Source organism: Actinacidiphila sp. bgisy167 (genome assembly GCF_057707665.1).
Genome location: NZ_JBYIQP010000036.1, coordinates 1 through 57,056 on the forward strand (window position 1 = coordinate 1; position 57,056 = coordinate 57,056).

The following is a 57,056-nucleotide window of genomic DNA, read 5'->3' on the forward strand; positions in this document are numbered from 1 at the left end:
CGGCCTGCGCCCGAGGATCACTCCTGGTGTGCGCGGCCCCAAGTTCATCGGTGAGCTCCCGATCAGCCACGACCACAGCTTCCCGGGTCACCCAACCGTGCTCGACGCCCTCCCGCTCCAGCTCCCTGCTCACCCCGTCGAACAGAACGTCCTCACGAGAACGCACCCCACCCGGGGCCGGCGCGGCAGCCGGGTCGATCACGTCGCGACGCGCGTCGGCCTGCCCCATGAACTCGCTGAAGCCGTCATACATGGCGTCATCGGCACGGGTCGCTTCGATACTGAGGACCGTCTCGATCTCGGCACGGGTCAGACCGCGCAGCGCGCCCTCGGTTCCGCCTGCCTCGTCGACGGCATCGGTGAACGCCTGATCCCTCGCGAGACCCTCCTCGGGCATCAGGACTCGGCCCGAACTGGCCGAACCCTGGACGAACTCGGGGCGCTCCACGCTGCCCGTACGTTCCCGATCCTTGCCCTTGAGTGCCCTGTTGCTCTTCTTGTTCTCGATCAGCCGCCCGGCGCTCGATCCGGCCAGGGCCTCACCGTGCAGCGCATGCAGAGTGGGATCCACTCGGACGAGGAACTCGGCGATGCCCTGAACCTGCGAGTCCGGGTGCAGGTCACTGAAGTCGTCACCGAAGTGGTCCGTCAGGTCGGCTTCGGCCTCGATGACCTCCTGGTCCGTGAACTCCACCCCGGTCAACGGGCGCAGCATGTCGTTGACTTCGCGGGTCCGCTGCATCTGCTCCGTCACGCGCCGCGTGGCGGCGTCGACGCGCGTGCCGGCGGTGAGGTGCCGGTCTTCGTCGCCGAAGCGGCCCCTGAGGCCGTCAAGGAGGCCCTCCATCAGTTGTCGGCCCGAGGTACGGATTGCAAAGCGCCCGGTGTACTGGTCCCTGACCAGCCGTATCAGGGCGTTGCGACCTTCAGGGACGAAGAGCGTCGAGACAGTCGCCGACGTGTCCCCGGTCACCTGGGAGACCAGAGCGTTCAGGCTCTTTATGTCCTGGCTGAGGGCCTCGTCGACTCGCGCCCGCAAGGGCCTGGAGGCCTCGGGATCGACATGCACCGAAGTCGGCAGTTCGACCATCACCTGGACGTGGAGAGCCTTGCCGTCGCTGCCCGCGGCGCTGTCGATCAGGAAGGGGTGGTGGAGGAAGGGTCGTAGCGTCAGCTGCTCGAAGAGCTCCCACGAAACATGCCTGGTCCGACCACCGGAATGCGCCATGCTGTCGTGGACCTCGGGATCCCGGGCCCGCAATGCCTCACGCGCGGAATCACCCAGCGGTACCTCTCTCAGGAGCCCCAGATGCACACCCAACTGCTGCGCGAGTTCGTGACCCTCCGCATCCCGCCACCACGTGTACGTGCCCATCGGCACGTCGCCATCGCCCAAAGCCACCGTCAGATGGGCATCCCCACCCGTCTCGACCCGCTCCACCGTCACCTGCAACCAGTCCCGGTGGTAGCGCTTCCAGCCGTTCAACTCGCGAACGACACCCTCCCGAAGCGACTCCAACACGCCGTCGGCCTCCTCCGGCGACCTCGCACCGTCGAACGCCACCCGCACATGCAGCTCGGTCTTGGCAGCCCCGCCGACATCGAAACGCCGCACATCGAACCGCTCACCCGGCACGAACGCCGGACGTGAGTCGGCAACCACCGGCGCCACGACATGCTCCTGCGCAAGCACGCCCTCGGCAGGTTCCGGCTCCGGGGTACGGCTCGGAACGGTGCTCTCGTCGGCTGTATCGAACCGCTCACCCCGCACGAACGCCGGACGCGAGTCGGCAACCACCGGCGCCACGACATGCTCCTGCGCAAGCACGCCCTCGGCAGGTTCCGGCTCCGGGGTACGGCTCGGAACGGTGCTCTCGTCGGCTCTGACGACCGGGGGAAGATCCTTCGAGCCGGTCGACCCATGCTCGACCGGCCGGCCGGCTCCACCGGACTCGACCGCATCATCCACCACGGATTCGACATCCGCCACCCTCGACGGCACATCGGAGGGGGCGACCACGGGCGCCGGCTCCGTCTCCCGCACCGAACGCGTCCCACCGGACTCGACCGCATCGTCCAGCCCGAGGTCGGCACGCGTCGTCTTCGACGGCACCGGCTCGGTCAGGGCGAGGTCGGCCTTCCCGCCTGCGGGCTCGGCGGTTCGCCAGTCGCGGAAGGCCGGGTAGGGGTCGACGATGTCGGGATAGTAGCCGCCGTCGCGCAGATCGCCGAGGTGGGACTGGAAGGCGTCCTCGTGACGCGACTCGTGCGACAGCCAAGCGTCGCTCTTGTGCCCCGTGGGGGCGAACATCTCGTCGTACTTGACGACGCGGTCCGTGCGGAAGTCGTCGCCCAGCCTGCTGATGACGTCCTCGTGCAGTTGGAAGGACTCGGTGCTGAGCGGGTGGCCCAGGATCTCGTGGAACGCGTGCGCGGACTCACCGACCACGAACTGCAGGTCGCCCTCGTGACGGATCCGGTCGGGCAGCGTCGAACGCAGGTCGTCGCGTACATCGATCCACTGCGGAGCGGAGTCACCGGTCTTCGGGCTGTCGAACCAGCGGCGGGCCGTGGTGCGGACGGTGTCGAGGTACTCGCCGATGACGCGCTGCCGCCCGTTCTCGCCGAAGTGGGCGAGGAAGTGCTCGCCGAGGTCCGCGAAGCGGTCCTGGGCGTGCAGCGACTCCTTCGTCAGCTGGTCCCGGACGAAGCCCTCCCTCTCGAAGCGGCCGCCAATCCCGTCGATCGCACGGGCGACGATCTCGTTCCACTGCGCACGGGCCTTGTCGCCCTCGGGGAGCGTGTGAGCGTCGTTCGCCGCGTCGATGAGCAGTTGCTCGTCGGCGTCTTCGTGCCGGAAGACGACGTCGTACTGGGTGCGCAGATCTCGCTGGAAGTCCAGCCGCACCTGCTGCACGAAGTCGTCCTGCGGCTCCCCCCACATATCGGCGATGTCGTCGAACTTCTCCCCGGTCGCCACCCGGATGTCGTGCTCCCGGGTCGCGATCTTCCCGAGGTCGTCGAACACCCCGTCCAGGAGCCTTTCGATCTGCCGTCCCGTGTGCGCGGGCAGCCGGCCGCTTGTGTCGCCGTCGCGGGCGAACCCCCCGAGGATCTTGGTCAGCTGGTCGTGCTTGCCGATGTAGTACTGCTCGAGCACGTTGTAGTCATGCGTCTTGTCGCGGAAGTGGTCGCGAGGGCCGTCGTCGGATTTGTACTCGACGAATACGTCCTCCTCGGTACCGCCGACGTTCAACTTTTTCACGTCGGGACCCTGAGGAGTGTCGTCGATCCCGTAGGCCTTGGTGTCGTCCTTGACGTACGTCTGCAGGTCGTGGTCGAAGACGTACTTTGAGGTAAGACCGTCGAACTGCGGCAGATCGCCGCCCTCACCGAACCGGTTCGCCTTGTAGGCGCTCACCTGCTCCTTGAAGCGGGCGGTGAACCTCTCGATCTGGTCCGCCCGGACGAGGTACTTGTGCGCGTTGCTCTTGGCGCGGTCGACGATGCGCGTGAAGGCGTCGGAGGAAATGTGGCCCGTCCGTTCGACCTCCAACCGGAACTCACGAGTGATGTCCTTGCGCCACTGCGACTTGGCGATCCGCGCCTCGCGCCCGTCCGGCGACAAGGCCTCGCGCCGCCCGTCCGGTGACAGATGAGTACTGCCGAACAGGTTGTTCTCGACGAACGTGTCATAGCCCCTGTCCCAGGCCGTGTCGAGGTCCTGCCGGTGGAGCTCCAGGCGTGCCTCCGCATCGACGACCGCCTGGGTCTTCGCGTCGTGCTCCTGCTTGAAGGCGTTCCACTCCACAGCCCCGCCGGCGCCCTCTGGGGTAGGGGTATGTCCCGGCTGGTGGTCGGGGGTGCCGTTTCCGGCACTCGCAGCGTCGTCGCCGGCCAGGACGGCGTTGGCGTCATGACCGGGGCGGTCGCCGGGTCCGTGAGCGGTCTCGACGACTCCCGGCTGGTGGTCGGGGGTGCCGTTTCCGGCACTCGCAGCGTCGTCGCCGGCCAGGACGGCGTTGGCGTCGTGACCGGGGCGGTCGCCGGGTCCGTGAGCGGTCTCGACGGCGCGGCCGCCGTTGTGGGCGCCGGCGTCGGCACTGCTGCCGGAGCCGATGTCGTGCTGTTTGGTCACAGTCACCAGGGACGCATCCGAGGCGAGGGAGTGCGCGGCCAGGACTCCACCCCCGACCTCGTCGACGTGCACAGGCATCGCCATGTGCGCGGACGTGTCCGGCGGCCCGAGACGCGTCCCGGGACCCTCCACCGCGCCCGCGCGACTCGGGGAGGCCGACACGGTCCCCGTGTCCTGAGGCGCGTGCTGCCCTGAGGACTTACCGACACCTGTCGCCTCAACCGGGCGCCCCGCTCCCGGCAGCCGACCCCTGGGACGTTCCAGTAGATGCGCGGCGATCTCACGGGCCTGCGCCCGAGGATCACTCCGGGTGTGCGCGGGCCCAAAGGAATCGGTGAGCTGCCGATCAGCCATGACCACAGCTTCCCGGGTCACCGAACCACGCTCGACGCCCTGCTGCTGCAACTCCCTGACGACGTCATCGAACAGAGCGTCCTCACGAGAACGCGCGCCACCCGGGGCCTGCCCAGCAGCCGGGTCCGTCGCGTTGCGACGTGCGTCGGTGTGACCCATGGCTCGGGTCCCCTCGACCGGGTTGGCCGAGTCCTGGTGCGACACCTCGGGTTTCCGTCCCACCGCGCCGTTGCGCCCAGCGGTTACCGAGACCGAGCCGGCGTCATGGGCCGCTGCGCCCGGGCCACCGCCGGCAAGGTGCGCATTCGCGTTGACGTCGGCATGCAGCAGAGCGGAGCTCCCCACGCCGGGCGCGTCAAGGTGCGCCGGGAGGGCCAGGGGCTCCTCGACCAGTCCAGCCCAGCCCGACTCCCCTTCCTGTACCCAGTGTGTCCCGTTCTCGTCAATCCGGTGCTTCGTGCCCCCCGGCGTCATGTATTCCCGCGCACCACCGGTGTGCGGCGCCGTCGCCGGGGGCGCGACAACCCTTTCCCCCGGGGCGCCGTGCGGCACTGCGCTGGTCGGCGGGAGGACGTCCTGAACTCCTGGATCGGTCCTGACGATCTTGCCCCCGGCCGCCGGGGTCAGGTCCGGACCCAAGGGTTTCACCGTCACGCTGCCGGAACCGTCTCCGGCGCTGCGCGGCGGCCCGTCGAGGTTCGCGTGAGGTACCGTCACCGGGGCGGTACCGTCCTTGACGAGGTTCCGCGGCGGCCCCTCGCCCCCGACGGTGGGCTGCCTTACGCGTGCCTGGTTCGGGAGGCCGTCCGTGCCCCGCACATCACCGGGCGCCGTCCTCCCCGGCACCGCCCCGCCGGGCGCCTCGTTCGGGACACCTTCCGTGCCCCGCACACCACCGGGCGCCGTCCTCCCCGGCACCGCCCCGCCGGGCGTCTGGTTCGGGAGCCCCTGCGTGTCCCGCACACCACCGGGAGCCGGCACGTCGACGCTCCCCTTGCCGATGCTGGTCACCGGTGCGCCGGCCGTCTCGTTGATCCTGCCTGCGTTCAGCGGCGGCACGGCATTGTGCTCGATCACCGAGTTGACGGGGAACGGCGCGAGATGTGTGACGTCCGGGATCTCGACGCGGCCGGCACCGCCCAGGTTCAGGCTGGCGAGATCGGGTGTATTGACCTTCGGGGGCGTGAACACATACCTGTCCACGACACCCGCGATGGCGTTGTCGAGGGACTTACCGTTCATGAGGTGCGTCTCGACACCGCCCATCCAGCCTCCGGCCCAGACGCTGAGGCCCATGTTGAGGCCCTCGCTCTTCCAGTCCACGACGAAGGGCACTTTGGCGACGGCCGACGCCGCCGCCCCTGAAGCCACGTCGGTGCCGAGCGTCAATGCCGCATTGACCGCCGCGTCCCAGGCGAAGGCGCCTATCCGCCCGACCACGTTGGCCGCACGGGCGGCCACGCCGATCAAGGACGCAATGGCCTCGACGATCCGGCCGACAGTGGCAGTGATAGCGCCCAGGATCCCGCCGATGCCGAACGCCGCGATTCCCAGGACCGTACCGAAGATGACGGCGAGGGCTTCCACCAGGTGCGCCCTGTTGATCTGGTCGATCGTCTTCTGCAGTTCGTCCGCGTAGGCGAGGATCGCCTGCCCGAGCTGGTCGGCCACCCAGGCCGCCTCGAAGATCGAGTTGTAGACGTTGAACGGTGCCGAGGCGCCCGCGCCTTCCGAGTCCCAGACGACCTGCACGTTACGGCCGGTTTTGCCGGTCCAGGCCGTCGACAGGGACGAGACGCTGCCGTTCATCGAATCGAGGTACTCGTAGATCCTGCGGGAGTACTCGACCCACTGGTTGCCGAGGTCGCGGATGGGGCCAACGTCGAACTCTGCTGCCATGGCGGGTAGTCCTCACAGGCAGGCGGCCCCGGTGGGGGCCGCCCGGTCAACGGTTTCCGGTGGTGTTGTCTGACGGGGTGCGGGGTGGAGCCGGGTGAACGGTCAGGCTTCGGCCGTGTCGTACACCGTCTGGACGAGCGAGGGTGCGTGGCGGCGGGAGACGAGGATGCCGCGACCCGGGGGCAGGCGCCGCGCCCGCTGGTCCCCGAGGACGGTTCCCTCGCGGGGGTCGCCGGACATGATCAGGCCGCCCGACCCGAGGTCGCGTATCCGGCCGGTGACCGGGTCCGAGAGGGAACGGCCCGCTCCGCCGTTCCGTCGGGCGATCACCACGTGGAAGCCGATCTCGGCGGCCTGTGTGAGGTAGTCGCCGACCGCGGCCAGCGGTCCGCGGCCGGTCGTCCCGCCCGTCGCCACCAGGTCGTAGTCGTCCACGACCAGGTAGAGCTCGGGCCCCTCCCACCAGCCGCGTTCCTTCAGTTCCCGCGGGGTGATACCCGGGGGAGGCATGCGCTCCTTGAGCTTCTCCACCACTTGTCCGATGTACGCGGTGGCGGTGTCGGCGTCCCCGGCGCTAGCCCCGACATAGTCGTCGGGCACGGCCCCCATCAGTCCGCGCCGGTAGTCGACCACGATGAAGCGCACGTCCCAGGCCGAACGGCGCTTGGTCATGGCCCGCATCCACGAGCGGAGGAAGGAGGTCTTGCCCGAGCCCGACTCGCCGTACACGAGGAAGTGCGGCCCGTCCGCCTCCAGGTCGAGAAGCGCCGGCTGCAGGTCGAAGTCACGGATCCCGATCGGCACGGCACCCGCGGGCAGCGCCTCGGTACCGCCGGGCATGGCCTCGGTGGCCTGCTCGAGCTCCTCGGGTGCGATGACTTCGGACAGAACGCGCAACTGCGGAGCGGGAGCGCCCTTCCAGGCCGCGACCAGCTCGTCGACCACGGACTCCTGGGCCTTGGCCAGGTTGTCGGTGGACGCTGTTCCGTCCAGCCGGGGCAGTGCCGCGTGGAAGACGTGGCCGGGCTGCACCAGGCCGCGGCCGGGCATGAACGCGCGCATGCTCTTGGCCAGCGGACGTGAGATCTCGGACTCGGTGGGATCGGCGAGACGAAGTTCCATGCGGCCGGTGATGGTGTCGCGCAGATTGGCCCGCAACTCGGCCCAGCGGTTGGCGGAGAGCACCAGGTGGACGCCCACGCCCAGGCCGCGCACCGCGACATCGGGGACGATCTCGTCGGCCTCCTCCACGGCCGCGCGAAGGCCCGCCCAGTTGTCGATGACGAGCACGACGTCGGCGGCGTTGACGCCGTCGGGCAGGGCCTTCTCGTCACGGAGCCTGCGGAAGTCCACCGCGGAGTCGATCCGCAGCTCCTGGAACAGTTTCTCCCGCTCGTTCAGCAACTGCCGGACCACGGACAGGGCACGCCGGGTGCGCGGCTCGTCGTGGCGGGTCGTGATGCCGGACACATGGGGTGCCCGCTCCAACCCCATAAGGCTGCCGCCACCGAAGTCGATCCCGAGGAACTGCAGTTCGTCGGGGGTGTGGGTGAGCATCGCGCTCATCATGAGGGTACGCAGCAGCGTGCTCTTGCCGGACTGGGGCCCGCCGACCACGATCATGTTTCCCTGCTGCCCGGACAGGTCCAGCGTCATGGCGCGCTGCTCCTGGCGGCTGGGCAGGTCCACCACACCGACGGGGAAGGAGAGCCCGCCGCCCTGCGGCGCCAGCGCGGAGTGGAAGCCGCGCTCGTCGTTGCCGGCCACCGGCCCGAGCATCGAGTCGAGTTCGACCGCTGGCGGCAGTGGCGGCAGCCACACCTGGTGCACAGGATTGCCGTGCGCCTTCACCTGTGCCACGGCCACCTGCATATCGGTGCGCTGCCCCGGACGCGGCCGGGAAAGCGTCACCGACGGCTCGGTCTCGTCGGTCTCCTCGGTGACGGCGTCCTCCGCGGTGCGCAGGCCGAACGGCACGGGTTCGGGGGCGGGGCCGGCGACCGGTCTGCGCTCGTGCTCCTCTTCGTACGCGCCGCTGACATGGGCGACGCGGAAGCGCTCGTACACGGACTCGTCGACCTTCAGGTACGCGGAGCCGGGGATCGAGGGCAGCCGGTAGGCGTCCGGCGTCCCGATCACCGCGCGGCTCTCCTGGGCACTGAAGGTGCGCAAGCAGATCCGGTACGACAGGTGGGACTCCAGGCCACGCAGGCGCCCCTCGTCCAGCCGCTGGGTGGCCAGCAGCAGATGCATACCGAGGCTTCGGCCGACCCGGCCTATCTGGACGAAGAGCTCGGTGAAGTCAGGACGCTGTGCGAGAAGTTCGCCGAACTCGTCGACGACGATCATCAGGTACGGCATCGGCTCCAGGGGCCTGCCGTCCACGTCGGTGCCGCCACTCGCCTGCAGGATCTGGTACTCGCGGACCGAGTCCACGTTTCCGGCCCTGCGCAGCATCTGCTGCCGGCGCTGCTGCTCGCCCTGCAGTGCCGTGCGGACCCGGTCCACCAGCGCCAGGTCGTCCGCCAGGTTGGTGATCAGGCCCGCGACGTGGGGCAGCTCCGTGACGCCGGCGAAGGTGGCGCCGCCCTTGAAGTCGATCAGTACAAAGCTCAGGTGCTCCGGCGCATGGGTCATGGTCAGACCCGTCACGAGGGTGCGCAGCAGCTCGCTCTTGCCGGAACCGGTCGCGCCGACCACCAGCCCGTGCGGGCCTATGCCCCCCAGGGCGGACTCCTTGAGGTCCAGCACCAGCGGGGCTCCGTCGCCGGTGAAACCGATGGGCAGCCGCAGCAGCGCCTCGTCGTCGGGCTCCCGCCACAGCGCGGTGGGGTCGAACCTGCCGAGGTCGGTGACGCCGAGCATCTCGGGCAGGGCGACGGCGCGGGCGAGGACCTGCTCCTGCTCACCGGACAGCTTCAGCGGCGAGAGCGCCCTTGCCGTCTGCTCGGCGAGTTCCGGCGGGCACACGTCGGCGACCGCGTCCTCGACCGCCTGGACCAGGGCGGGGTAGCGGGTCTCCAGGGTGAGGTTGCCCTCTGCGTCCACCCGGGCGCGGGCGTCGACCCGACTGGGTTCCTCGCTCTCCTTGGTGACCACACAGACCACGTGCAGGCCGCTTTCCCCACCGGCTTCGGCCAGCAGGTCCGCCACCAGCGGCAGGCGTGCCCACTCCGCCCCCGGCCGGAAGCCGTCCAGCACCACCACGAGGTGGCGGGAGGCCCTGTTCTCGCGTCGCAGACCGAGGGCTCCGGCGCGTTCCGCCCTTTCCTCGCGGACCCGCTCCACATGCGACTGGAGCAGGTCGGCGAGGCCGTCCATGCTCTCCGCCACCATGGGGATACGGTCGGCCCGACCCGGCTGGCGGGTGTGCGGCAGCCATTTGACCCAGGACCAGGAGTGATCCCGGCCCTCGGTGAGTGCGGCGATCTGGACGTCGTCGGGCGCGTGCAGCACGGCGAGCTGCATCAGCAGGGATCCGGTGAGCTCGGCCGTGACCTCCTGCGGGCCGAGCAGGGTGAGGACGCCGGTATTGGCCAGGTCGACCCATGCCGGCTGGAGGCTGACGGCTGCGAAGTCTCCCGCCAGCCTCTCGGCCCGGCGGTGGGACTCGGGGTCGTGCTCGGTGGTGGGGTCGCCGTGCTTGCTCAGGGTGATGCGCAGGGCGGGTGCCCCGTTCCCCAGGCCGAGACGGACCTTCATGAAGTCCGGGTCGGTCGGGCGGCGTTCCCAGATCCGGCGCGGACCGGCGGTGGCGATCGCCCACAGCCGCCGGGGGCTGGGGTGGACGAAGGCGCTGACGGCGCGCTGCGTTGCCGCCGACTCGCGGGCCTGACGGCGGATGTCGGCGAGGTACTCGACGTACCGGTCGCGCTGACGGTACTGGGTGCGCCGGTTCGCGTTCCTGGACTGGGACCGGACCAGCACCATGACGCCGATGGACACGACGACGAAGCTGATGCCGAGGATGGTCATCCACGGTCTGCCGAAGGTGACCATGTACGCAGCCATGCTGACGCTGCTGAGCAGCGGCAGCAGCATGTACAACCAGGTCTGGGCCTGGTTCTGCTGGGCTTTCTGCGGCGGGGCCGCCAGTGAGATCTGCTGCTCCGGGACCGACGGGGGGAATGTCCTCGCCGGGCGGTGGAAATCCGTCCTGGTCATTTAGGCGTTCGACCTGTTCGGGTAGTCGGTGGTGATGGGGTAGTCGGGGCCGGTGTGGTCCCTTGGGAAGTTGGCGTCGTTGCTGCCGTCCATCCCGTCTCCGCCGCCACCGCCACCGCTCGCCATGCCGAGCTGGAAGTCGTTGAACGCCTGCCACAACGTATGTTCCACGTGGCTGAATCCGACGGCCGTTCCCATGACTCCCCCGGCGAGGGCGGGCAGCGCGCCCGGGGCGCCGTCCTTCTCCCCGAACATGTTCGTCATCACATTGGTCCAGCGGTTGGCGAAGTCCTGCGCCTCGTCGGCGCTCGGGGACACCCAGCCGAGCTTCAGACTGGCGACGGTGTTGTTGATCCGGCTGATCGAGTCGGCCATCTCCTTGGCAAGCGAAACCAGCGATCTGCCCTCTTCGCCGAGCGGCGCGGGATCGATCTTTATGGTACTGGCGTCGTAGTCAGCGCTGTCGGCCATGTCAGCCTCCCAAGTTATTGGTGTTGGCGCGCTCAGCGGCCACGTAGTTGTCGTATGCCGTCTGCAGACGCCCGACCATCTCGTTCAGCAGATCCTCCAGTGCACGGGAGGACGTCGTAAACCACGAGGCGGTGGTCTCGAACGTCGACGCCGCCGGGCTCTGCCAAAAGCTCTGTGCGGCGTCGAAATGACTCTGGATGCGGCCGATCAGACCGGAGACGGTCCCGCTTTCCGATCTGACGATTCCGATCGCAGCGTGCAAGTCCTGCAGTGCGACCTGGAACTCGCCCAATGACATCCGCCCCGGGCTTCCACCCCCTGCACTTTCGCGACCGCCGGCTCCACCGGACCCGGTTGTCGCATCCGCCGGGGGCGCATGGTCCGCGTCACGGCGCACCGACGGGGCATTCGCCAATCGCTCCAGTCCCTCTCGGAGCTCACCCGGCGACGTTTCCGGCATGGCCACGTTCCTTTCATGCCCGCGCCGCGGGCCAGAGATTTCCGCAGGTTTACCAGAGCCCGGAACGGGGCTGTCGGAACCGGACCCCGGTATGTCAAACTGGTATTAGTCGGCGACTGCCGGCTTGAATTTTCCACCGGCCTCGCTGCCGGGTTCCCGCACCGGAGAAGAGAATGCCCACCCCCGCCCCGAACAAGAGCCCTCTCCATTTGTCGGACGACGACGCGGACGACGACGGCATCGTCGACGATCCGGACGCCGGCAAAGACCTCACGTCTCAGGTCCCCCTCGTTCAGGTGGGCTGGAACCAGGACAACCTGCCCAGCTTCAACACCGACCACGGCGGCAACTCCAGCGGCGACGCGCCGACTGACGTGCTGCACGGCAGCGAGCCGATCCTGTTCGATGGGGGTGCCGTGCGAGCCGCCGAGAAGAACCTGCTCTCCCAGGCGGCCGGCGGCGTCGAGCAGTACGAGCAGCTGCGCACCAAGGTGCAAGCCGCGGTGCACAGCAACTTCTGGGGTCCGCCCCAGCCGGACCAGCCGATCGCCGCCTACCAGAACGGCGGCTCGGCTCCGAACCCCGGAGGAGGAGGCACGGGCCAGTCCATCGACGACCAGAACAAGGCCGACCAGCGCGTTCTCGCCGACATCGGCGAGGAGTTCGCCCAGCACATCAACCCGACGATGCAGAAGGCTCTGATGATGCAGGCCAGCGCGTTCCAGCTGCTCGGCAGTTACATCGCCATGATCAACGCCTCGGGTCAGGCCTACGCCCACACCGACCGGGCCGCCCGATTCCCCGAACCTCCGGGGTCCGTCACCAGCTGAGACAGCGCTCCGCCAGGTGTGCCTCCGGTGAGTGGCCATCAGGCCACCACCGGGGGCACATCGGACGGCATCAGCACCGTCAGGTCGTCGTCGCTGGGGGAACCAGGCAGGTCCGACACCCGCATGGCGTGCCGCTCCGTCATCTGCTGGAAGGCCTGACGGGCGGTGCGTCCGTTGCCGAAGCGCTCGGTGCGTGCGATCGAGTCGAAGTGCTCCAGCAGCACCGCCGCCGTCTCCTCGGGAATCCGGTACTCGTGCTGGGACGCCTGGTACTCCACGATCCGCACCAGATCCGATGACGTGTAGTCGTCGAAGCTCAGGGTGCGGGTGAACCGGGAGGCGAGGCCCGGGTTCGAGTCGATCAGACGCTCCATGTCCTCCGGATATCCGGCCGCGATGACCACCACGTCGTCGCGGTGGTCCTCCATCAGCTTCACCAGGGTGGAGACGGCCTCGAGCCCGAAGTCGTTGCTCTGCCCCACCGGCACCAGCGAGTAAGCCTCGTCGATGAACAACACGCCGCCCAACGCCTGTCGGAAGACCGCGGTGGTTCTCGGGGCGGTGTGGCCCACGTACTCGCCCACCAGGGCGCTGCGGTCGGCCTCGACCAGATGCCCGCTGGCCAGCAGCCCCAGAGCGGCGAGGAGCTGGCCGTACAGGCGGGCCACCGTCGTCTTGCCGGTACCGGGGTTGCCGGCGAATATGAGGTGCCGGCTCAGCGGGGGCGGCTGCAGACCCGCCTCCTGACGCCGCTTGACCATCTGCATCAGCTTGGCCATGGCGGCCACTTCGCGCTTGACGCTCTCCAGGCCGACCAAACGGTCCAGCTCTGCGAGGAGTTCGGGCAGCCGGTCCTCGCCGACGGACTCCTGGAGGCTGACCCCGGCCTTCCTCGCCGCGGCGGCGCGCGCTCCGGGTGCGCCGGTCACGACGGCCGTCTGCCCCTCGTCCTCCGTCGGCATGGAGGCGACCTTGACGTTGCTGCTGCGGCACTGCTCGAAGCGGGCGGCCGCGTCATCCGCCTGGGACAGGTCCTCGTCCGTGTCGTGCACCAGGCAGCGGCGCAGCACGGTGGATGCCTTGGCGCCCACGTACACGGCGGGAAAGCCGGTGGCGGATACCGCGCAGTCCTCCAGCAGGCCTTCGGCGCCGTCGCCCGCGTACACCCCGTTCTTCTGAGTGCCGGCTATGGTCACCGACCGCACCCGCGGGCGGGCCCCGGTCCAGATCACCAGTCCGCTGCCCTTGGTGTCGGAGATCGCCAGATCCTCGATCACGGCCTCGGTCCCGTCGTCGAGGAAGACCCCCGCGGAGCCTGAGCCGTCGACCCGGCCGCCGCGCACCACCGCACCGGTGGCGGCGGCGATCTCGATGCCCGTCTTGGCGGACCGGGACACCTCGCAGTCCTCCAGCAGGGGGCGGTGCCTGGTCTCCAGCCTGACGCCGGTCTCCGCCTCGTTGATCACACAGCGGCGCAGCACCGCGTCGGCGTCCTTGATGTCCACGCCCGTCATCCGCGCCCGCTCGACATGGACGTCCTCGGCGAGGACGTCCGCCCCGCCCTCGGCCCGCAGGGCGTGCTGCGCGCTGTCCCGTAGCGTGCAGGAGCGCAGTTCCACGCGGGCGTTGCCGCCGACGTAGAGGGAGGTGTACGCGGTGGTGGAGATCTCGCAGTCCGTGAGGCCCACGGTGCAACTGTCCGAGGCGTGCACACCGTTGGCGCCGGTACGGGCGACGGTGCTGCCCCGGACGAACAGCTGAGCGCTTTCCACGGCGCCGAGCGCGGTCCCGGGCAGGTCCACCACCCGGGTCCGGTCGAGTTCGACCCTGCTGGTTCCCGCGGCGATCACCCCGGCTCCGCCCGTCTCCCGGATGTGGCAGTCCTGGAGCCAGAACTCGGCGGTGCCGGACACGACCACGCCGTCCCCGGCGGTACCGAAGACCTCGCACTTCTCCAGCCGGATCCGCATCTCCTCGCGGCCGGCGGCTGCCGCCTGGTCGGTTCCGGCCCCCGGAGTGGGTGCGGTCACGCCCGGTGCGTCGGTCACCCTTACCCCCTGAGCCTTGCTGTCGTGCAGGCGGCAGCCGCGCAGCAGCGGACGTGCCGGGGTCTGCACCACCACCGCGGCGTCACCGGTGTGCCGCACCGTGCAGTCGTCGAAGACGCCCTGGGACTCCCCGGTCAGCACCAGACCGCATCCGCTGACCCGCTCCACGACGGTGCGGCGCACCTCCACGGTGGCGGCATCGCTGAGGGTCAGGCCATGACCGGAGATCGACCGGATCGTGCAGTCCTCGGCGAGGACACTTGCCGTGCCGGTGGCGTGGAGGCCGGCGCCGAGGGCCTCCACGACGGTGCACGAGCGCAGTTCCGCGGCGGCGTCCCGGATGACCTCGATGCGGCCCCGGGACACCTCGCAGTTCTCCAGCACCGCCCGACCAGCGCTGACCAGCACCGCCGGACCGCTCTCGGGGACGCCCTCGATCGTCAGATCCCGGAGCGTGGGCGCGCCGCCGTTCACACTCACGGCGGGACCGTGTGTGGCTGCGATGCTGACGGTACCCTGACCCTTCTCCGCGACGATCGTGAGATCGCGGTCCAGGACCAGTGACTCTCTGTAGACACCGGGCTGGACGTGGATCACCGCGCCGTCCTCGGCCGCCCTGACAGCGGCCGTGACGGTGCGGTAGACGCCCCACCCACGCTCCGCCACGCGCAGGACGTTCCGCTTCACTGCCACGCTCCGCTCCCCTGTACCGTCACGGTGTCTGACCGGGGTTCAGCAGCGAGACGTACACGCCGAAGACGCCCACTGCCAGCGGCACAGACGCCAGCAGGAAGAGCCCGCCGAGCGGGTCGATCCACGCCGCACGCTCGTCGGAGCGGTCGGCGCGCAAGGCCCGGCTCAGGCCGATCAGCAGCGCGACCGCGGCCACGGCGACCAGGGCGAAGGGACCGGTCGCGACCGGTGCCCCGAAGGCTCCCGGGGCGTGTATCAAGGTGGCCACCAGGCCGGTCGTTCCCGCGGTCACCACCGGCACCACCGCCACCGCAATGGTCAGCCGGCCCGCTCGCAGGACCATGGCCAGGCCGAGGCAGCCGGCCAGGGCGACGGCGAACGGCTGGTCCGAGGTGCCCAGGATCACCAGGCACGCGGCGGACACCAACGACGCCAGCGAGTTCAGCCCGACGAGCAGCCGCTGGCCGCGGCGTACCAGGTGCAGCACATCGGCCTCGTCGCCGTATGCCTCCGGTCGGCCGATGTGCGCATCGGCCAGCACCGAGGTGTGCCCGGCGACCTTGGGTGCGACGGCGAGGACCACCATCATGGCGACACCGACCACCGCGGACGCCTCCAGCAGCGAGGCGCCGAGGAGGCGCAGGCACACCGTGAGCAGCAGGGCCAAGGCGCTGATCGCCACGACCATCAGCGTCGTCGCGTGACGGATCGCCAAGACCGCGGCCAGCGATCCGATCAGGGCGCCTCCGCTCAGCGCCAGGAGCACAGAGGTCGTGCCGGCGGCCGCCGGCTGCAGCGAGGCCGCGGCCACGGCGACCAGCGGCACCGCGGAGTACGCCATGACCAGCCGCAGTCCCAGCGGCAGCGACCAGCCCTGCCGGGTGGAGTGCCAAGCCAGCAGGGCCAGCACGGAGGCACCGGCGATCGCCCCGGCCCCGGTGGCCGGCAGCGCCCGGCCGGTCCAGGTCAGCGTCGCGAAAGCCGCGACGAGGCACAGGACACCGAGGACCAGGGTGGTGAAGGCCCGCGACCGCCAGCCCCACGCGGTGGCCGCACCGTCGAGCTGCTCGACCGTCTCCTCCAGGTCCGTGACCACGGGCTCGTCGAACTCTCCCGCGGCCATGTCCTTCAGGTACAGGGTCGCGCCGTCGACCACACCGCACTCCCGCAGGGAGGTCTCCGGCGGGAACGGCGGGGTGCCGGGCATGGCGAGCGACCACACCGGCGGAAAGGTGTCGTCGAACTCCACCTGCCCCACAAGGTCGAGCAGGGCCGGGGTGTACTCGGCGATGGCCGCGTCCGCGGGCACTGCGAGGTCCACCCGCCGCCGGGTTCCCACCACGGTCACGTGGCAGCGTTCGTTCTCCACTGGTGCTTCCTTGTCACACGTAGGGCCATATCGGGCGTGCGGCCGCGCGGTCCGCTGTAGCCCGGGTCAGGCCATAAACGTCTTGAGGTTGGCTTCCTCGGTGCCGTGGTAGTTGTCCCAGTTCACCTTCATCGCGGCGGCGATCTCGCCGAGCACCCCGCCCTCCGCCTCGGAGCCGAAGAGACCTGTGGCTGCCTGGTCCCACTCGTACATACGGGCCTGATATTCGGTCGCGGACTGTGCCTGCCATGCGTCGATCAGCGTCTGCAGGTTCTGCTTGAGCCGGCTCAGCTCGCCCATGATCTCTGCCGCCCGTGAGTTGAGGTAGGCGCCGCTCCCCTCCAGGTCCCTGCCGACACGGATAACTGCACCTTCGATATTGGTCATGCCAATTCCTTCGACGAGATGAGTAGGCAAGATGTGTGGGGGTGACGACGTCCGAACCGCTGCGGCGGCAGGCGGCAACTGGGTTAGGCCAGCCGCGCCGGTGGGAGCTGGATGTTGGTCAGGTTCGACACGTTCGACTGCTCGGAGTCTTCGGCGTTGGCGGCGGCGGTGGTCAGGCCGCCCGCGATGCCGAGGAGCGCGTCCCTCAGTTGCATCGCGTGGTAGTCCCATTCCAGCATGAGTTGCTGGAACGTGGTCGCGGCGATACCGCCCCAGGAGGCTTCGAGGCCGACGACGTAGTTCTTCAGATCTCGGAGATCCTGCTGGACCAGCGCTTCGGTATCACGGATGTTTTGCGCCTTGGCACGGAGCTCCGACGGCTCCATGTTGTAAAGAACGCCGTCCGAGCCCTGGAAACTGGTGCCCGCACCGACATCTTGGGCCATGTTGTCCGCCTTCCTGAACTGTTCCGCCGCAGGCCGATACCCGGCGTATCGGTCCAGCATGAAGGGCTCAGGGCAGCCCGACCGGACACAGAACCGACGCGGAGCAATGCCAGGACCTGCGGATCGCCCGACGGGCGCCTGTTGGATTGAACCAGGCGCAAGCGCCTCCCCTCTGGCTCGCCGGGGATCATGGCACGGAGGTTCATGGCGTTGGCGCGGGTTTTCTGGAGGAGGGTGCCGCCCGGGACCACGCCTGGTGACCAATCGTGTGGCGTTCGGGTGGGATGGCCGAGCCGGCCGAGCGTTGACGTGCATACGCCCGTACCCGCACCCGGCTGCCGCGGAGACGGGTGCGGGCGCGGCCGGGCCGACCGCCGCGGGCAGCGGTCAGGCATGTGCGTACATTGCACTGGTTGGGTGCGGTTTCGTCCGGTCGCACCCACACGCGTCCCGGCCGCATCGCCGACGGGACCGCCACAAGACCTCCGCCCACCGCCACAGCCCTCAGAAACCCGTGGACACTGATACCAAACGGCATATATCGAACGGGACACTGGAACGAGGGCGCCAACTCCATGAACCTGCGGGCCACGGGAGGGAAAGACGCATGGACACCGGCGTAGCCTGACGCGCGCCGATCCTCTTCGAACGGCGGTCGCACGGTGCGTACGGATTCGAGCGGTCCCGGCACCGCGCCGAGGCGGACGAGTCGGCGGTAAGCAGATGCGAGGAATCCCCTTACAGCGCGCGGCTACGGCGAGGAACTCCGGTGTCAGCTCGGACCGGACGTCACCGTGAGTCCGTCTGCGGGCGACGAGCCGTCACAGAATCTGGTCCAGGGAGCAAACAGCACGTGGCAGCACACAGAAGACGAGCCCTCTTCGGGATCGCCGGAGGCGCCATAGGCGGTGCGTCGCTCTGCGACCGGGCGGGGCTGCCGGTCGGCGAGGGAAATGATGCCTGGCCACGGGGGATGCGCGGGCACGGTTCAGCGGTGGCGCGCCTCGACCTCAGGGGCGCCTCGTCGCCCCGGGTCATCGAGCTGACGCCGATCGGGGACGCGCACAGCTCGCCTCCACCCACTACGCGGCCGCGGCACGGGCGCCTCTTGTGCCACGAGCGGATCATGCCGGTGACCGCACTCAAGGTGGCGGCGGACCCGAAGGCGAGGGCTTGATGCGTCCCCTCGTCGCCATGCCACCGCGGGCGCTCACCCGGCGAGACACGAAGTCGAGGACGGCGCCCTGGGAGGCCGCCGCCGGCATGACGTTCAGGAACCACGCGGGGACGGGCACGTCCGCGACGAACCGCGCGGCTGCGGGCTGACAAGCGGGATCGGGGTCGGCCCTCCATCCTGCTCGGCAGGCCGCCCCCAGGTCACCGCCGCCGCGCTGCCCCGCCCAACCCGACGATGTGCTGCGTTGCGCTCCACGCCGTCAGGCCGTCGCATCGGCGCCCTGTCGGCGGTTACCTCATGCGCATCCCCCGACGTGGGATCGCGCAGTCCGACTTCCCCTGCACACCCATACTTCTAGGACACGGGAGACGAAGTGCCGCCCCAGCCCAAGCCACAGGACTCACACCCGGACGGAGCGTCCTCGCGCTTCGTCACCGCGTTCACCCGGCGCACGACACAGCTTCGCGAGGGCGGGAATCCGGGATCACGGCCGTGGACGTGGATCATCGGCGGCGCCGGTCTCACCGTGTGTGTGCTCCTGATCGTGTTCGCGGTGGCGAAAATGTCGTCCGGCTCCGGCACCGAGGACAGCGCGAAGGCCGGGCAGACCGCCCCCGTGTCGTCCTCCCCCTCGGGCGGTTCACACGGCGCGGCCGACCCTGCCCACTCGGGCCGGCCGGGCCATCCGGGCGAGCCGGGAAAGCGCACTCCGGGGAAGCCCCCTGTACCGGGCATGTCGGGGAAGCCCGTCGACTCCGGGCAGCCGAACAACGGCCTTGCCTCGAACCGTGACGGCGGTGGGTCGAACTCGCCCGACGGCGGCGTGATCAACCCGTCTGGCTCCAACACCCCCGACGGCTCCACAGCGCATCGCTCAGCATCCGGCACCACCAGCGGATCGGGTTCCACCGGCGGATCGGGTTCCACCGGCGGATCCGGCTCCACCGGCGGATCCGGTGGCACGACGACTCAGCAGAACACGTCGCAGCAGCACACGATCACCTCGTACGGGGGTGTTCTGGTCTACAGCCATGACAGCGGCCGCTGCATCACCGCCAGCGGATCCCAATACACCAAGGCCCAGGACGGCACGCGGCTGGAGATCCGGGACTGCGTCGGCGGTTCGTGGCAGCAGATCGACTTCCGCTCCGACGGCACCGCCCGGATGTTCGGACTCTGTATGGACGTCGCCGGTGCCTCGCAGGCCGACGGCACCCCGATCCAGCTCGCCAACTGCAACGGCGGCTGGGCGCAGAGGTTCAAGCTCAACAGCGCCCACGACCTGGTGAACACCCAGGTCGGTATGTGCGTGGACGTCACCGACATGCGCACCGCCAACGGGACCAAGCTCCAGTTGTGGAGCTGCGAGGGCACGGACAACCAGAAGTGGAGCAAGGGATGAAGCGGCCTGACGGCCGGTGACCCGGGGCCCGGCGCTGTCCGTCGCGAACTGCCGCTTCGCGTCGAACCCGTCGAACCCGTCCTTCGGGCGGGGTCGGCGGGTTCGCGGACCGCACCGGGCTTCTGGCCGTTCGGTCCACCGCACCGCTCGCCAGAGCCTCAGGCCCTCCTCCTGTTCGCCCGCACGTGAACGCGAACGACCATGGCGCCGCGCGCCGCACAACCTCCCGCGCCTCCTCGACCCGGCAGGCGCAGCCCCCACGCGAAAGGAACCGCAATATGGAATCCGCCGGCGGACTCGACATACAGAGGCTCCTGAACACCGCTACGCGGATGAAGCAGGACCTGCTCCGGGCCCAGGAGGAACTCCGCACGGCGACCGTCCAGGGATCAGCGGGCGGCGGCGCGGTGCGGGCGACGGTCAACGGCAAGGGCGAGCTGCAGAAACTGGTGATCTCGCCGGCCATTGCCGACCCGGACAATGCGCATGCTCTGGCCGCGATGGTCGTCTCCGCCGTGCGGGATGCCCAGCACGCCCTCGCGGCCCGCAGCGAAGAGCGACTTCTTCCCGTGCTCGACGCGCTGGACAGGGATGTGCAGGACCTCTCCGGCTGAAAGCGCGGCAGCCCGCGGGGTGTGGCCGGTGACGTGACGGCGACGCGGCCCGCTGCCGCGCGTACCGCTGCGGCACCGGTCGGCTCGCAGCCCGACCGGACGGCGGAGCTGCGGTTTCCGCATGGCCGCCGGCCATTCCGGTCGAGGTGATGCGCCGCGATGGCCGTTGCCCGCTCCGGGGCCGTTGCCGATCTCATGGCCATGACACGTGGCGACTGTATGCTATCTGCTGCATACACCTGCCCGCCCGAAGGCCGGAGGAGACATGGACGACCTGGACCCCGAGGTAGTGCTGGGCATGGCGGCCCAGGCGCCCGACGGCGTGGTCATCATCGACCGCGAAGGACTCATCCGTTACTGGAACCACGGTGCGGAGCGGATCTTCGGATACTCGTCGGTCGAAGTGGACGGCCGCAGCCTGGACCTGATCATTCCCGAACGGCACCAGCAGCGTCACTGGGACGGTTTCGAGAAGTCCATGGCCACCGGGACCACCAAGTACGGGGACGACGACCTCCTGACCGTGCCCGCGGTGGGCGCCGACGGCCGGAAACTGTCGATCGAGTTCAGCGTGGTGCTGCTGAACGACGCGGAGGGGCGACCAGGTTACGTCGGCGCTGTCATCCGGGACGTCACCGAGCGGCGCGCCAAGGAGAAGGAGCTGTACCGCCAGGTGGCGGCCGCCAAGACGGATCGAGTGGCGACGACCTGACGGGGCGTCACCCATCGATGGGGCGGCGTCCCTGATGCGGCGCAGAAGGTCTCCGCTCCTCAGTTCCTGCGGGGTCGCGGCGGCACGTGCGGCCTGGCCGGTCTTCTGGACGTCGAGGCTGATGACGTCGTAGACGGTTTTCCGGGGTTCACGACGGCCGGACTGCTGGGGTCGCCGGTGGACGCGGAGGAGGGGCCTCTGGCTGGAGACGACCCCCGGCCATGGGCCGGGTCTGCCGTGGCGGCCGGTGCGGGCGAGTGCGGCGAGAGGGCGGTGGCTTGACGGACGCGGGTGGCGCCGGTCGGCGAAACGGCGGCCGGTGTCCTCACCTTGGAGGGTGGGGGCGCCGGCCGCCGGTCGGTTGATGCGGTGTTACTTCAGGCCGAAGGCCCGGGTGACGGTCTGGGTGATGCCGCCGCCGTTGTGCTGCTTGGCGGTGACGCGGAGGGAGACGTCACCCGCGCGGGCGGGCGCGTGGAGCTGTGTCCGCCAGGTTCCCTTGGTCTGCTTGAGGTCCTGGGGCTGCCAGGTGGCGCCGTCGTCGTAGGAGACCTCGAGCTTGACCGAGGAGACCGCGTCCTTGGCGGCGTCACTGCCGAGGACGACGGGCTTGACGATGACGTCCGAGGTGCGCTTGGCCCGCCCGTCGAGGTCGACGGCCGTGTCGTAGTCGAGCTGGACCAGGGGGATGGCCTCGTTGTCGGCTGTGCCGGACCAGAAGCTCCACTCGGTGTGCGTGGTCGTCGAGTAGGGGGTGTGGTCGGTGTTCCCCTGCGTGTCGACCACGAGCCGGTAGGGAAGCCTCTCCGGGACGAGGTCACCCACCCCGAAGTCGGCAGTCGGGATGCCGCCCCACAGCTTCCTGTCGCCCTGGTAAAGGGCGATGTCTCGTGTCGCCTGGTAGTCAGTGCCGCTGTGGGCGGAACCTCCGTCGCCGAAGCCCGAGACCGTTCCGGCGATGGCGTTTCCGTATCGGTGGGGAAGCTCGGCATCGACCATACGCGGCCGGATGAGGGGGCCCTGCCAGTGCTCGCTCTGCACGCTGTTCGGCCGGTAGCCGACGATGTCGGTCCAGGTCGACAAGCCGTCCTGGTCGCCCACGTATTGCTGCCATTTCACGCCGTCGCCGGCGGACACCCAGTCGGTGCGCGTCCCCGGTGCGACCGGCTCCTTCGGGAACGGCGGCACGCGGCTCATCCCGGGGCCGGTGAGGTAGGGGTAGGCGGCAGGCCAGTACTCGTACGCTGGACTGTCCTCGCGGCTCTCCCGGATCTGCTGGCCGGTGCCCGTAGGGGCGAAGACGTTGTCGATGCGGGCGAGGCTGCCGGGGTCGGTGGCGGCGGAGGGGTCGTCCGGGATGCCTCCCTGGTGGTAGTCGGCCAAGTCGTACAGGTACTGCGGCGAGGGGTGGGCCTCGACCTTGAGCTTGGTCTTGCCCGGGGACGCGATCTTCTTGATCAGGGCTTCGCCCTCGTCGACGGTGAGCGAGGCGACGGGGAGGAGCCCGGTGGTGCGGTTGTCCGGTTCGCCGTACCACTCGCTCCGGCGGCCGTCGGCGTTGTTGACGACGAGGAGCATCGCCGCTCCGGCGGCGCGGGCGGCGGCGACCCGGTCGGCCGGGGTCACCCAGGCGTCGGCGCGGACGACCACGGCCTTGCCGCGGGCGGACAGGCCCGCGTAGTCGGCGGACTTGCCGGTGCCGGCGAAGACGGCCTCGACGTTGGAGGTGCCGTCTGCGAACGGAGCGGAGCCCGGCTGCACGAGGACGGTCTGGTCGAGGCTGTGCCCGGTGTAGCTGATCTTGAGCGGGGTCTGCTTGGCGCGGATGCGGGTGGTGAAGACGAAGCTGCCCTTCTTCACCTTGTTCTTGGTCGGGAGCGCCCACATGCTGTCGTACTCGGGCGAGACCATGATGACGTCGTGCAGCGCCTGAGCGTCGCTCGGGGTGGGTTGCGACGAGGTGAAGGAGCGGTAGAGGTCGATCCGGCTGGTGGTCACGACCGAAGGCTTGGGCGTGTCCACCTTGACCTCGCGGATGCCCGACGCGTCCAGGACCACGTCGTGGTCGGCCGTGAGGTCGACCTCGGGCGCGGTCAGGACGGCGTAGCCCAGGGAGTGCGGGCCGTTGCGGCCTTCGACGTCCATGGTGGACACGAGGGTGTAGGAGCCGGGCGCCCAGCGGCTGGTGAGCTGACCGTCTGGGACATACATCGAGGTGGTCTGCCCGTCGGCGCCGGTGATCTCGACCTCGCCGCTCACCGGCTTGCCGGCCTTGTCCTTCAGGTGGACCGTCAGGTCGTACTTCTCGGACTCGACCGACATGCCGACGGCCGTGTGCACGGCGACCGAAGAGGAGCGCGCGGTGACCTGGCCGGCGTACTGGCCGGGCGCGAGGCCCTTCGGGTTCGCGACGACCTCGACCGTCGCGGTGCCGCGGGCCGGGACCGTGACGCGGTCGGCGGCCAGGGTGAACACCCCCGCGGACGCGGCACCGGGGTCGACCGCGAGCCGCAACGTGACGGCCTTGTCCGTGGTGTTGGTGTAGGTGATCTTCCGCTTGACCGGCTCGCGCTTCTGGTCCTCGCTCCAGCGCACCAGCCCCGCGTCCACCGACCCGGTCGCGATGACCTGGTCCTTCACATAGGCGGCGGCCACGTCCAGACGGCCGGAACCCGCCTCATAGGGCGTATAGGCCGGCGTCAGCGCGCTGGTGCTCATCAGCGCGTCCTTGATCTGCCGCGCCGTCCACTCCGGGTGCTTCTGCGCCAGCAGCACCGCCGCACCGGCGACGTGCGGCGCCGCCATCGACGTACCGCTCTCCGTACGGTAGAAGCCTTCGGCGCCCTTCACCTGTTGCGAGCTGGCCGCCAGGATGTCGACACCCGGCGCCGTCACGTCAGGCTTCATCGCGTCGTCGCCCAACCGCGGGCCGACGGCGGAGTTCCAGGCAAGGACGTCGGAGGAGTCCACCGAACCGACCGTGAGCGCGGCGTCCGCGGTACCCGGGGCAGTCACGGAGTAGGGGTTCTGGCCTGTGTTGCCCGCGGCGATGACGAACAGCGCGCCCGTCTCGGCGGTCAGCGTGTTCACCGCCTGGCTGACCGGATCGTCCTGGGTGTGCCGAAACGGCGAGCCCAGGCTCATGTTGATCACCTTGGCGTGCTCGGTCCGCGCCGCCCACTCCATGCCCGCGATGATGTCCGAGTCGAACCCGGCGCTGTCGTTGTTCAGGACCTTGCCCACGATCAGGTCCGCGCCGGGGGCGACACCCTGCTCCTTCCCGCCGGAGGCCGCGCCGGTCCCGGCGACGGTGGAGGCGGTGTGGGTGCCATGGCCGTTGCGGTCGACGACCTCCTGGCCCTCGACAAAACTGCGCGACGCCACCACGCGACCGGCCAGGTCGGGGTGGGTGAAGTCCACTCCGGTGTCCAGTACGGCGACCCGGACGCCCGCGCCCGTGCCACCCGCCTTCCACGCCTCAGGCGTGCCGATCTGCGCGTTGCTCTCCGCCATGGTCCCCTGCGCCTTGGCGTCGAGCCACACCTCCTCGACACCCGCGGCGAACGCGGGGAGACTCTCATCAGCCGTCTGCTTGGCCGACCGCACGGCGTCCTGCCCGGCGGTGTCGGTGAGCGCCGACCAGAAGGTCGCGGCCATCGATCGCTGCGCCTTGACGGCGGCCCCGTTGATGGACGGCAGGTCCAAGGTGGCCTTCGCCCCGGGCAACGCCTTGCCGGACGGCAGCGCGCCCCCGGCGGCACCACTCTTGCGAGCGGTCGTACCGCTCCTGCCGGCGACCGCGTCATCGGACTGGGTGACGATCAGCGGCAGCGTACCGGTGTGGGCGTCATCATAGCCTTGGGCAACCAATTGGGTGACGTTGAACAGCTGCCTGTCCAGCCGGCCGGTCGCGATGTAGGGCATCGCCTCATCGGGATACACATACGTGTCGCCCTTCTCGACGGCCACCCGCACGGAACCCCTGGCACCCGGCGCACGCTCGATGTCGTCGATCGACACCGCTCCGCCGGGCCCCTGAGACATCTTCACCTTGTCGCCGGTGACCAGCGTCACCGAGACCGGCACGGGCTTCGCGCTCCCCTGCCCGGCAGGAGCGGCATCCGAGAACGGGGAAGGTGTGGCGCTGTACGCCGCCGAAGAAGCCATCAGGCCGGCGACGAGGGCTCCGGCAAGGGGCGCTGTAAATCTTCGGGCAAATGGAACTTTCAAAGGACCCTCCATGGTCAGCGATCGAACGAATTTGAACATCAAGCGCCATGCTCTGTAAAGCTATTGAATATCCAGTCTGCGCACGCTATTTTATGTGTTTCTTTGCGCGCATCTGATCAACCGTCACCTCTGCATCGCCTGCGAGGCTTTGAAGGGCGTCGATGGGGGTCATGGATCGCCGCACACGGAGGCGGGTATTCCGGCAAGCCACCACATCGCGGTAACTGTTCCGATATCTCCGGCCCAGATCACATGGACGAAACGTCGCCGTCTCACCGGCTTCATACAATCCCTTTGCCATGAAGTGCTGATGACAACGCACGCACCGGCAGCGTGTCGAGAGATGCCCCGGCGCGGGGGCCTCCGCGAGACGACAAGCCGGCCTCGGGGAATTCCTTCCGTCTGGGCCGCCCCCCATGCCGACGACGCCGTGCTTCCGCGCGGGTACTGCCCGACGACAGAGCCGGGCATCGGTCGGGGTCTCCGTCGTACCGAAACGGGGCGGAGACGCGGACGGAGACGGAGACACGGACGGAGACGGAGACACGGACGGAAGCGGACACACGGGTGCCCCGCGCGTGACGCTCGCGCGGGGCACCCGTGGGGCTGTGCGGGCCGAGGCCGGGTCAGACGATGATCTGCTTCTCCCGCAGAGCCGAGATCTCGTTCGCGTCGTACCCCAGGTCCGCCAGGACCTCGCTGCCGTGCTCGCCGAGCAGCGGGGCGCCCTTGATCTCCGGCTTGAAGTTGGAGAACTTGATCGGGCTGCCGACGGTCAGGTAGGTGCCGCGGCCCTTCTGCTCGACCTCGACGATGGTGCCGCTCCTGCGCATGTCGGGGTCCTCGGCGAGCTCCTTCATGCTGAGGACGGGCGCGCAGGGCACCTCCCACTTGCGCAGGATGTCGACCGCCTCGTACTTGGTCTTGTCGGCCAGCCACTTCTCGATCTCGCCGAAGATCTCGAAGATGTGCGACTGGCGCGCCTTGGCGGTGGTGTACTCCGGGTCGTCGACCCACTCAGGGTGGCCGATGGCCTCGGCCGTGCGCTTCCAGTTCTGCTCCTGGATCGTGAAGTAGATGTAGGCGTTGGGGTCGGTCTCCCAGCCCTTGCACTTCAGGATCCAGCCCGGCTGGCCGCCGCCGCCGGCGTTGCCGCCGCGCGGCACCGCGTCGCCGAACTCGCCGTTCGGGTACTGCGGGTACTCCTCCAGGTAGCCGACCTTCTCCAGGCGCTGCTGGTCGCGGAGCTTGACCCGGGTGAGGTTGAGGACGGCGTCCTGCATCGAGACGGAGACCTTCTGGCCCACGCCCGTCTTGTCGCGGTGGATGATCGCCGTCAGCAGGCCGATCATCAGGTGCATGCCGGTGTTGCTGTCGCCGAGGGCGGAGCCGCTGATGGTCGGCGGGCCGTCCCAGAAGCCCGTGGTGGACGCGGCGCCGCCGGCGGCCTGGGCGACGTTCTCGTACACCTTCAGGTCGTTCCAGGACGACTCCTCGTTGAAGCCCTTGACCGAGCCGAAGATCAGGCGCGGGTTGAGCTCGTGGATGTGGTCCCAGCCCAGGCCCATGCGGTCCATGGCGCCCGGCGCGAAGTTCTCGACGAGGATGTCGGCCTCGCGGATCAGCTTCTCCATGACCTCCTTGCCCTCGGGGGTCTTGGTGTTGATCGCCAGCGAACGCTTGTTGCTGTTCAGCATCGTGAAGTACAGCGCGTCGAGGTCCGGGTCGTCCCGGAGCTGGTTGCGCGTGACGTCGCCGCCCTGGGGACGCTCGACCTTGATGACGTCGGCGCCGAACCAGGCGAGCATCTGGGTGCACGCGGGACCGGCCTGGACCCCGGTGAAGTCGATCACCTTGATCCCGGCGAGCGGCTTTTCACTCATCTTCGCTTCCTTCGTGTCTGTGCGCGGGTGTGCGGTGCTGGAGAACGGTGCTTCGGGGGACGGGACCTGGCCCCCGCGGGGCGGTCACCGCGGTCACTGGGTCACTTCTTGGCCGGCACGATGTTGCCGACGGTGATCCCCTTGGGGTTGAGGTGGGAGATGTGGCCGCTCTCGGTGCCGGCCGAGGGGTCGATCACGCAGTCGATGAGGGCCGGGCCGCCCGAGGCGAGCGCCTCGGTGAGGGCGGCGGCGACCTCGGCGGGCGTGGTCGCCCGGTAGCCCTTGCCGCCGAACGCCTCGAACATCACGTCGTGGCGGGCCGCGGACATCAGCGTGGTCGGCGACGGGGCGTCGTCGTAGGGGTTGACGTCGTCGCCGCGGTAGACACCGCCGTTGTTCATGATGACGGTGACCACGGGCAGCTTGTAACGGCAGATCGTCTCGATCTCCATCCCGCTGAAGCCGAACGCGCTGTCCCCCTCGACGGCCACCACGGGCGCCCCGCTCTCGACGGCGGCCGCGATCGCGTAGCCCATGCCGATGCCCATGACGCCCCAGGTGCCGCTGTCGAGGCGGTGCCGCGGCACATGCATGTCGATCACGTTGCGCGCGATGTCCAGGGCGTTGGCGCCCTCGTTGACGAGGTAGGTCTCGGGGTGCTCGTGGATGACGTCGCGTACGGCCTTCAGGGCGCCCATGAACTGCATCGGGTGCGGGTCGGCCTTGAGGCGCTCGGCCATCTTGGCGACGTTCTGCGCCGAGCGCGCGGCCAGTTCCTCGCGCCAGGCGGCGGGGGTGGCGATCCGGCCCGGCTTGCTGCGCTCGTTGAGCGCCTCGACGACCGACTCGATGTCGCCGACGAGCGGCGCGGCGATGGGCTGGTTGCTGTCCATCTCCTTCGCCTCGATGTCGACCTGGATGAACGTGGCGTCGGGGTTCCACTGCGGTGCCTCGCCGTGGTTCAGCAGCCAGTTCAGGCGGGCGCCGACCAGCATGACGACGTCGGCCTTCTTCAGCGCCAGCGAGCGAGCGGTGGCCGCCGACTGCGGGTGGTTGTCGGGCAGCAGGCCCTTCGCCATGGACATCGGGACATAGGGGATGCCGGTGGATTCCACGAACTCGCGGATCTGCGCGTCCGCCTGGGCGTACGCCGCGCCCTTGCCGAGGACGATCAGCGGCCGCTGCGCGCCGGCCAGCAGCTCGATCGCCCGGTCCACGGCCTCGGGGGCGGGCAGCTGGCGCGGCGCCGGGTCGACGAGGCGGCTCAGGGTCTTCGCGCCCTCCTCGGCGTCCATGATGGAGCCGAGCACCGCGGCGGGGATGTCGAGGTAGACACCGCCGGGGCGCCCGGAGACGGCGGTGCGCAGGGCGCGCGCGATGCCGCGGCCGATGTCCTCGACCCGGCTGACGCGGTAGGCGGCCTTGCAGAACGGCTGCGCGGCGGCGAGCTGGTCCATCTCCTCGTAGTCGCCCTGCTTGAGGTCGACGAGGTGGCGCTCGCTGGAGCCGGAGATCTGCACCATCGGGAAGCAGTTGGTGGTGGCGTTGGCGAGCGCGACCAGTCCGTTGAGGAAGCCCGGGGCCGACACCGTCAGGCAGATGCCGGGCTTCTTGGTGAGGTAGCCCGCCGCGGCCGCGGCGTGTCCCGCGTTGCTCTCGTGGCGGAAGCCGATGTAGCGGATGCCCTGCGCCTGGGCGAGCCGTGCCAGATCGGTGATCGGGATGCCGACCACGCCGTAGATGGTGTCGACGTCGTTCATCTTCAGCGCGTCGACGACCAGGTGGTACCCGTCGGTGAGCTCGGCCGGCGCGTCGGCGTTCGCCACGGTCTCCAGTGGTGAGGGGGCGGTCATGGTCCGAGGTCCTCCTTGGGCAAGTCATGCGTGCGGCTGCTTCTCCCACCATCCGCAGCGCGCTCCCCCGCGTCCAAGACCTATCGGCGACCAGCCGATAGACAGCGTTTATCGACGCACGCCACAGGGCTCTTGAGGTGGGTTGATAGACCTTCGCTATCGAGCGTTCGGCAGCGCGTATTGGACGGGCGCGCAACGCCCCGCGCAGTCTCGCTGGGGACGGTTCATCAGACATCCCCGGCGCGAGGAGGTGCGGCCATGGCCGTTCCGGCCGCTGCATCCGTGCGCGACCCCGACCCGTACCGGCCTCCCGAGATCAGCGGGCTGACCGATCTCCTGGACGCCCATGCGCGTGGGCGTCCGTGCCGGACGGCGCTGATCGCCGGGCCCGACCGCGCGCGCATCTCCTACCGCGCCCTGGACGAGCTGGCCGCCGCCGTGGCCGCGCGCCTGACCGCCGCGGGGCTGCGCCCCGGGGACCCGGTCGGCCTCGTCAGCGCCAACACCGTCGAGTTCGTGGTGGCGTTGCTGGGCGGGGCGCGGGCCGGGCTGGTGGTCGCCCCGGTGGACCCGGCGCTGCCCGGGCCGCGGCTGACGGGCCGGCTGGAAGCGCTGGGCGTACGGGCCGTCCTGCTGGGGCCGGTCGCCGCCGGCGCCCCGGCGACGTCCGTGGGGCCCGGTGTCCCGGCGTGGACGCTGCGGGTGGACCTCTCCGGCCCGGCGACGGCCGTGCTGGAGACGGGCGCCCCGGCGTCGGAGACGCCGGCGCTCGCGCGGGGCGCGGCGGCCGAACTCACCACGCGGGACGCCCTGGTGCTGTTCACCGCGGGGACGAGCGACCGGGCGAAGATGGTGCCGCTGACGCACGGCAACGTGGCCGCTTCCGTGCGCGAGGTCTGCGCCGCGTACGAGCTCGGTCCGGGTGACGCCACGGTCGCGGTGATGCCCTTCTTCCACGGGCACGGGCTGTTCGCCGCGCTGCTGTCCACGCTGGCGAGCGGTGGCCGTGTGCTGCTGCCCGCGCGGGGGCGGTTCTCGGCACGCGCCTTCTGGGACGACATGCGGGCGGCGGACGCGACGTGGTTCACCGCGGTGCCGACCGTCCACGAGATCCTCCTGGAGCGGGCGGCGACGGACCTGGCGGACGCGCGGCTGCCGCCGCTGCGGTTCCTGCGCAGCTCCAGCGCGCCGCTGAACACGGCCACCCAGCGGGCGCTCGAACGCACCCTGGGCGCGCCGCTGCTGTCGGCGTACGGCATGACGGAGTCCGCGCACCAGGCGACGAGCGAGCCGCTGCCGCAGCACGGGCCGCTGAAGCAGGGCTCGGCCGGCCGGCCGGCCGGCGTGGATCTGCGGGTCCTGGACGCGGACGGGAAGCCGTGCCCGCCCGGCGTGGAGGGCGAGGTGTGGGTGCACGGTCCGCAAATGGCCCGCGGCTACCTCGGCAACCCGGGCGAGACCGCGCACGGCTTCGCCGACGGCTGGTTCCGCACGGGCGACCTGGGCTCGCTCGACGAGGACGGCCACCTGTTCCTCACCGGGCGCCTGAAGAACCTCATCAACCGCGGGGGCGAGAAGATCTCGCCCGAGTACGTGGAGGACGTCCTCGCCGGATGCCCGGGGGTCGCCGAGGCCGCGGTGTTCGCCGTGCCCGACGCGACGTACGGGCAGCGGGTCGGGGCGGCCGTGGTGCGCTCCGGCGCCGAGGCGCCCGGGGCCGAGCTGCCCGGGGCCGAGGAGATGCGGCGGTACTGCCGCGGCCGCCTGGCGCCCTTCGAGGTCCCCGACCGGATCGTGATCGTCGGCTCGCTGCCGCACACGGTGAAGGGAGGGCTGGACCGGGCAGCCGTGGAGCTGCTGTACGCGCGGGAGGACCCCGAGTGGCCCGGGCTCATCTGACGCGGTGCTCGGCCGGCAGCGGCTGGTCGAAGAACTCGTCGAGCGACAGCCCGGCGGCGGCGTTCATGAACGCCCGCGCCGCGACGGACCCCGGTGTCGCCGCGTGGATCGCGACGGAGACCTTGGCCCTGGCGTCCGGGTCGACCAGGCGCACGGCCCGCATCCTGCCGAGCGGCGGCATGGCCCGCAGCCAGGTGTGCGGGACGATGCTCGCGCACGCGCCGGCGCCCACGCTGGCGTAGAGGGCGGCCACCGAGTCCGTCTCGACCTGCGGGGTGACCACGACGCCGCTCTCGGCGAAGGCGTCGTCGATGACCTGGCGGATCCTCATGTCGGGGGTCAGCAGCGCGAGGGGCATGGTGGCCGCTTCGGCCCACCTCATGGTGTCGGTGTGCGGCAGCAGCTGGTCGCTGGAGGCGAGGAGCATGTACCGCTCCTCGTACAGCGGCATCATCTGCAGGTTCTCACGGTCGTGCGGCGCGAAGTGCGCGATCGCGGCGTCCAGCTCGAACGCGAGGAGCTGGCGGTGGAGTTCGGTGGTCGACAGCCGGGAGCGGACCTGGACCTTGGCCAGCGGGTGCGCGGCGCAGAACGCGGCGACGGGCAGGACGAGGGTGGTGGACGCGGTGGGTTCGGTGCCCAGCCTCAGGGTGCCGGTGATACCGGACTGGACGGCGGCCACCTCGGCCTTGAAGGCCTCCTGCTCGGCGAGGATCCGCTTGGCCCAGACCACCAGGCGTTCCCCCTCGGGGGTCAGGCCCTGGTAGTTGTGCCCGCGGTTGATCAGCGTGACGTTCAGCTCCCGCTCGAGCTTGGCTATCGCCGCGGACAGCGCGGGCTGCGAGACGTAGCAGGATTCCGCCGCCCGGGCGAAGTGCCGCTCCCTGGCGACCGCGACGAAGTACTCCAGCTGACGGAACAGCATGAACGACTCCTCTCTGCCTGGGGCCGCGGCCGCGCGCCGGCACGTCCTGCTGGAGTCGCAACGCCGCCGGGGCCGCGGGCCGGAACCCCCCGGGGGGTGACGAGCGTCCCCGGCAGGTCGGCGGCGGACGAGCTGGTTGCGGTGTGACCGGGCAAAGCCTACCGAGCCGGGTCGCGGCCCTCGTTCGTGCCCGCGAAGCCGGTGCGGGCGCCCGTCCGGGGCCCGGTCCCGCCGCCCACGGCGGGACCGGGCCCCGGAGGTGCTGCGGTGCGGACGCCCGGCGGTGGGCCGGCGGCCCGCGTGTGGTGCGGAATCGGGTGTCGCGGGACGGTCTCGTGTCACGGGACCGGTGGCAGGGTTGGCGCCACGCGTCGGTCGTCGGACCGGCGGTCGGGTGCGGGGCGGTGCGGCTACCGGCTACCGCGGGGTGCCGCCGTTCTCCTGGGCCGCGGTGACGCTGCGCGACAGCAGGTCGGTCGCGGCGTGCACCGCCCGCAGGTTGGGGGCCTCCGCGCCGGTGATGTCGGCCATCTCCACGACGGCCGTGACGATGGCGTCGAGTTCCAGCTGCTTGCCGGACTCGAGGTCCTGGAGCATCGAGGTCTTGTGGTGTCCCACCCCCTCGGCGCCCCGAAGCCGCTTCTCGATCGAGATGTCGGGGGTGCTGCCGACCCTGGCGGCGATGTCGAGCGTCTCCTCCATGAGATGGGTGACCAGCCGCCTGGTGGGCGGGTGCTTGCAGATCTCGACCATGGTCGCCCGGGTGAGCGCGCTGATCGGGTTGAACGCGACATTGCCCATCAGCTTGATCCAGATGTCGTCGCGCAGGTTCGGCTCCACCGGGCACTTGAGGCCGCCGGCGATCATCGCCTCGCTCAGCTGCGCGCACCGGTCGGAGACGCCGCCTCCCGGCTCGCCGATGGAGAACCGGGTGCCCTCCAGGTGCCGGATGACGCCCGGGGCCTCGATGACCGTGGCGGGGTAGACGACGCAGCCGATGGCGCGTTCCGGCGCCAGCACCTCGCTGGTGGCGCCACCGGGGTCCACCGCCTCGATGCGCCGCCCCTCGTAGGGGCCGGCCAGCTTGTGGAAGTACCACCACGGGATGCCGTTCTGACCGGCCACCACCGCGGTGTCGTCACCGAGCAGCGGTGCGATCAGCGGTCCCGAGGTCGCGTAGGAGTGTGCCTTCAGGCCCAGGAAGACGTAGTCGACGGGGCCGATCTCCTTGGGGTCGTCCGTGGCGTGGGGCCTGGCCACGAAGTCCCCGCGCGGGCTGTTCACCCGGACTCCGTGCGCCTGTATCGCCTGAAGATGCTCACCCCGGGCGATCAGGTGGACGTCGGCGCCACCACGGTGCAGTGCCGCGCCCACATAAGCGCCGATCGCACCGGCTCCGAGGACTGCGATTTTCACGGCGACTCCTCTCCGTTCGAAGGGGGAATGGATACTGTATGCAGTACTCTCTTGGGATGTACAGTCCCGCCACGGGAAGTCGCGCGCCCGGAAGCGGACAGCACGAACGTGGACCGCCGGCAGCCCCGCACACGGGTTGCGGCCGGCGCCCGGGCACGGGCCACCGCCGCGGTCGGACCGATGAACCGGGTCACACGAGCCCCGAACAGGTTGACGGAGCACCAAGCAGGGGAACGCTTCGCCGCACACGCGTCCCCGGCCCGCACGGCCGCACGGCCGCGCCGGGAGACAGGAGGCCGGGAGCTCGCACGCGGACGACCGCTCGGCCGGCCGCGGCGTCGTCTCGGAAGCGATGTCGGCCGGAAGCCATGCCGACCGGAGCCGACGGGAAGCGACGGGAAGCGACGGATGTCGACGAGAAGGAGAGCGATGTCGGATTCACCCCCTCAGCAGATCGGTGTCGTCACCGAGTCCACCGCCGGAGAGACGCGGGTGGCGGCCACGCCGGACAGCGTCCGCCAGCTGCTCGGCCTCGGCTACGAGGTCGTCGTCGAACCGGGGGCCGGCGCAGCCTCCGGCTTCCCCGACGAGGCCTACGCGGAAGCGGGCGCGCGGATCGGCGACGCCTGGCAGGCGGACGTGCTCCTCAAGGTCAACGCCCCCTCGCCGGAGGAGATCGAGAAGCTGCGCGACGGAACGACCCTCATCGGGCTGATCGGCCCGGCGCACAACCCCGAACTCGTCGAGGCGCTGTCGGCGCGGCCGATCACCGTCCTGGCCCTGGACGCCGTCCCGCGCATCTCCCGGGCCCAGTCGATGGACGTGCTCAGCTCGATGGCGAACATCGCCGGCTACCGCGCCGTGATCGAGGCGGCCCATGTCTTCGGGCGCTTCTTCACCGGACAGGTCACCGCCGCGGGCAAGGTGCCCCCCGCCAAGGTCCTGGTGGCCGGCGCGGGCGTGGCGGGGCTCGCCGCGATCGGCGCGGCCGGCAGCCTCGGCGCGGTGGTGCGGGCCACCGACCCCCGGGCCGAGGTCGCCGACCAGGTCCGCTCGCTGGGCGGGGAGTTCCTCGCCGTCGAGGTGGAGCAGCAGGCGAGCGGCGACGGCTACGCCAAGGCGACCTCCGAGGAGTACGACCGGCGCGCCGCGGAGATCTACAGCGAGCAGGCCAGGGACGTCGACATCATCATCACCACCGCGCTGATCCCCGGCCGCCCGGCCCCCCGGCTGATCACGGCGGCCGACGTGGCGTCGATGAAGCCCGGCAGCGTCATCGTCGACATGGCCGCCGCGCAGGGCGGCAACGTCGAGGGCACGGTCAGCGGGAAGGCGATCGTCACCGGCAACGACGTGACGATCATCGGGTACACCGACCTCGCGGGCCGGCTGCCCGCGCAGGCCTCGCAGTTGTACGGGACCAACCTCGTCAACCTGCTGAAGCTGCTGACGCCAGGCAAGGACGGCCTGCTGACCCTGGACTTCGACGACGTCGTGCAGCGGTCGGTCACGGTGGTGCGGGAGGGCGAGAAGACGTGGCCGCCGCCGCCCGTCAAGGTCTCGGCGGCGCCCTCCGGGCAGGAGCCGGCGCCGGTGGCCGCCGCGCCGAAGGCGAAGGAGCGCCGTCTGCCACCGGCCGCCCGCTACGGCATGATCGCCGCCGGCATCCTGGCGATGTTCCTGCTGATCGCCTTCTCCCCGGCGCAACTCGTCGGGAACTTCACCGTGTTCGCCCTCGCCGTCGTCATCGGCTACTACGTGATCGGCAAGGTCCATCACGCCCTGCACACCCCGCTGATGTCGGTGACCAACGCCATCTCGGGGATCGTGGTGGTCGGTGCGCTGCTGCAGATCGGCCACGCCGGTCCGGCCGTCACCGTGATGTCGGTCGTGGCGATCATGCTGACCACCGTGAACATCTTCGGAGGATTCGCCGTCACCCGCCGCATGCTCGGCATGTTCTCGAAGGGCTGAGGATCGATGAACGCAACCACGGCCGCACAGGCCGCCGACATCGTCGCCGCGCTGCTGTTCATCTTCAGCCTGGCCGGACTCTCGCAGCACCGCACCTCCCGCGCCGGAGTGGCGTACGGCATCGGCGGCATGGCGCTGGCGCTGGTCGCCACCGTCATCGCCGCCGCCCAGCACATCTCCGGTACCGCCGTCGTGCTGATCGTCGCCGCCACGGCCGTCGGCGGGGCGGTCGGCCTGTGGCGGGCGCGCCGGGTGGAGATGACCCAGATGCCCGAGCTCATCGCCGTCCTGCACAGCCTGGTCGGCCTGGCCGCGGTGCTGGTCGGATGGAACAGCTACTACGAGGTGGAGGCGCTCGGCGCCGCGCAGACCCGCGTCGCCGGCGACCTGCTCGGCGTCCACCACGCCGAGGTGTTCATCGGCATCTTCATCGGCGCGGTGACCTTCACCGGCTCCATCGTCGCCTTCCTGAAGCTGTCGGCGCGGATCAAGTCCCGTCCGCTGACGCTGCCGGGGAAGAACGTGCTCAACGTGGGGGCGCTGGCCGCGTTCGCGGCCCTGACCGTGTGGTTCACCGTCAGCCCGCACCTGGGCCTGATGATCGCGGTCACCGCCCTGGCCCTCGCGCTCGGCTGGCACCTGGTCGTCTCGATCGGCGGCGGTGACATGCCGGTCGTCGTCTCGATGCTCAACAGCTACTCTGGCTGGGCCGCGGCCGCCGCCGGCTTCCTGCTCGACAACAACCTGCTCATCGTCACCGGCGCGCTGGTCGGCTCCTCCGGCGCCTACCTGTCGTACATCATGTGCAGGGCGATGAACCGGTCCTTCCTCTCGGTGATCGCCGGGGGCTTCGGCGTCGAGGCGGGGTCAGGCGGCGGCGAGGAGCAGGGCGAGCACCGCGAGACGACCGCGGAGGAGACGGCCGAACTCCTGGAGAACGCCACATCGGTGATCATCACGCCCGGATACGGCATGGCGGTGGCGCAGGCGCAGCACCCGGTGGCGGAGCTGACGCAGGCGCTGCGGCGGCGCGGGGTGCGGGTGCGCTTCGGCGTCCACCCGGTGGCCGGCCGGCTGCCCGGGCACATGAACGTGCTGCTCGCCGAGGCCAGGGTGCCGTACGACGTCGTGCTCGAGATGGACGAGATCAACGACGACTTCGGCGGCACCACGGTGGTGCTCGTCATCGGGGCCAACGACACCGTCAACCCGGCCGCGCTGGAGGACCCGTCGAGCCCCATCGCCGGCATGCCGGTGCTGCGCGTGTGGGAGGCGGAGAACGTCGTCGTCTTCAAGCGGTCCATGTCCTCGGGGTACGCGGGAGTGCAGAACCCGCTGTTCTTCCGGGAGAACAGCCGCATGCTCTTCGGCGACGCCAAGGAGAGCGTGGAGGCCATCCTGCGCTCGCTGAGCACGCCGGAACCCGGCTCCACCGCGGCCCGCGGCCTGCGAACCGACCAGCAGCCCGCCCCGGCCTGAGCTCCCCTCACCCACGGCGGTGGGGCGGGGAGGCACGGCCTCCCCGCCCCACCCGCTGTGCGCCGGTGCACGCGCCGTCACCTCCCGCGCGCCGTCGTCCCGCCGTTCCGCACCAGCCAGTCCCGCGCACCACGTCTGGTTGCATACCAAAATCTGTATTCTTGGCATTGTGCAAAGAACTCAGCCGACAGGGGGGCTCATGCGCGAGACACATACCGCTGCGGCCATCGTCCGGGTCGCCAGGCCGGCGCCACTGCGCCAGGCCGTCTACGAGGCCCTGATCGACCTGATCGTGGGCGGCGCCCTCCGGCCGGGGCAGCACCTGGTCGAGGGCGAACTCGCCGACCACCTCGGCGTCAGCCGCCAGCCGGTGCGCGAGGCCCTGCAACGGCTGCAGACCGACGGCTGGGTCGACCTGCGCCCCGCGCAGGGCGCCTTCGTCCACTCCCCCACACAGGAGGAGGCCACCCAGCTGCTCAGCGTCCGCGCCGTGCTGGAGACCCACTCCGCGTACGGCGCCGCGCTGCACGCCACGGACGCGGACGTGGCAAGGCTCTGGGAGCTGCAGGAGGCCGGCATCGCCGCCCTGGCGGCGGACGACGCCCTCGGCATCGTCGAGGCCAACGCCGTCCTGCACGGCTTCATCACCGAACTGTCCCGCAACCAGGTCCTCGCGGAGCTGATCCTGCAGGTCGACCGGCGGGTGCGCTGGTACTACACGCCCATCGCCCGGCCTCGCGGCCGGGACGCCTGGAACGAGCACGCGGCCATCATCGAGGCGATCGCCCTGGGCGACGCGGGGCGTTCCGAGGAGCTGATGCGCCGCCACACCCGCAACACCACCGACTTCTACTGCCGCCAGATCGCCGCCGCCGTCGACGCCGGGCGGGCCTGAGGTCCGCCGCGGGGAGCGCCGGCGGTCCGGGCGCGGACGCACCTGGACCGCCGTCTCGAGGGAGGGGACGGGCCCTCGCCGTCGCGTGAGGACGGGCGGGGCCGGTCGGAGCAGGGAGCGCACCCCACCGACCGGCCCCGCCTCCGTGACGCGGGCACCCGGACCGGGGCTGCCGCCGCCCCGGTCCGGGCCGCTTCGCCCGCGCACGATCGAGAGGGCTCCTCGCGGAGCCCGCCGGCACGACCGTCAGGTGGTCGCCTCGGCATGGACGGCGGCAGGGCCGTCCGCCCGCCGCAGCGGACGTCCGTCGCCGCTCCGGCGGGGGGCGCCGGGCTGCCGGAGGAAGACGGTGATCAGAGCCGAGAGGAAGGCGATGCCCCCGGCCAGGCAGTAGGCGCCGGTGTAGCCCCAGGAGGCGACCACGCCGGCGGCCAGACCACCGCCGCCGACACCGCCGACCAGCTTGGCGCTGTAGACCAGGCCGTAGTTCTGGGCGTTGTTGTTCTCACCGAAGTAGTCCGGGGTGAGCGCGGCGAACAGCGGGTAGAACGCGCCGCCGCCGAATCCGTTGAGGAACGCGAAGAAGAGGAACAGGGGTTCGTTGTGCGCCTGGCCCGACCACAGCACGCCGAACTGCGCCAGCCCCGCCACCACCAGGACGATGCCCAGCGTCTGGCGCCGTCCCAGGTAGTCCGACAGCCAGCCCACGACGGCCCGGCCCACCCCGTTGACCACGGCGAGCACACCCGCCGAGGAGGCAGCCACCAGCGGGCCGAAGCCGAGGCTCTTGGCGAACGGTACCTGGAAGTTGATGCCGAACAGCGACACACCGCCGATGCAGACCAGGGCGAACCACATCAGGGGCAGCTGGCCGGTCCTGATCGCCTCCATCGGGGTGAACTGCCCCTTGGCGGGCGGGTTCTTGGCCAGACGCCTGGCCACCCGCCGCGCGTCCTCGGTCACGCCCCGGTTCAGGGGGTCGACATCGTGCGGCCACCAGCTCTTGGGCGGGTCCCGGAAGAACATGCCGCAGAAGGCGACGACCAGCACCATGCCCAGCGCGATCAGGTCGAGGACCATCCGGTAGTTGGAGGGATGGAACCAGTAGTTGAAGACGAAGATGAGCGGGAGCGTCCCGTAGGCGAAGCCGCCGTTCACGAAGCCGGTGCGGGCGCCCTTGTTGTCCGGGTACCACTTGCCGACCATGTTGATGCAGGTCGCGTACACCAGCCCGGCGCCCGTGCCGCCCAGCACGGAGTAACCGGCCATCACCAGGTACGGGTTCCCGAGGTGCGAGAGCGCCAGGAAGCCCAGACCGGAGAAAACCGCTCCGGCGAGCATCGCCGTCCTGGCCGGCAGCACCCCGGTCTCCCGCAGACGGCCCGCGGGGAACGCGACGCCCGCCTGGAAGACCGCCCAGATGCTGGCGATCCAGAACGACTCCGTGAGGGTCCATCCGTGGGCGTGCTCGAGCACCGCCTCCGCGGAGCTGTAACCGTACTCGTAGACGCTGACGCCCATCATCGAGATCCAGGGCAGCCAGACCATCCAGGCCCGGGGCCTGCCGAGAAGGGAGCGGTCGGTCTCCCCGATCCGGTAGACACGGCCGTTCGCGTCGCTGACCTCCCGGAACCCGGGAGCCACGTGCGGTGTTGCTGACATCGGTGCCTTCCCTTGCGTGAAAAGAACCTGGCGTGCGCCCCCTGGGCCTTTCTCTTCATGCGGAGGGGTGGAGCGGACCATCCCTGCGGCTCGGCCCGGCATGACCGGGCCCGGTGGTACGACGTCCGGGCAACTGCGGCCCGGGGCGGCAACCCGGACCGTGACAGCGCGCAGGCGGGTGACACGGTGGTACGACGTGGTACGAACCCCGGGGCACGGTCGAGCAGACCAGTGCCCGAGGGTGTCGAGCGGGACATTCAGCTGGTCAGCGCGATTCTCCATACTGGAGATTGCATACGGTATGGACCTGCGAATCGGGGTGTCCAGGGGAGGTCGGCAAGATTGACCAGTGCATTACCAAGGGCGGGAGCCCGTACCACGCCCCTTTGGACGGCGAACTCCCGCCGGGATGAAGCGCGTTGCCCCAGGTCATATGCGTAACCGCGGTGTCACGCCGATTGGTTGCCTGGGGCATCTGATGCCGCCTCACCGCAGCGCTCACCCAACGCGGGTAAAAGACTGGTAAGGCGGGCGCCGCGCCCTGCCGGAGGGCGGCCAGGTCCCGCGCGAAACGTCCGCGGGCGGCCCAGCCGCCCCGCGAACGCCCGCTCCGCGCTCAGACCGACCTCCGCACCACCGGCGGCGGGGACCGCTCCGCCAGTGCCGACGGCCGGGCGACGGGCGGCCCGGACGGGTCCGGGCTCGCCTCCGGGGCACCATGGACCTCCACTCCACCGAGGGGATCGCGCGCTCCAGCACGAACCACTCGTCGGGCCGCCCGTGGAGGCGGGCCGCCGCCGGGCCTCGGCCGAACCGAGAACGCCCGCGCACCGGCCCGGACAGGCCGCCGCCGCGCCTCGGCCGCCGGGATCTCCACCGTGGCATCCGCCCCGAGCGGCCGCGCGAGCGCGCCGCGTACGGCCGCCGTCCGGGGATCGGGTTCGCCGGGACGGCCGTGCCCGACCCGGGCGGGCAGGGCTTCCGGGGAGTCAGAGGCGTGGAAGGACAGCCGCCCGCGGCGGGTCGGCGGCGCAGGGCGGTCCCTTCGAACCGCGCTGTCGGCAGCGGCACCGGGCCGCACGCGGAGAGGATGACCCTCCGTGGCCCGGCCGGGGGCACAGTCGGCGAGCACGTCGCGCCGGGGCGGAGGCTGTGACGCCGCGTCAGCGGCACGTGGAGCAGAGGCGTGGAAAGACAGCCGCCCGCGGCGGGTCGGCGGCGCAGGGCGGTCCCTTCGAACCGCGCTGTCGGCAGCGGCACCGGGCCGCACGCGGAGAGGATGACCCTCCGTGGCCCGGCCGGGGGCACAGTCGGCGAGCACGTCGCGCCGGGGCGGAGGCTGTGACACTGCGTCAGCGGCACGTGGAGCGGATGCGGTCGATCACGCCCCTGCCGCGGTTCTGGGTGACGTCGTCGAGCCCTGGCGTCTCCCGGTAGGGATGAGCGCCCGGCGCGGCACGCGCCCGGCGCTCATCCAGCGTCCTCGCCGGGTCAGCCCGCGGGGTTGCGGCGGCCGCCCCGGCGGCCCTCGCCGCCGCCCGCGGGCCGCCGACCGGAGCCGCGGGTCCCCGCGCCGGCGCCGTTTCCGGTGGCCGCGCCTGCCGCCCCACGGCCGCCCGAGGCACCCCCGCTGCCGCCCGTCGCCGGGCGCGAACCCGCCCGGCGGGGGGCGCCGCCGGCCGCCGTGGAGGTCCCGGCCGCGGAACGGCGGTCCGTACCCCTGCCGCCGTTTCCGGCCGCGGCGCCCGTCGGCGCGGCCCCCGCAGCGCCGCCGCGACGCCGCCGGGCGGTCCGCCCGCCGTTGCCCGCGCCGTCCCTCCGGTCCTCGCGGGCCGCCCGCGGCGCGGCCGCAGGCTGCGGGACCTCGATGGTGACGGCGACACCGGACGGCTCACGCGCCCCGGTGAGGGTGCTCAGTTCCGGGGCGCTCGAGGTGATGCGCGCCGTCCGGGGACGGATCCCCGCGTCCGACATCAGCCGGGTGACGTCCCGCTTCTGCTCGGGCAGGACCAGCGTGACCACCCGGCCGGAGCCGCCGGCGCGGGCCGTACGGCCGCCGCGGTGGAGGTAGTCCTTGTGGTCGGTGGGGGGATCGACGTTCACGACGAGGTCGAGGTCGTCGATGTGTATGCCGCGGGCCGCGACGTTCGTGGCGACCAGCGCCGTCACCTGGCCGCTCTTGAACTGCTCCAGGGTGCGGTTGCGCTGCGGCTGGGAGCGGCCGCCGTGCAGTGCCGCCGCCCGGACCCCGACGGCCAGCAGCCGCTTGGCGAGCCGGTCGGCGGACCGCTTGGTGTCGAGGAAGAGGATGACCCGTCCGTCACGGGCCGCGATGCGGGTGGTGACGGCCTTCTTGTCGGTCTCGTCCAGGACGTGGAGCACATGGTGCTCCATGGTGGTCACCGCCCCCGCGGACGGGTCCACGGAGTGCACCACCGGGTCGGTCAGGAACCGCTGGACCAGGCGGTCGATGTTGCCGTCCAAGGTCGCCGAGAAGAGCATCCGCTGCCCGTCCGGCCGCACCCGCTCGATCAGCCGGGTGATCTGCGGCAGGAAGCCCATGTCGGTCATCTGGTCGGCTTCGTCCAGCACCGTGATGCCGACGCTGCCGAGCACGCAGTCGCCCTGCTGCACCAGGTCGTTCAGCCGTCCGGGGGTGGCCACCAGCACCTCGACGCCGCGCCGGAGCGTGGCCGCCTGCTTCGCCATCGACAGCCCGCCGACCACGGTGGCCATGCGGAGGTTCACCGCCGTCGCGTACGGGGTCAGCGCGTCCGTCACCTGCTGCGCGAGTTCGCGGGTCGGCACCAGCACGAGGCCGAGGGGAGCCTTGGGCTCGGCGCGCAGTCCGGCCGTGCGGGCCAGCAGCGCCAGTCCGAAGGCGAGGGTCTTGCCCGAGCCCGTGCGGCCCCGGCCCAGCAGGTCGCGCCCGGCGAGCGAGTTCGGCAGCGTGGCGGCCTGGATGGGGAACGGGGTGGTGACGCCCTGCGCGGTGAGGGTCTTCAGCAGTCCCGCCGGCATGTCGAGAGCCGCGAAGTCCTCGACGGCGGGAAGTGCGGGTGTCGTGCTTTCCGGCAGCCGGAACTCCCTCGGCGACGCCGTGGAAGGTGCCGACGGCGACACGCGCCGATTCGTTTTCTGGGGCCTGCGTGACATGCGGTTCTTGGCCTTCCTGGAGCAGCGCAAACCGGGGTCCGCACCGTGACGGTGCGGACCCCGGTGAGCAGGTACGCGTCCGGCGATCAGGCGGGGACGATGTTCTCCGCCTGCGGGCCCTTCTGGCCCTGCGTGACGTCGAAGGTGACCCGCTGGCCCTCCAGGAGCTCACGGAAGCCCTGGGTGGCGATGTTCGAGTAGTGGGCGAAGACGTCGGGGCCGCCGCCGTCCTGCTCGATGAAGCCGAAACCCTTTTCGGCGTTGAACCACTTCACGGTTCCCTGTGCCATGACATTCTCCTTCTGTAGGCAGAGGGCCCATCCGGAGATGCCGGAGAACAAATAATGCGCCTGCGGGGAAAGAATTCCGTCAGGCGCACATAGGTCTTATGGGTACCACAACTGCAACCCGGTCACGGTAGCACATCGGGAGCCGACCCCGCGTTCGGGGGCGGGCCGCCGCCCACGGCCGACGCTGGCCCCAGGCGCCCACGGGCCAGCACGGAAGGACGTACTTCCTCGCCACCCGCCTGCTCACCCCGGACCGGCGACCCTTCGTGCACGCCCTGTACGGCTTCGCCCGCTGGGCCGACGACATCGTCGACGACGACCCCGGAGCCACCGCCCTCGCCGACCGGCGGCGAGCACTCACCGAGCTGGAAGCCGTGATGCTCGACGCCCTGCGCACCGGCGACGCCGAACATCCCGTCATCACCGCGCTCGCGGACACGGTCCGCCGGTACCGGCTCGACCACGCGCTGTTCACCGACTTCATGGCGTCCATGCGCATGGACCTGACCGTGACCGACTACCCCGCCTACGACGACCTCGCCCGCTACATGCACGGCTCGGCCGCGGTCATCGGACTCCAGGTCCTGCCCGTCCTCGGCACCGTCAGCTCCCGCGAAGAGGCGGAACCCGCCGCGGCCGCCCTCGGTGTGGCCTTCCAGCTCACCAACTTCCTGCGCGACGTCGGGGAGGACCTCGACAGGGGCCGCGTCTACATCCCGGGCGACATCCTGGCCGCCCACGGAGCCGACCACCGGTTGCTGACCTGGTGCCGCCGGCGCGGCACCACCGACCCACGTGTCCGCGCCGCCCTGCGCGAGACCGCCGCGCTCACACGTCGTGTGTACCGGCAGGCCGCCACCGGCATACCTCTGCTCGCCCCCGTCTCCCGCCCCTGCGTCCACACCGCGCTGGCGCTCTACCAGCGCATCCTCGACGAGATCGAGGCGGCCGAATACCCCGTGCTCCACCGGCGCGTGACCGTGCCCCGCGCCCGGCGAGCCCGTGAAGCCGCCCGTGGCCTGCTCGCCGTCGCCTCGAGCCGCATCGTGCACCGTGCCCGTCCGCACGAGGTGCCGTCCGGGGCTGCCTCCGACACACCCTGGGAGTCGACCGCATGAAACGTGCACTACGGTCCCTCAACCCCCTGACCCGCCTCTCCGGCGGCCGGTGGGAGGATCAGCGGCCGACCTGGCGCGAGGCGAGACCAAGCGTGATCGCGTCCGCGCTGAAACGAGCGGAGGCTCGCCCGTCCGGGAACTGGTACGTCGCCGCGGCCAGTGGCGAAGTCGGCAACCGCCGCATCACGGCCCGGACAGTGGCGGGACTCGAGATCGTCCTGTGGCGGGACACCGAGGGGCAGGTCCACTCCGCCCCCGGCGCCTGCCCCCATCTGGGCGCCCCGCTGTGCGACAGCTTCCTACGGGACGGCACCATCGTCTGCCACTGGCACGGGCTCGCGCTCAAGCCCTCCGGCTTCCCGGGCTGGACGCCCTACCCCGCCCACGACGACGGACTGCTGGTGTGGATCCGCTTGGACGCCGTCGGCGCCGAAACCCCGACACCGGCTCCCCGCGTACCTCAGCGCCCCGCTCTGAACGAGTCGCTTGCAACCGTCATGACGGTCGTCGGCCGCTGCGAGCCCGAGGACGTCGTCGCCAATCGGCTGGACCCATGGCACGGCGCATGGTTCCACCCCTACTCCTTCGCGGACCTCACCGTGCCCCACGCGCCGGACGCCACTGTCGAGGGCACGGCGGACCCGGCCGCCGACCGCTTCCTGGTCGGCGTCGCCTTCCGCCTCCGGGGACGCCTGGGAGTTCCCGTGCGAGCCGAGTTCACCGCGCCCGGGCCCCGCACCGTCCTGATGCGGATCATCTCGGGAGAGGGCGTCACCAGCGTCGTCGAGACCCACGCCACTCCCCTCGGCGAAGACGGCCGCGGGCAGCCCCGCACAGCTGTGATCGAAGCCGTCGTCGCGTACTCGCAGCGCCCAGGATTCGCCGCCGCGCGTCGGGCCGCCCCGCTGCTTCGGCCGCTGCTGCGGCGCACCGCCGCCCGCCTGTGGAGGGACGACCTGGCCTATGCCGAGCGCCGCTACGAGCTCCGGCGTCAGGGCCGGTTCCCCGGCTGAGCGGCGTCCCGTGTCAGCGGCTCGTCGGGAGGAGTCAGGTTGATCGGCGTAGGACGCGGCGAGGGCGAGCCGTCGCATGGGTGGGTCTGTCCGAGCACTGGCAGTCCCTCGCGACGGGCGACGTGCGGGACACGCCGCGCTGCCGCCGCCTTGCCTCGCCTGCTCTGCGTCTGGGCCGGTCGCGGGCCGATGACTCGTACGGTGACCGTCCCGTGGTGGCCCCGCCTTCGGCAGTCCAGGCTCAGGACATCCGCGAAGACGTCCTCGCACTCGGCCGATACGGGGCGCCCATGTATTGATCGGTACGGATTCAGCTCAATCGGGCCAGGGACCGCATGAAGCGGTTACGGCCGGCCGGGGGCACGGACCACAGGGGATGGCCGCGTACCCCCCATGTCGCCAAAAGCGCGTTGGCCGCCTGCATGCCCGTAGTGGCAGCGCGTTCCATCAAGGCCACCGGTACCGCGGTGCGCACCAGGTCTCCGGCGAGCACAAGACGGGGGTGGCCGGTGAGCACAGTAGGCCGGTCATGGTAGCTGCCGACGGAGAACAGCGGGCAGTCCTGCTGCCATTCGTGGCGAGCGTCGACCACTGTCGCGTCAGCGCATTCGGGATAGATCCGAGCCAGTTCGCGGAGCATCGTATCCTCGATGCCGGCCCGGTCGGCGGTCGCGTCGACGGCATAGGCATGGAGCTCCACGACCGAACCACCGGTTGCCTTCGCCCAGCGCGCCGCGTCGCCCTCCCAGAGGTTCAGGACGCTGACATTGTCGACGGGGCCGAAGCCGCTGGTGCCGAGGAAGCCCGGGCGGTCGGGGTGCACGGGGCGGTCCAGCCAGTAGCGCGAGACCAGGAAGGGCGGCGCCTGCCGAAGGCGTTCGATACCCGCGCGCCAACTGCCACCCCCGAGGTTCGGCGATCCCCCCACCAGCGCCTGCAGTCCAGCGCTGTCCAAAGCGAGGACCACGGCGTCGTAATGGTCTTCTTCGAGGGCATCCGGCGAAACGGTGGCAGAACGGGTCACACGGAAGCCGTCGGCGTGAGGTGCTACGGACAAGACCGTGGTTCCGGTGTTGATGGTGGCGCCGAGCGCGGACAGATGTCCGGCCAACGGGTTCCACAGCGCCTGCGGGTAGGCCTCGCAGGGAACGTCGAACAGCAGCCCCTCGGAGGATCCCAGAAAGTAGATGTGAAACATCAGCACGAGCTCAGCGGCGGAGAGTTGTCTCGGGTCGGCGAAGAAACTGCGGGAGAACACCTCGAACGCCAGGTCGCGGGCCTGCTCCGGGAATCGGATGCGATCCAGGAAGTCCGCCGCACTGACCTTGTCGAGCTGCTCGTACACGTCCGGGACACGCACGTCCAACAGGGGAAGGGCGGCCCTCGGATTCATCCCGGACAGGCCCGCCCAGCCGAAGCTGGGGCTGCGGGCGACAAAACCCAGCACACTCCACGGGGGCGTTCGCGGCACCTTGCGGAAGCTGTCGCGGGCACCGGTGCTGCGCTGGAGCGGATAGTCGGCCAGCGGTCGCAGCACACCCAGGCCGGGGTCGACCCGGCGCAGCAGTCCGCGCAGGTTGTAATACTGGCGAAAGAAGGCGTGAAAGCCCCGGCTCATCGTGGTCGTCGATCCATCGGCCAAAGTGGTCCGCCATCCAGCGGCCCGGCCGCCGAGCACTTCTTCCCGTTCGAGCAGGTCGACGCGCACGCCCCGTTCGGACAGTCCGGTTGCTGCCGCGAGCCCGGCGATGCCCCCACCGACCACGGCCACACGTGGCGCGGGTGCCGGAACGCTGTCGCGGCCGGCCTTGGCCGGCCACAGGGCGGCCCTGCGGTCGAGGCCGTGACGGATCGGCCGGTACGGCCGGCTCTCGCTCATGTGGTGGCCCTTCGTCGAGGGATCAGGGGGAGTTCGAGGAGCGAGCGCAGCATCGCGGGCACTGGAGTGCTCAGGCCGATGCGCCACTCGTCGCGCGGGGTTGACGTGCCGTCCAGGAAACGCAGCACGCGGTCCGGAGGATTGCGCCGGAACAAGTCTTCGAAGAACGCCGGCCCCGCCCGGCCGGTCGCGAGCGCTCGCAGCATGACGGCGTCCATGAGCCGATGCCTGGCCGCGTGCGCCTGCGGAGGCTCCGGAATCCGGCCGGCGCGCCAGGCGGCCGCGATTGCGGCCGACTGCCGCTGAATGGCGGCGAAGGCATACCCTGTCGAAGGGCGAGTCGCGCCGCCGGCCACACCGATCCGGAACACGTGTTCGCCGTCGCGGCGCGGGAAGTCCCCGTCTGTCATCGGGATCACCCCCTGTTCGATTCCGGTGACGTGAAAGCCTCCCAACGGAAGGCTGCTGTCCAGATACGCCTCCAGTGCCGCGTCGTAAGTCGACTCCGGCAGCGGTGCGTCGGAGAACTCCGTGTACTCGACCAGCGCCTCACGCGGGGAGAAGGGCAGCACATATGCGAAGGAGAGCCCGCGCTCGGGCTGTCGGGTGCGGAAGTCCATGAGGTCTGCCACGTCCGGCTCGAAACGCTCCTCGCGTGTGGTGACGAACCACCCCCGAAAGTGCTGGAGGAGCGTGGTCCGGGCGGCGGGCATCGCCTGCGGCGGTCGAGAGTCGAAGACCCAGCGGGCACTCAGTCGTATCGGGCGCCCCGATGAGTCCGAAGCGGAGACGTCGGCACCACCACAGGTGTCTCGTACACCGGTGACGGTCGCTTCCACCATCCGAACACAGGGCCTGTTGGCGAGCGCGCCGCCCACCTCCCGCAGGAAGTCGACCGAACGGATCATCTTGTAGGCGCGCTGGGAAGGAACCAGCATCCGCCTCCCGTCACGCGTCGTGATCCGCAGACGATTCCAGCGGGCGGTGACGAGGGAGTCGTCGTACTCACCCGGCTCGCTCTCCCAGAAGCACCACGTGCGGTCGGGCGAGCGCACAAGCGATTCCCGCGGAGGCTCGACGATGATCACCGAGGGCGGCGCGTGATCATCCGGCTTTGCCGACGCTGTCAGTCGACGAGCCAGCGACAATCCCGCAGCACCCGCTCCGACGATGAGGACGTCGGCAGCGGCGTCGGTCACGGATCCTCCCAGACGGTAGTGGTCAATGGAATCGTGATCACTGCTCCTTCCGCCGCCGGGGGCAGACCGGATGCACCCCACACGTCGTACTCGCCCTCCGGGTTCCCGGGCCGAGCGGCACATCGACACGCTCATGAGGCGCCCGACCTTGGATTCCACTGTCCGCATACCGGTGCATCCGAGGGCAGCCGCCACGCCGAATAAGAGACGATGTTCCCTGCCTGAGGTGGGAGCCTTGGACGACACAGGTGAGGCCGATGTCCAGCCCGCGCGCCCCAGCCCTGCGCTCGGGCGAGCGGCGGTGGACCACCTGCGATCGGCGACGCTCGCCGACCTCGCGTCGGGAGAGGCCTCAGCCGAGGAAACCCGCGCGGCCGGTGACCATCTGCGGCAGTGCGGCGACTGCCGTGAGGACCTGCGGACACTGCGTCGGCTGGTCCGTACCGCGCGCTGCGGTGCCGTGGAGGTCCTGCCACCGCCCCCGGACCGCGTCTGGCGGGCCATCTCCGAACGACTGCACGAGGGGTCGGCACCCCCCGGCGACCGGCCACCCGCGTGACCTGTCGATGCGCGACGACAGGGCGGCGACAAGGCGACGACCGATTGGGTAGGCGTGCTGCGAGGCCGTTCCTGCCTGGTGCTACGCGCCCGCCGACGGCAACGGCTGATGTCGGCGCGGCGGCGTTGCAGAGCGCACAGGCCTCGGCGGACGTGAGCGCGTCGGCGAACGCTTGCTTCTCGCTAGGGAGCACCACGGCTCACGCTCCATGACGACCGCTGCCGAGCCCGCGGGAAGGCCCACGCCCAAGCCCCTCCTCCGCCTCGCCCGCCACCGCGTCAGCGGCGTGTTCGCCGGGCTCAGCGACGGCACCTCCTGCCAACCCCGCACCCACGGCTCGCTCGACGAAGTACAGAGAGGCGCCCCCGGCGCCCGGAAGCCCGGCCGGCCCGGGCCAGCCGGGCCCACCCGGGCCGGCCGGGGCTTCCGGGTGTGTCGTCAGCGCAGCAGTTTCACCGCCTCGACGACCAAGGGGTGCAGTCCGCCCGACCCCTCGTCGACGCAAGCGAAGAGCCGGCTGCGCATGCGCGGGTCCCAGAACCGGCCGATGTGGCCGGCGACGGCCTCCGCCGCCCGGTCGCCCGGCAGGTGGGCGAGGTTGGCCGCGATGTCGTTGGCCATCCGGCGCTCCGCCGGCACTGCGTCGGACATCTCAGTCCACCACCGTCAGCAGCTCGTCCTGCTCCTCGCGCCCGGCCCGCCGCGGGCGGGCGAGCCCCACCTGGACGGCGGTCACCTTGTACTCCGGGCAGTTGGTCGCCCAGTCGGAGTTCTCCGTGGTCACCACGTTGGCGCCGGTCACCGGGTGGTGGAAGGTGGTGTAGACGACCCCGGGCGGCATGCGGTCGGAGATCTCGGCCTTCAGCGTCGTCTCCCCGACCCGGCTCGCCAGCGTCACCATGTCGCCGTCCACGATGCCGCGGACCTCGGCGTCGTGGGGGTGCAGCTCCAGCACGTCCTCCGGGTGCCAGGCGACGTTGGCGGTACGGCGGGTCTGGGCCCCGACGTTGTACTGGCTGAGGATCCGTCCCGTGGTCAGGATCAGCGGGAAGCGCCGGGTGCTGCGCTCGGCGGTCGGCACGAAGGTCGTGACGACGAACTTGCCCTTGCCCCGCACGAACTCGTCCACGTGCATGACGGGCGTGCCCTCGGGCGCCTGCTCGTTGCACGGCCACTGGACGCTGCCCAGCTTGTCCAGCAGCTGGAAGGAGACACCGGTGAAGGTCGGCGTGACCTGGGCGATCTCGTCCATGATCTGACCGGGGTGGTCATAGGACATCGGGTGGCCCATGGCGGTGGCGATCTCGGAGACGATCTGCCACTCGTGCTTGCCCGTCTTCGGCTTCATCACCGCGCGCACCCGGTTGATGCGGCGCTCGGCGTTGGTGAAGGTGCCGTCCTTCTCCAGGAAGGACGCGCCCGGCAGGAAGACGTGGGCGAACTTCGCCGTCTCGTTGAGGAACAGGTCCTGCACGACGACCAGTTCCATGGCCTCGAGCGCCGCGGTGACGTGCCTGAGGTTGGGGTCGGACTGGGCGATGTCCTCGCCGTGGACGAACAGGCCGCGGAAGGACCCGTCGATCGCCGCGTCGAACATGTTCGGGATGCGCAGCCCGGGCTCGGCGAGAAGGGTGCCGCCCCACAGGTTCTCGAAGACGGTGCGCACGGCGTCGTCGGAGACGTGCCGGTAGCCGGGCAGCTCGTGCGGGAACGAGCCCATGTCGCAGGAGCCCTGCACGTTGTTCTGCCCGCGCAGCGGGTTGACCCCGACGCCGTCGCGGCCGATGTTGCCGCAGGCCATGGCGAGGTTGGCCATGCCCATCACCATCGTGGAGCCCTGGCTGTGCTCGGTGACGCCGAGGCCGTAGTAGATCGCGCCGTTCGGCGCCTGCGCGTACAGCCGGGCGGCGGCGCGCAGTTCCTCGGCCGGCACGCCGGTGATCTCCTCCGTGGCCTCCGGGCTGTTCTCCGGGCGGGCGATGAACTGCGCCCACTCGTCGAAGTCCTCGCACCGCTCGTCCACGAAGGCCCGGTCGACCAGGCCCTCGGTGACGACCACGTGCGCCATGGCGTTCACGACGGCGACGTTGGTGCTGGGCCGCAGCTGGAGGTGGTGCTCCGCCTCGATGTGCGGGGAGCGGACCAGGTCGATGCGGCGCGGGTCGACGACGATGAGCTTGGCGCCCTCGCGCAGCCTGCGCTTCATCCGGGAGGCGAACACCGGGTGGCCGTCCGTGGGGTTGGCCCCGATCACCATGATGACGTCGGCCTCGGCGACGGACCGGAAGTCCTGCGTGCCGGCGGACTCGCCGAAGGTCTGCTTGAGTCCGTACCCCGTCGGGGAGTGGCAGACCCGGGCGCAGGTGTCGACGTTGTTGTTGCCGAAGGCGGCGCGCACCATCTTCTGGACGACGTAGACCTCTTCGTTGGTGCACCGCGAGGAGGTGATCGCGCCGATCGCGCCCGATCCGAAATGGTCCTGGAGCTCGCGCATCCGCCGGGCGACCGTGCCGATGGCCTCGTCCCACTCGACCTCGCGCCAGGGATCGGTGATCTTCTCCCGCAGCATGGGCTTCAGCACCCGGTCGGGGTGGCTGGCGTAGCCGAAGGCGAAGCGGCCCTTGACGCAGGAGTGGCCCTCGTTGGCGCCGCCGTCCTTGTACGGCACCATCCGCACGAGTTCGTCACCGCGCAGCTCGGCCTTGAAGGAGCAGCCGACCCCGCAGTACGCGCAGGTGGTGACCACCGAGCGGGTGGGCATGCCGAGCTCGACGACCGACTTCTCCTGCAGCGTCGAGGTGGGGCAGGCCTGCACGCACGCGCCGCAGGAGACGCACTCGGAGTCCATGAAGGACTCGCCGGCGCCCGGCGAGACCTTGGAGTCGAAGCCGCGCCCCTCGATGGTGAGCGCGAAGGTGCCCTGGACCTCGCCGCAGGCGCGGACGCAGCGGGAGCAGACGATGCACTTGGACGCGTCGAAGTCGAAGTAGGGGTTGGAGGTGTCCTTCTCGGCGGCGAGGTGGTTCTCGCCCTCGTAGCCGAAGCGGACCTGCCGCAGCCCGACCACGCCGGCCATGTCCTGCAGTTCGCAGTCGCCGTTGGCCGGGCAGGTGAGGCAGTCCAGCGGGTGGTCGGAGATGTAGAGCTCCATGACGCCCTGGCGGAGCTTGGCCACCTTGGGCGTCTGGGTGCTCACCTTCATCCCGTCCGCCACCGGTGTGGTGCAGGAGGCCGGGGTCCCCCGCCGGCCGTCGATCTCCACCACGCACAGCCGGCAGGAGCCGAACGGCTCGAGGCTGTCGGTGGCGCAGAGCTTGGGGATGTCGATGCCGGCGAGCGCGGCGGCGCGCATCACCGACGTGCCCTCGGGCACGGTCACCGGCAGCCCGTCCACCTCCACCGACACCGTCGCCGGTCCGGGTCGCTCCGGTGTCCCGAAGTCGGGTTCCTTGAGGAGTGTCATGCCGTGCCCTCCGTCCTGCCTCCATGGGCGTGCGTGCGGGGGATCGCCCGGCCGGGGTCGCGGGCGAGGAAGTCGTCGGGGAAGTGGGCTATGGCGCTGCGCACGGGCATCGGGGTGAGCCCGCCCATCGCGCACAGGGAGCCGTCGGTCATCAGCTCGCACAGGTCCTCGAGCAGGGCCAGGTTCTCGTCCCGCCGCTCACCGGCCACGATCTTGTCGATCGTCTCGACGCCGCGGACCGAGCCCACCCGGCAGGGAGTGCACTTGCCGCAGGACTCCTCGGCGCAGAACTCCATCGCGAACCGGGCCTGGGCGGCCATGTCGACGGTCTCGTCGAACACGACGACGCCGCCGTGTCCCAGCATCGCGCCGGCCTCGGCGAAGGCCTCGTACTCCATCGGCAGGTCGAACATCGTGGTCGGCAGGTAGGCGCCGAGCGGGCCGCCCACCTGCACCGTGCGGACCGGCCGCCCGGACAGGGTCCCGCCGCCGTACTCCTCGACCAGTTCGCGCAGGGTGACGCCGAAGGCGGTCTCCACGATGCCGCCGCGGGCGATGTTCCCGCCGAGCTGGAACACCTGGGTGCCGCGCGAGCGCTCCACGCCGAGTTCCTGGTAAGCCTTCGCTCCCTCGGCGAGGATGACCGGCACCGTGGCGAGGGTGAGGACGTTGTTGACGACCGTCGGCTTGCCGAACAGGCCCTCGATCGCGGGGATGGGCGGCTTGGCGCGGACGGTGCCGCGCTTGCCCTCCAGGCTCTCCAGCATGGAGGTCTCCTCGCCGCAGATGTACGCGCCGGCGCCGACGCGTACGTGCAGCTCGAAGTCGAGCGGGGAGCCGAGAACGCCCTTGCCGAGCCACCCCTGCTCGCGCGCGATCTCGATCGCCGCGCGCATCGTGGCCACCGCGTCGGGGTACTCGGAACGGATGTAGAGGTAGCCCTCGCGCGCGCCGACGGCGTGTGCGGCGATCGTCATGCCCTCGATGAGCATGAAGGGGTCGCCCTCCATGACCATGCGGTCGGCGAAGGTGCCGCTGTCGCCCTCGTCGGCGTTGCAGCACACGAACTTGAGGTCGTCGACGCAGTCCAGGACGGTCTTCCACTTGATGCCGGCCGGGAACCCGGCGCCGCCGCGGCCGCGCAGACCGGAGTCGGTGACCTCGGTGACGACGTCCGCTGGGGCCATGCCGAGGGCGGTGCGCAGTCCGGCCAGGCCGCCGTGGGCCAGGTAGTCCTCCGGCGAGAGGGGGTCGGTCACCCCCATGCGGGAGAAGGTGACGCGTGTCTGGCGGACCAGCCAGGGCAGTTCGTCGACGACGCCGAGGCGCAGCGGGTGGTCGCCGCCCTCCAGCATCCCCGCGGCCAGCAGCCCCTCGACGTCCGAGGGGGTCACCGGCCCGTATCCGATGCGGCCGGCCGGGGTGACCACCTCGACCAGCGGCTCCAGCCACAGCATGCCGCGCGAGCCGTTGCGCACCACCGCGACGGGCGCCCCCCGCTCCGCCGCGGCGCTCCGCAGCGCGTCCGCCACCTCGTCAGCGCCGACCGATCTGGCCGCCGAGTCACGCGGGACGTAGACCGTCACCGTGGAGTCGGAAGAGTCCTTCAACATGCGACCGTCCCCTTGAGGATGGAGCCCAACCGGGCCGTGTCCACTCGTCCGTACAACCGCCCGTCGACCTCGACCGCCGGGCCCAGGGCGCAGTTGCCGAGGCAGAAGACCTGCTCGAGGGTGACCGAGCCGTCCGGGCTCGTCTCCCCCGGCGCCAGTCCCGCCTCCCGCGCGTAGCCCACCAGCGCGTCGGCGCCGAGGGCCTGGCAGGCCTCGGCACGGCAGATGCGCACCGTCGACCGTCCCGCCGGCTCGCGGCGGAAGTCGTGGTAGAAGGTCACCACTCCGTGGACGTCAGCTCTGGAGAGGTTGAACTCGTCGGCGAGCACTGGTATCGCCTCTTCGGGTACGCACCCCAACTCGGCCTGCAGCGCGTGCAGGACCGGCAGCAGCGCACCGCGCTGATCCCGATGATCAGCCACAACCGTCCGGACCACGTCTTCGACCGTCATGTCACTCCCGCCGATCGTCATTGACCACTCCGCCTTCGCCAGGTCAGGGAGTTCCGGCGCGGGATCGTCACAGAACCGCTTCGCCTTCCCGACGGGGCCGGCAGTACACCGCGACGATACCGCATACAAACTTCTGCATACAGAATGCCGAGGCCAAGACTTTTCCCCAACACCCTGCACATGGCCGCAGGTTGCCCGTCCTGCCGTGTCGCGCCGTGTCCGCATGGTGCCGCAGCAGAAGGCATGCTGCATACCAAAACCTGTATACTGAAGCCTCCCGCCGCCGACGACCCCTCACGGCGGCCGCCAGTACGGAGCCGTCGACCCAACAGGCTCGGCGGCAGAACGGGGGAAGCATGCGCGAGGCCCTGACGGCCGCGGCGACCCACCGGGTCGCCCGTCCCGCACCGCTGCGCCAGGCCGTGTACGACGCCCTCATCGAACTCGTCATCAGCGGCTCCCTGACGCCCGGTCAGCACCTGGTCGAGGCCGAACTCGCCGAGCACCTCGACGTCTCCCGCCAGCCGGTGCGCGAGGCCCTGCAGCGGCTGCAGACCGACGGGTGGGTGGACCTGCGTCCGGCCCAGGGCGCCTTCGTCCACTCCCCCACCGAGGAGGAGGCCGCCCAGCTGCTCGGCGTCCGCTCGGTGCTGGAGACGTACTCGGCCCGGCTCGCCGCAGAGAACGCCAAGCCCGAGGACGTCGACCGCCTCTGGGAGCTGCAGGAGGAAGGTGAGGCGGCGCTCGCCGCGGGCGAGGTGGAGCGCCTGGTCGCGGCCAACACGGCGCTGCACTCCTGCATCACGTCCATCGCCGCCAACGCCGTGCTGGCGGAGCTCATCTCGCAGGTGAGCCGGAAGGTGCGGTGGTACTACACCCCCATCGCCAAGCCCCGCGGCAAGGACGCCTGGAAGGAGCACGCCCAGCTCATCAGGGCCATTGCCAAGGGCGACGCCGAGCGCGCCGGCGAGATCATGCGCAAGCACACCGAGCGCACCGGCGACTACCGCAAGGCGGTCGCGGCGGAGGCCGCGGCGCTGAACTGAACCGCTCCGTCCGCGGCCGCCGTGACCGGTCGTCCTGTGGCCGCGGGGGCCTCCGCCGCGACCGCCACGGAAGGGTGCACGGCCGCTGCGCCCACGGCGTCCCGCAGTGCGCACAGCCACGGCAGCACCGTGCGCAGCACGATGTCGCCGCCCACGCCGTCCTCCCCCAGCATCGCGTCGGCGGGGACGAGGACCGGGTCGGCGAGCACCGTCGCGGTGGCGCTGCCCTGCGGACCTGTGCCGTCCGGCCGAGCGGGGACGAAGAGGTCGGACGCGTGCGCCGGCACCAGCCACAGGGTCAGCCCGTCCGCGGTGTCGAGCGGCAGCGACGACCAGACGTAGCTGTCGGCCTCCCCCGCCGCGACCACCTCGCGCTTGCGGGCGCGCAGGGCCACCACCTCACCCGAGCGGGAGACCGACGCCCCGACGGCGCCGTCCGCGGCACCCGCACGGTCCGCCAGGGCGAGGCTGCTGAGGTGGCGTCCGACGGCGATCTCACCGCGCACCCAGGGGCTGCCGCACGCCTCGATCACGGCGACGGCAGCGTAGTGGGACTGCAGCACGGCCGCGGTCGCCGGGCAGGCCCCGGCGACCCGTGCGACGACCTCGGCGGCCTCGTCCACGCCCCGGCCACCGCCGCCAAGGTCGGCGGAGACGGTCAGCCCGAGCAGTCCGGCCTCGCCCAGGGCGGTCACCGAGCCGCGCGGAAACCTCCCCTCCCGGCCGGTCCGCTCGGCACGGGGTGCGATGACGTCGCTCAGGACACGGGGCAAGGCGTTGCGGTACGACACGAGGTGACCCCCTCGGGGAACGGTTGCTGATCTGCCCTCAGGCAGCGGACGTGGGCACGACGGCGGACGGGGCGGCCGCACACGCCGAGGCGTGCTCGCCGGCCGCCCCGCCACCCGTACGCGCGGACCAGCCGCCGGGAGCAGCCGTCCCGCGTCTCCCGGCGGATTTGCCGTCCGCCGGTCCGCGCGCGGGTCTCGGGGGGCGTCGCCGCCCCGGGTGGCTCAGGGCCGCGGGTCGATCTCCCGCAGGAGCCCTGTCGCGACATCGAACACAAAGCCCCGTACGTCGTCGGTGTGGGGCAGGAAGGGAGAGGTGCGCACCCGCCGCATCGACTGCCGGACGTCCTGGTCGACGTCCTGGAAGGCCTCCACCGCCCACGCGGGACGCTGGCCGACCTCCATCTCGAGCTCGTGCCGGAAGCCCTCGGTGAGGGTCTGCAGACCGCAGCCGGTGTGGTGGATCAGCACCACGCTGCGGGTCCCGAGGGCGCGCTGGCTGATGGTCAGGGAGCGGACGGTGTCGTCGGTGACCACGCCGCCGGCGTTGCGGATGGTGTGGCAGTCGCCCAGTTCCAGACCGAGGGCGGCGTGCAGGTCGATCCGGGCGTCCATGCAGGCGACCACGGCCACCTGCAGCACGGGCCGGGCGCCCATGCCGGGGTCGGTGAACCCCGCGGCGTACTTGCGGTTGGACTCCACGAGGCGGTCGGTGACCGTCTGCTCGCCCGGGGTGCCGCCACCGGGCTGCAGGGACCCGTACGTTGACGTCGACATGGCTGTGGTGCGCTCCTTTTCTGGTGCGGCCGCCACGTGCTCGAAGCGTTCACGGAAGCGGCCGGTTCGGGGTGGACCACGGCGGCCGCCGCCGATCACGCGCCGTCCCGCCGGTCGATAGACGGGGTGAATCAACGCAGGCCGGACGGGAGGGCGCAGCGGCCCCGGTACGGCGGAGGGATCCGCCGGGGGGACGGGTCGCGCACCTGGCGCCGCCCCTACGGCGGAAGGTCGCACCGCCGGGTCGTCCCGCTGCCTGCGGGACGGCGCGCGTGGTCCGCGGTCATGGTCAGATCACTCCCTGCGCCTTGAGCCCCGCCAGT

General features: G+C 70.8%; 36 protein-coding genes. 12 read left to right on the forward strand and 24 right to left on the reverse strand.

The genetic code is table 11. The features are described 5' to 3' along the window. The 4 genes from AC3ET4_RS16100 to AC3ET4_RS16115 form a co-directional block, all read right to left on the reverse strand. Positions 1-6,391 (reverse strand): hypothetical protein (locus AC3ET4_RS16100; protein WP_431949787.1); only part of this gene is annotated, 6,391 nt, incomplete at its 3' end. A 102-nt stretch (positions 6,392-6,493) separates the two neighbouring features. Beyond that, the gene (gene eccCa / locus AC3ET4_RS16105) at positions 6,494-10,555 is read right to left on the reverse strand and encodes a type VII secretion protein EccCa (RefSeq protein ID WP_431949789.1); all 4,062 of its coding nucleotides are present in this window, start codon (positions 10,553-10,555) and stop codon (positions 6,494-6,496) included. Further along, positions 10,556-11,026, reverse strand: coding sequence for a WXG100 family type VII secretion target (locus AC3ET4_RS16110; RefSeq protein WP_431949791.1), 471 nt, complete (start codon positions 11,024-11,026; stop codon positions 10,556-10,558). A 1-nt stretch (position 11,027) separates the two neighbouring features. Continuing rightward, the gene (locus AC3ET4_RS16115) at positions 11,028-11,318 is read right to left on the reverse strand and encodes a WXG100 family type VII secretion target (RefSeq protein WP_431949793.1); all 291 of its coding nucleotides are present in this window, start codon (positions 11,316-11,318) and stop codon (positions 11,028-11,030) included. A 341-nt stretch (positions 11,319-11,659) separates the two neighbouring features. Here AC3ET4_RS16115 and AC3ET4_RS16120 point away from each other — a divergent pair, with 341 nt between their 5' ends. Further along, on the forward strand, positions 11,660-12,316 hold the full coding sequence (locus tag AC3ET4_RS16120; RefSeq protein ID WP_431949795.1) for a hypothetical protein: 657 nt from the start codon (positions 11,660-11,662) through the stop codon (positions 12,314-12,316). A gap of 38 nt (positions 12,317-12,354) precedes the next feature. Here AC3ET4_RS16120 and AC3ET4_RS16125 read toward each other — a convergent pair whose 3' ends face one another. From AC3ET4_RS16125 to AC3ET4_RS16140, 4 genes are all read right to left on the reverse strand, one after another. Beyond that, on the reverse strand, positions 12,355-15,057 hold the full coding sequence (locus AC3ET4_RS16125; RefSeq protein WP_431949797.1) for a right-handed parallel beta-helix repeat-containing protein: 2,703 nt from the start codon (positions 15,055-15,057) through the stop codon (positions 12,355-12,357). A gap of 19 nt (positions 15,058-15,076) precedes the next feature. Continuing rightward, entirely contained in the window at positions 15,077-16,426 is a 1,350-nt protein-coding gene (eccD, locus tag AC3ET4_RS16130) for a type VII secretion integral membrane protein EccD (protein WP_431949799.1), read from the reverse strand. A 66-nt stretch (positions 16,427-16,492) separates the two neighbouring features. Next, the gene (locus AC3ET4_RS16135; RefSeq protein ID WP_431949801.1) at positions 16,493-16,813 is read right to left on the reverse strand and encodes a WXG100 family type VII secretion target; all 321 of its coding nucleotides are present in this window, start codon (positions 16,811-16,813) and stop codon (positions 16,493-16,495) included. An 83-nt stretch (positions 16,814-16,896) separates the two neighbouring features. Continuing rightward, a complete protein-coding gene (locus AC3ET4_RS16140; protein ID WP_431949803.1) occupies positions 16,897-17,319 on the reverse strand; it encodes a WXG100 family type VII secretion target in 423 nt (140 codons plus the stop codon). 1,850 nt (positions 17,320-19,169) lie between these two features. Here AC3ET4_RS16140 and AC3ET4_RS16145 point away from each other — a divergent pair. The 3 genes from AC3ET4_RS16145 to AC3ET4_RS16155 all read left to right on the forward strand — a co-directional run bounded on the left by AC3ET4_RS16145 (position 19,170) and on the right by AC3ET4_RS16155 (position 21,164). Further along, positions 19,170-19,838, forward strand: coding sequence for a ricin-type beta-trefoil lectin domain protein (locus AC3ET4_RS16145; RefSeq protein WP_431949805.1), 669 nt, complete (start codon positions 19,170-19,172; stop codon positions 19,836-19,838). A 278-nt stretch (positions 19,839-20,116) separates the two neighbouring features. Further along, positions 20,117-20,452, forward strand: a complete 336-nt coding sequence (locus tag AC3ET4_RS16150) for a YbaB/EbfC family nucleoid-associated protein (protein WP_431949807.1) — start codon at positions 20,117-20,119, stop codon at positions 20,450-20,452. A 265-nt stretch (positions 20,453-20,717) separates the two neighbouring features. Continuing rightward, entirely contained in the window at positions 20,718-21,164 is a 447-nt protein-coding gene (locus AC3ET4_RS16155) for a PAS domain S-box protein (RefSeq protein WP_431949809.1), read from the forward strand. Between the two features lie 372 nt (positions 21,165-21,536). Here the strand turns inward: AC3ET4_RS16155 and AC3ET4_RS16160 are convergent, their stop codons facing one another. From AC3ET4_RS16160 to oxc, 3 genes are all read right to left on the reverse strand, one after another. After that, the gene (locus AC3ET4_RS16160) at positions 21,537-25,250 is read right to left on the reverse strand and encodes a S8 family serine peptidase (RefSeq protein ID WP_431949811.1); all 3,714 of its coding nucleotides are present in this window, start codon (positions 25,248-25,250) and stop codon (positions 21,537-21,539) included. 770 nt (positions 25,251-26,020) lie between these two features. Then, positions 26,021-27,277 carry a formyl-CoA transferase gene (gene frc, locus AC3ET4_RS16165; RefSeq protein ID WP_431949813.1) on the reverse strand — a complete coding sequence of 419 codons (1,257 nt, stop codon included), beginning with the start codon at positions 27,275-27,277 and terminating at the stop codon, positions 26,021-26,023. A gap of 101 nt (positions 27,278-27,378) precedes the next feature. Then, a complete protein-coding gene (gene oxc / locus AC3ET4_RS16170) occupies positions 27,379-29,130 on the reverse strand; it encodes an oxalyl-CoA decarboxylase (RefSeq protein WP_431949815.1) in 1,752 nt (583 codons plus the stop codon). Between the two features lie 258 nt (positions 29,131-29,388). Between oxc and AC3ET4_RS16175 the strand changes: the two genes are divergently transcribed. After that, positions 29,389-31,029: a FadD7 family fatty acid--CoA ligase gene (locus tag AC3ET4_RS16175; protein WP_431949817.1), complete on the forward strand. Its 1,641-nt coding sequence runs from the start codon at positions 29,389-29,391 to the stop codon at positions 31,027-31,029. On the opposite strand, the gene AC3ET4_RS16180 is transcribed toward AC3ET4_RS16175, so the two are convergent. Beyond that, positions 31,022-31,954 carry a LysR family transcriptional regulator gene (locus AC3ET4_RS16180; RefSeq protein WP_431949819.1) on the reverse strand — a complete coding sequence of 311 codons (933 nt, stop codon included), beginning with the start codon at positions 31,952-31,954 and terminating at the stop codon, positions 31,022-31,024. The two genes, AC3ET4_RS16175 and AC3ET4_RS16180, sit on opposite strands and share 8 nt — an antisense overlap. Before the next feature lie 417 nt (positions 31,955-32,371). Then, entirely contained in the window at positions 32,372-33,370 is a 999-nt protein-coding gene (locus AC3ET4_RS16185; RefSeq protein ID WP_431949821.1) for a 2-dehydropantoate 2-reductase, read from the reverse strand. 429 nt (positions 33,371-33,799) lie between these two features. Between AC3ET4_RS16185 and AC3ET4_RS16190 the strand changes: the two genes are divergently transcribed. The 3 genes from AC3ET4_RS16190 to AC3ET4_RS16200 all read left to right on the forward strand — a co-directional run bounded on the left by AC3ET4_RS16190 (position 33,800) and on the right by AC3ET4_RS16200 (position 37,718). Beyond that, positions 33,800-35,344, forward strand: coding sequence for a Re/Si-specific NAD(P)(+) transhydrogenase subunit alpha (locus tag AC3ET4_RS16190; RefSeq protein WP_431949823.1), 1,545 nt, complete (start codon positions 33,800-33,802; stop codon positions 35,342-35,344). A 6-nt stretch (positions 35,345-35,350) separates the two neighbouring features. After that, a complete protein-coding gene (pntB, locus tag AC3ET4_RS16195; RefSeq protein WP_431949825.1) occupies positions 35,351-36,823 on the forward strand; it encodes a Re/Si-specific NAD(P)(+) transhydrogenase subunit beta in 1,473 nt (490 codons plus the stop codon). Positions 36,824-37,022: 199 nt separating this feature from the next. Further along, on the forward strand, positions 37,023-37,718 hold the full coding sequence (locus AC3ET4_RS16200; protein ID WP_431949827.1) for a GntR family transcriptional regulator: 696 nt from the start codon (positions 37,023-37,025) through the stop codon (positions 37,716-37,718). 246 nt (positions 37,719-37,964) lie between these two features. Here the strand turns inward: AC3ET4_RS16200 and AC3ET4_RS16205 are convergent, their stop codons facing one another. From AC3ET4_RS16205 to AC3ET4_RS16215, 3 genes are all read right to left on the reverse strand, one after another. Next, a complete protein-coding gene (locus AC3ET4_RS16205; RefSeq protein WP_431949829.1) occupies positions 37,965-39,380 on the reverse strand; it encodes an OFA family MFS transporter in 1,416 nt (471 codons plus the stop codon). Between the two features lie 1,491 nt (positions 39,381-40,871). Next, entirely contained in the window at positions 40,872-42,536 is a 1,665-nt protein-coding gene (locus tag AC3ET4_RS16210) for a DEAD/DEAH box helicase (protein ID WP_431949831.1), read from the reverse strand. A gap of 86 nt (positions 42,537-42,622) precedes the next feature. Further along, positions 42,623-42,826: a cold-shock protein gene (locus AC3ET4_RS16215; RefSeq protein ID WP_319137404.1), complete on the reverse strand. Its 204-nt coding sequence runs from the start codon at positions 42,824-42,826 to the stop codon at positions 42,623-42,625. A 134-nt stretch (positions 42,827-42,960) separates the two neighbouring features. Here AC3ET4_RS16215 and AC3ET4_RS16220 point away from each other — a divergent pair, with 134 nt between their 5' ends. Then, the gene (locus AC3ET4_RS16220) at positions 42,961-43,944 is read left to right on the forward strand and encodes a phytoene/squalene synthase family protein (protein ID WP_431949856.1); all 984 of its coding nucleotides are present in this window, start codon (positions 42,961-42,963) and stop codon (positions 43,942-43,944) included. Next, positions 43,941-44,957: a DUF5914 domain-containing protein gene (locus AC3ET4_RS16225; protein WP_431949834.1), complete on the forward strand. Its 1,017-nt coding sequence runs from the start codon at positions 43,941-43,943 to the stop codon at positions 44,955-44,957. Before AC3ET4_RS16220 ends, AC3ET4_RS16225 begins: the two co-directional genes overlap by 4 nt. A gap of 310 nt (positions 44,958-45,267) precedes the next feature. On the opposite strand, the gene AC3ET4_RS16230 is transcribed toward AC3ET4_RS16225, so the two are convergent. Together AC3ET4_RS16230 and AC3ET4_RS16235 are read right to left on the reverse strand one after the other, a co-directional pair. Next, positions 45,268-46,836 (reverse strand): FAD-dependent oxidoreductase, encoded by a 1,569-nt coding sequence (locus tag AC3ET4_RS16230; RefSeq protein ID WP_431949836.1) that lies wholly within the window; start codon positions 46,834-46,836, stop codon positions 45,268-45,270. Next, a complete protein-coding gene (locus AC3ET4_RS16235) occupies positions 46,833-48,035 on the reverse strand; it encodes a lycopene cyclase family protein (RefSeq protein WP_431949838.1) in 1,203 nt (400 codons plus the stop codon). The genes AC3ET4_RS16230 and AC3ET4_RS16235 overlap by 4 nt, the downstream gene beginning before the upstream one ends. A 235-nt stretch (positions 48,036-48,270) precedes the next feature. Between AC3ET4_RS16235 and AC3ET4_RS16240 the strand changes: the two genes are divergently transcribed. Continuing rightward, positions 48,271-48,594, forward strand: coding sequence for a hypothetical protein (locus AC3ET4_RS16240; protein WP_431949840.1), 324 nt, complete (start codon positions 48,271-48,273; stop codon positions 48,592-48,594). A 438-nt stretch (positions 48,595-49,032) separates the two neighbouring features. On the opposite strand, the gene AC3ET4_RS16245 is transcribed toward AC3ET4_RS16240, so the two are convergent. The 4 genes from AC3ET4_RS16245 to AC3ET4_RS16260 are packed head-to-tail and all read right to left on the reverse strand — an operon-like array spanning position 49,033 to position 54,122. Further along, entirely contained in the window at positions 49,033-49,245 is a 213-nt protein-coding gene (locus tag AC3ET4_RS16245) for a formate dehydrogenase subunit delta (protein ID WP_431949842.1), read from the reverse strand. 1 nt (position 49,246) lies between these two features. Further along, positions 49,247-52,057, reverse strand: a complete 2,811-nt coding sequence (gene fdhF / locus AC3ET4_RS16250) for a formate dehydrogenase subunit alpha (protein WP_431949844.1) — start codon at positions 52,055-52,057, stop codon at positions 49,247-49,249. Further along, entirely contained in the window at positions 52,054-53,670 is a 1,617-nt protein-coding gene (locus AC3ET4_RS16255) for a formate dehydrogenase beta subunit (protein ID WP_431949846.1), read from the reverse strand. Before AC3ET4_RS16255 ends, fdhF begins: the two co-directional genes overlap by 4 nt. After that, entirely contained in the window at positions 53,664-54,122 is a 459-nt protein-coding gene (locus AC3ET4_RS16260) for a formate dehydrogenase subunit gamma (RefSeq protein ID WP_431949848.1), read from the reverse strand. The genes AC3ET4_RS16255 and AC3ET4_RS16260 overlap by 7 nt, the downstream gene beginning before the upstream one ends. A 356-nt stretch (positions 54,123-54,478) precedes the next feature. Here AC3ET4_RS16260 and AC3ET4_RS16265 point away from each other — a divergent pair, with 356 nt between their 5' ends. Then, the gene (locus tag AC3ET4_RS16265) at positions 54,479-55,168 is read left to right on the forward strand and encodes a GntR family transcriptional regulator (protein WP_431949850.1); all 690 of its coding nucleotides are present in this window, start codon (positions 54,479-54,481) and stop codon (positions 55,166-55,168) included. On the opposite strand, the gene AC3ET4_RS16270 is transcribed toward AC3ET4_RS16265, so the two are convergent. Beyond that, on the reverse strand, positions 55,126-55,941 hold the full coding sequence (locus AC3ET4_RS16270; RefSeq protein ID WP_431949852.1) for an acyl-CoA dehydrogenase family protein: 816 nt from the start codon (positions 55,939-55,941) through the stop codon (positions 55,126-55,128). The genes AC3ET4_RS16265 and AC3ET4_RS16270 overlap by 43 nt on opposite strands. A 240-nt stretch (positions 55,942-56,181) precedes the next feature. Then, complete coding sequence (locus AC3ET4_RS16275) at positions 56,182-56,733, reverse strand: beta-class carbonic anhydrase (protein ID WP_431949854.1); 552 nt, start codon at positions 56,731-56,733, stop codon at positions 56,182-56,184. Positions 56,734-57,056: the final 323 nt, after the last annotated feature.

Coding starts and splice junctions, on each gene's coding strand:
- eccCa (WP_431949789.1), bottom strand. CDS start 10,555: ATGACCAGGACGGATTTCCACCGCCCGGCGAGGACATTCCCCCCGTCG.
- AC3ET4_RS16110 (WP_431949791.1), bottom strand. CDS start 11,026: ATGGCCGACAGCGCTGACTACGACGCCAGTACCATAAAGATCGATCCC.
- AC3ET4_RS16120 (WP_431949795.1), top strand. CDS start 11,660: ATGCCCACCCCCGCCCCGAACAAGAGCCCTCTCCATTTGTCGGACGAC.
- AC3ET4_RS16135 (WP_431949801.1), bottom strand. CDS start 16,813: ATGACCAATATCGAAGGTGCAGTTATCCGTGTCGGCAGGGACCTGGAG.
- AC3ET4_RS16140 (WP_431949803.1), bottom strand. CDS start 17,319: ATGCTGGACCGATACGCCGGGTATCGGCCTGCGGCGGAACAGTTCAGG.
- AC3ET4_RS16145 (WP_431949805.1), top strand. CDS start 19,170: ATGTCGGGGAAGCCCGTCGACTCCGGGCAGCCGAACAACGGCCTTGCC.
- AC3ET4_RS16150 (WP_431949807.1), top strand. CDS start 20,117: ATGGAATCCGCCGGCGGACTCGACATACAGAGGCTCCTGAACACCGCT.
- AC3ET4_RS16155 (WP_431949809.1), top strand. CDS start 20,718: ATGGACGACCTGGACCCCGAGGTAGTGCTGGGCATGGCGGCCCAGGCG.
- frc (WP_431949813.1), bottom strand. CDS start 27,277: ATGAGTGAAAAGCCGCTCGCCGGGATCAAGGTGATCGACTTCACCGGG.
- oxc (WP_431949815.1), bottom strand. CDS start 29,130: ATGACCGCCCCCTCACCACTGGAGACCGTGGCGAACGCCGACGCGCCG.
- AC3ET4_RS16175 (WP_431949817.1), top strand. CDS start 29,389: ATGGCCGTTCCGGCCGCTGCATCCGTGCGCGACCCCGACCCGTACCGG.
- AC3ET4_RS16180 (WP_431949819.1), bottom strand. CDS start 31,954: ATGCTGTTCCGTCAGCTGGAGTACTTCGTCGCGGTCGCCAGGGAGCGG.
- AC3ET4_RS16190 (WP_431949823.1), top strand. CDS start 33,800: ATGTCGGATTCACCCCCTCAGCAGATCGGTGTCGTCACCGAGTCCACC.
- pntB (WP_431949825.1), top strand. CDS start 35,351: ATGAACGCAACCACGGCCGCACAGGCCGCCGACATCGTCGCCGCGCTG.
- AC3ET4_RS16200 (WP_431949827.1), top strand. CDS start 37,023: ATGCGCGAGACACATACCGCTGCGGCCATCGTCCGGGTCGCCAGGCCG.
- AC3ET4_RS16205 (WP_431949829.1), bottom strand. CDS start 39,380: ATGTCAGCAACACCGCACGTGGCTCCCGGGTTCCGGGAGGTCAGCGAC.
- AC3ET4_RS16210 (WP_431949831.1), bottom strand. CDS start 42,536: ATGTCACGCAGGCCCCAGAAAACGAATCGGCGCGTGTCGCCGTCGGCA.
- AC3ET4_RS16215 (WP_319137404.1), bottom strand. CDS start 42,826: ATGGCACAGGGAACCGTGAAGTGGTTCAACGCCGAAAAGGGTTTCGGC.
- AC3ET4_RS16225 (WP_431949834.1), top strand. CDS start 43,941: ATGAAACGTGCACTACGGTCCCTCAACCCCCTGACCCGCCTCTCCGGC.
- AC3ET4_RS16230 (WP_431949836.1), bottom strand. CDS start 46,836: ATGAGCGAGAGCCGGCCGTACCGGCCGATCCGTCACGGCCTCGACCGC.
- AC3ET4_RS16245 (WP_431949842.1), bottom strand. CDS start 49,245: ATGTCCGACGCAGTGCCGGCGGAGCGCCGGATGGCCAACGACATCGCG.
- fdhF (WP_431949844.1), bottom strand. CDS start 52,057: ATGACACTCCTCAAGGAACCCGACTTCGGGACACCGGAGCGACCCGGA.
- AC3ET4_RS16255 (WP_431949846.1), bottom strand. CDS start 53,670: ATGTTGAAGGACTCTTCCGACTCCACGGTGACGGTCTACGTCCCGCGT.
- AC3ET4_RS16260 (WP_431949848.1), bottom strand. CDS start 54,122: ATGACGGTCGAAGACGTGGTCCGGACGGTTGTGGCTGATCATCGGGAT.
- AC3ET4_RS16265 (WP_431949850.1), top strand. CDS start 54,479: ATGCGCGAGGCCCTGACGGCCGCGGCGACCCACCGGGTCGCCCGTCCC.
- AC3ET4_RS16275 (WP_431949854.1), bottom strand. CDS start 56,733: ATGTCGACGTCAACGTACGGGTCCCTGCAGCCCGGTGGCGGCACCCCG.